Raw genomic sequence first — 55,901 nt, forward strand, 5'->3', positions numbered from 1 at the left:
GGGGCATCCGCCCCTTGGCTCATCCTCGCCTTTCAGTCCACTGCGTTCCCCGAAAGGCTCCGGCGGCCGCAGTCGCGGCCTAGTCGCTACGCTCCAATGCTGGCCTCAAACGCCGGCGGGGCATCCGCCCCTTGGCTCATCCTCGCCTTTCAGTCCACTGCGTTCCCCGAAAGGCTCCGGCGGCCGCAGTCGCGGCCTAGTCGCTACGCTCCAGTGCTGGCCACACGCGGCAGCGGTGGCCCGGGGTTTCCTTTGAGCCCCTCAGATTTCCTTCAGCGCCTCCACCAGCCTGGCCATATCGGCCGGCGTGGTGCTGAAGCCTGGGGTTACGCGCAGGCAGGCGCCGCCGGCCAGGCCGGTACGCACCACGGTGAACAGGCCGTGCTTTTCCAGCAAGTGCGCGGCCAGGGCGGTGTTGGCCGCCGGCGTGGTCTGGCCCTTCACCCGGAAGCTGGTCATGCCAGCGCACAGGCGCGGGTCGTCGGGGGTGAGCACCTCGATCTTCGGCAGGTTGCGCGCCGGCAGGGCCCACAGGTCACGCAGATGGCGCAGGCGGGCGCCGATGATGGGCGTGCCCAGGGCCTGGTGGAAGTCCAGCGCGTCGATGGCGGCCATCTGGGCCGCGAAGTTGGCCATGCCGGTGTGCACCCGGCCCAGGATCGGGTCGCGCTCCGATGGTTCCTCGCCCATGAAGGGCTCGATGTCGGCGATGCGGTCCTTGCGGATATAGAGGGCGCCCACGCCTAGGGGAGCGCCGATCCATTTGTGCAGGTTGAACACGGCGAAATCGACGCCGTCGCCGTGCACGTCCACGGGGCCCTGGCCCCAGGCCTGGGCGCTGTCCACCACCACGTCCACGCCCCGCCGGCGGGCCATGGCCACGATCTCGCGCACCGGCTGTCGCAGGCCGTCGCGGTGGCTGAGATGGGTCAGCAGCATCAGCCGTACGGTGGGGTGAGCGGCCAGCGCCTGGTCGTAGGCGTCGATCAGGGTCTGGTACGTCGGCGGGTGGGGCAGGTCGATGCTGATGACCGTGACGCCCCGCCGCCGTTCCAGCCAGGACGCCGCCATGCGGGCGCTGTCATAGTCATGGTCGCTCATCAAGACGGCGTCGCCGGGCTTCAGCCGGGCATAGCCGCCGATGACCGCCTGCAGCGATTCGGTAGCGTTGCGGGTGATGACGATCTCGCCCGCGTCGGCATGCACCATGGCGGCGATGCGCTGGCGCAGCGTCTGGTAATAGCCGACGAAATCCCGGCGCACGAAGGTGGCGCCTTCCTGGTTCACCTTGGCGGTGTAGCGCTCATACGCCGCCTGGATAGCCAGCGGCATCTGGCCGAAGGCACCGTATTCCAGGTTGATGACGCCGGTTTGGAGCCGGGCGGGGTAGGCGGCCGCTACGGCGGCCCAGCCGGCCTCGTCATCCGCCGCGGGCGGGGCAGCGCCGGGGATCAGCGGGCTGGGCAAGGGGCCCGTCATGGGGCCTGTCTGCTGGGCGGACACCGGCACGGCGGGCCCGCTGAGCAAGCCACCGGCGCCGCCGGCCAGGGCGGCTTGGAGCAAGGTGCGTCGACGCATCAAAATCACTCCCTGGGTGCCGCCCCGGATGGGAGGTCGGGACGGCACCCCGAACAGACTCGACAGATACTACTCAGAAGGCGGCGTTGAAGCGGACATAGTAGCGGCCGCCGTAGGTGTCGTACGGGGCGTTGCGCGAATATTCGATGCCGCGGCTGGCCTGGTAGATCGCCTTGGCCGGATAGGTGTCGAAGATGTTCTCGCCCGCCACCTTGACCGCCAAGTTGTCGGTGATGTGGTAGGTCACCGACAGGTCGACGAAGGTGATACCGTCGAAGGTCTGGAAGATATCGCCGGTGGAATTGCCGCTGCTGTCCGTCCAGCCGCCGTAGTAGCGGACGCGCACCTGGTAATCGACGGGGTTGTCGCTGTAGGTCAGGCTGCCGGTGATGTTGTTCTTGGGCAGGCCCTGTTCATACAGCACCTTCTGCGTGGGGTTGGCGTTCAGGCTGCCGCCCGTCACCATGGTCAGGTTGTGGTTGTAGGCCAGCTTCATGTCGATGCGGGCCGTGTCGAACACCGGCTGGGTGTAATCGAGCACCACGTCCAGGCCCTGGGTGCGCGTGTTGAAATCGTTGGTGAACCAATAGACCGAGGTGAAGTTGTCCGCCCCCGGCACGCCCTGGGCCAACAGCTGCGCCTTCTGCGCCGCCGTCAGGTTGATGGTGGGCGAGCTGGAGAAACGGTGGTCCACGTCCACCTGGTAGGCGTCGACCGAGCCCGAGAGGCCCACATCCGTGCGCCACACCGCCCCCAGGCTGTAGTTTCGAGACGTTTCAGGGCTCAGCGGCTTGGCGCCCAGGGCCACCGCCAGCGGGTTGTCGGGTGACAGGCGCCCGCTGGTGAACAGCTGCAGGGTCTTGGTGTCCAACCCCTGCGAGGTGCTGAGGGAGTTGATCTGGCCCGGCGTGGGCGCGCGGAACCCGGTGGAGTAGGAGGCGCGCAGGGCCAGGTCCGGCGTGATCTCATACCGGGTGGAGGCCTTGTAGGTCATCTTGTCGCCGAAGCCGGAATAGGTCTCGTACCGGCCGGCGGCGCCCACGGTCCAGTCCGGCGTCAGCTTGGCCTCCATGTCCAGGTAACCGGCGTAGCTGGTCTGGTACCAGGACCCGGCCTGCAGATTGCTGAAACCGGGGAAGCCGTTGGCACCCGAGGCCAGGCCGGCGGTGGCACCCGGCCCCACCTGGTAAGAGGCCGTGTCGCCCGCCTCCACCGTGTAGATCTCCAGCCGGCGCTCGGCGCCGAAGGCGATGTTCAGCGGCTCATCCAGGCCGGCGTCCAGGCGATAGACGCCGTCGGCGTTCAGGTTGAACTCATCCTGCCGCTGGGTGCCCAGGTTGAAGTTGTAGGGGCTGCTGGGCCCAAGCGAGGCGTTGATGGAATTGTTCAGGAAAAACCGGCTCTCATTCTCGCCGTAGGTGCCGCTCAAATCCCAGTCCAGGTCGGTGCCGACATGACCCCGCGCGCCCCAGGCGGCCTGGTAGTCGGTGTACTTGATGCCTTCCTTGGGCGTGAAGCCATCGGGATAGACGCTGCGCAGGTCCCAGCCGGGAAAGACCTTGGGCGCCAGGCCGTAGACGCTGGCGTTGCTCTTGGGGTCGGGGATGCGCCAGTTGATGTCGTTCATGCCCTCGCCGGTAGCGATGGTCATGAAGCCATAGAGCTCCACGGCGCCCACGGGCAGCAGGCCGTCCACGGCATAGTGGTAGCTGCTCTCGTCCGGTCGGCCCCAACGCTGCACCGGGTTGGCGATGGTCAGCTGCGGGTTGGCGGCCTGGAAGGCCTTGGCATCGTCGCGCTGGTGGGTGCGCGAGGTCAGCGTGCCGTCTGACCACTCGGCCGTGGCCATGAGGTGGCCGCCGTCACCGATCTCGGTCGCGCCCCGCAGGCCGCCATTCCAGGTGGTGCCGTCGCCGGCGTAGTACTGCGAGCCCTGCATGTAGCCGTAGACGCCGGGCCGGTCGTCCAGCTGGATGTTGATGACGCCGGCGATGGCGTCGGACCCGTACTGGGCCGAGGCGCCATCACGCAGCACTTCCACGCGACCGATGGCGAAGTCCGGGATCTGCGCCAGGTCCGGGCCCTGGGCGCCGCGCGTGCCCAGGTAGGCGGTGCGGTGGAAGCGCTTGCCGTTGATCAGCACCAGGGTCTGGTCGGGCGACAGGCCGCGCAAATGGGCCGGGCGGATGAACTGCCCGCCGTCGGAGCTGGGCAGCTTCTGGACGTTGAAACCGGGAATGACCTGGGTCAGGTTCTCCAGCAGCTGGTTGGAGGCACCGTCCTGCAGATCCTTGGCCGACAGCACGTCGACCGGGGTCATGGTGGTGAACCGGGTGCGGCCGCGGTCGCGGGTGCCGGTCACCACCACCTCGTCCAGGCTGCCGCCGGCAGCGTCTGCCACCTGCACCTCCGCCGGGGCGGGCGCCGCCTGGGCCTTGCGCGCGGGGGTGCCGGTGGAAACCGGCGCGGGCGCCAGCTTCAGCACCACGGTGTGGCCATCGTCCGACGCCACCACCAGGGGCGTGCCCTTCAGCAGGCGCGCCAGGGCCTGCTGCCGGTCCAGGTCGCCCTGCAGCGCGGCCGTGGAGATACCGTCCAGCTGGTCGGTGGGCGCCAGAATCTGGATGCCCGCCTGCTGGGCGAACAGCGGGATGGAGCGGACGGCCGGCTGGGCCGCCAGGTCAAAGTGCGCGCTCTGCGCCCAGGCCGGAACCGCCCACCCCATCAACGCCGTACTGCACAGAGCAAAGAAACTGCCATATTTCTTAATCATGACGATCATTCCCCAACAATGATGGGCGATTTGACTGGTCGTTGCCGCCTATCGCACTCATTTCCGCATTCATACTAGGGAGAGATCGGCAGGATTATCTTTCCGCCACTGCGTCATTTAAGTTTAACAGGCAAACTTGAGGCGCTACGAATTGGCCACGGCCGACTCAATCATAGAGAACTATGGAATCGCCCTCTTCCCGATACTTGGCGCTGAAGCCGACGGCCACGGCTCGGGCGAAGCCGTCCAGGTCGGTGGCCTGGAACAGGCCGGAGATATGGCGCTGCGCCAGCCGGTCGCTGGCCAGCACGATGCGCCGGCGGGAATAGCGGGCGAACTGCGCCACCGCCTGAGCCAGCGTCTCGCCCTCAAAGGCCAGGCGCCCTTCCCGCCACATCAGGGCCCGGTCGAGGGCACCCGGCGGCACCGCCTCGAAACTGACCAGGCTGCCGCGCCCGGCACCGCCGGGGCGCACGCTGACCTCCTGCCCACCGCTCACCAGCACGGCGTCCCGCGACCCCAGGTGCAGGGTCCAGTCGCGGCCGGTGACACGGTCCAGCGTTTCCGCCAGGGGCGAGGGCGCGCCTTCAACCGCCAGCTTCCCCGACAGCACGGCCACGGTCATGACACCGTCGCTGTTCAGGCGGGCGCAGCAGGCGCCGCCGGTGGTGGCCAGCTGGGCCAGCGGGCTGCGGACGACAAAGGGACGGTCGGAAACGGGGGCAACATCGAAGAACGCCTCGCCCCGCTCCAGGTACAGCAACCGCCGGCCGGCGGTATAGGCCAGAGTGACGGACGAGTTGGTGTTCAGCGTCAGGGTGGAGCCGTCATCCAGCGGAATGTGCCGCACCTCGCCCACGGCGGAGCTGTAGGTCTGCCGGGCCGCCGGCTGGCGTATCCCTGCCCCCAGCGCCGCCAGGCCGGCCACGCTGGCGGCGCCCGCCAGCAGGCGGCGGCGGCTGTGGAGGGGTGCGCGGTCGCGGGGGACTGCGGCCTCTCCGACCAGGGCGGGCGCCAGGTCCCGCCGGCTCAGCAGCAGGGCGCGGGCGCGGGCCAGCGCGCCAAGATGGCGGGGGTCGGCGGCCAGCCAGGCGTCAAGCTCCCCCCGTTCATCGGCGGTCAGGACGCGTGCGTCCATCCGGGCCACCCAGGCGGCGGCGGCCAGGTCGATCGCCCCGGCGGTTTGTCTTACGCTCACGCTCATCAGGTCCCTTGCCAACCGATCACCGTTCGCCCCGGCCGAAGCGCTCCGACAGCAACTTCAGGCCCCGGGTGATGTGCTTTTCCACGGTGTTTTCCGACAGGCGCATCCGCCGCGCGATCTCCTGCTGCGGCAGGCCTTCCACCCGGCGCATGACGAAGGCGCGGCGGGTCTGGCGCGGCAGATCGGCGATGGCGTCCTGGATCAGGCGCAGTTCCTGGCGGGCCGATGTCACCTCTTCCGGCGAGGGGGCATCCACCACCGCCTCCAGCGTCGACAGGTCGGCCACGGCGGCGATGGGCACCACGCGCGACTGACGCACCAGGCGCAGCACCACGGAATAGGCGGTCTGGAAGGCGTAGGCGCGCGGGTTCTCGATCCCGGCGACACAGGCCTTGGCCACCAGGATGGCATAGGTTTCCTGCACCACGTCATCGGCATCGAAGCCCAGGAAGGACTTCGACCGCAGCCAAGCCCTGAGCCCGTGCTCATGCGGCAGGATGTGGGTGGCCAGCCACCGCGCCCTCTCATCGCTGAAGGGGGCGTCGCTATGGGGCACGTCGCTGTAGGGCGCGCGTTGCGGCCCGTCCTGCGGCCGGGTGATCGCGTCGTGTCGATCCTGCACGGGGGCGTCATCCACTGGAGGTGCATCCCTCAACGGCCGCCTCGGGGTGGGGCGGCGCCGGGATACTAGGGGGTGGATGCGCCGGCGGGGGACTTTCCCCCACCCGTCATAAAAATTTAAGACGGGGTGGTGGCAGGCAGTTGGGGGCAGACCGGCTCCAAGCCCGGTTCGCCGATGGTCTGGCCCGTGGGCCCAACGGGGTCGCGGGGACCGTGTACGCCGTCGGCCAGCTGCCAAACCCGTACCTGGCCGGTGCGCCCGCGCAGGCTGAACTCGCCCACGTCGGTCATGGGCACGCCGCAGTCGGCAGCGGCATCCACCGTGTCGGCGCTGGCCAGCACGATGCAGGCGGCGGCCGGGTCGGCCAGGTCGGCGCCCAGCGCCTCCAGCCGGGCGGCGGCGTTCACCGTATCGCCCACGATGGTGTAGTTGATGCGGCTGCTGGTGCCGATGTTGCCCACGACCACCGGGCCGGAATGGATGCCGACGCGCAGGCGGATGGCGGGCCGGCCCTGGGTCACCGCCTCGTCATAGCTCTGGCGGATGCAGCGGTTGATGGCGGCGGCGGCGCGCAGGGCGCGCGCCGCATGGTCCGCCTGCTCGTCCGGCGCGCCCCAGAAGGCCATGACGGCGTCACCGATGAACTTGTCCACCGTGCCGCCCTCGGCCTCGATGCAGGCGGACAACAGGGTGAAATGCTCGTTCAGCAGCGAGGCGGTCTGCGCCGGGGTCATGTTCTGGGCCAGGGTGCTGAAGCCCTTGATGTCGGTGAACATGACGGTGACGTCACGCTCCTCGGACAAGATCGAGCCGGCGTGATCGCCCCGGCGGATGAGGCGCAGCACCAAGGCCTTGGGCACGTAGGACTCGAACCAGCGCAGGCCGGTCAGCATGGTGTTGAAGGCGGCGGCCGCGTCCGATAGTTCGCGCAGGCGGCTGTCCGGCAGGTAGGGCACGGCGTGGAAGTCCAGGTCGCGCAGCGAGGACGCCGCGTGCGACAGGCCCCGGATCTGCCGGCTGATGGTCTTGCCCAGGATCAGGCTGAGGGCGACCGAGACCAGCAGGATGGCGACGCCGCCCAGGCCGAACCAGCGCACGCGGCGGATTTCCTGGTCCACCTCGCGCTGCGGCAGCGCCATGACCAGGGTCCAGTTCTGGGCGCCGTAGCCGCTGAGGTCGCGCAGCAGGTAGACGTAGTCGACGTCGCCGACGCTGGCCTGGCGGAAGTCCAGGTCGCGCAGCTTGCCGCCCATGCCGTCGCGGGCCACCACGCGGCCGGGGGGCTGGCGCTGCCAGATGCCGGCGGCCACGGGATCGCCCAGGTCGGACAGCGTGGGCAGGGGCGGGTTGCGACCGGCCAGGTTGAAGGTGCGGCCAATCAGGGCCGGATGGGCCAGCACGTGGTCGGCATCGAACAGGATGAAGGCGGTAACGCCCTGGCTGCTGTCCAGTTCGCCCAGGAAGCCCGACAGGTCGGCGAAGCTGACGCCCACCAGGACGGCGCCCAGGAACTTGCCGCTCTTGGATCGCACCGGCGCGCGCACGGTGAGGAAGCTGGTGCCCTCCTCCTCCGACCATACGGGGTCCACCCAGCGGGCGACGGGCGCCGCCTTCATCTCCTGCATCAGGAGATCGCTGTTGGGCGGCGGCGGCATGGTGATGACTTCGGCGTCGTTGGGGCCCGTGCGGCGCGCCACGGTCCAGTGGCTGTCGGCCGACAGGAAGCTGACCGCGGTGATCTGGGGCGAGGCCGCCAGGGCCGAGCGCAGGTTCTGGCCCAGCCGCGTCTCATCGCTGGTGTCGATCTCCCCCCGCTGGATAGACGCCACCAGGAATTCCGCCTGATATTGCGCCGGGTCCAACTGGGCGCGCACCCGCACCGTCATCCCGTCCATGGCCAGGATGACCTTGTCGGTCAGAAGCGCCGCAGTGTTGCGGGTGGAGGTGCTGAAGCCCAGGATCAGAACGCTGGCCACCGCCACCAGGACCAGCGTGCCGAAACCCAGCAGCAGCGCGGTAGCGATGGAGACTCGCACGGCGGACCGTCGGATGGGACATCCCCCCGCCGGGCTTTCCAGGGCCTGTGTCGTTTCGCTCATGGCCGCACGGTAGCCGTCGGGCGGGCCGACGGCAACTGCGGCAAGCGTGCAGGCCCCCTGCCACCGGTATGGGCCTAATTCCTACTTAGCATATTGCATAGTGCAAACAGGGCGCTGTGATGGGGCGCATATTGCATTAAGCAATACATAATGCATCGATTTGCTGGAGCCCTGCGCCAAGAGTGGATCCCGCACCAGGGCACGCCCTCGGCCAAAATGGCCGGAAAAGGCCAATAAACAGTTAACGCGACGCCGCGCCGCACCCTGGCCCACACTTTGCTAAGGTTGGCATGTCTCGCAGAACAACCCCGATAAGGGACCGCAGACGGTGGAACCGACGGAATTTGCCTACTCAGCGTTTTCGGCTTCGCGTCCCTGACAGCCCAGGGTCGAGGCGACCCTGGAGAGGCAGGAACACCTGACGCCCCATCACCGGCATACGCGGCCGTGCCATCAATCGGTTCTGGCAGAACGCGTAAACTATCCAACGGCGCGGATCCAGGTGGTCCGCGCCGTCTCTTTTCTTCGCATCCCCCGTGCCGTATCGTCATCGCGCCCTGGTTGCCGGAAGCCCACCGCGATGCACGCTTGGCGACTCGCCCTGTTGCCACTGCTGATCCTGACGGCGGCCCTCCAGCCGGCCGAGGCCCGGACGCATCGGGCCCACCATAGGCCACACAAGGAACGCACGGCGAAGGGCACCCACGGCCTTATCCCCGCCGGCAACGGCGTGGTCATCGGCGTGCTCAGCGGCGACACCGTCACCCTGCGCGATGGCCGGGTCGTTCGCCTGGCCGGCATCCTGGCACCCAAGGTGGGGTCACCCAAAGCCGCGCGCACCGCCCAGGCCGGCAGTTCGCAGGACGAGAATGCCGGCCGCCCCCCCTGGCCCCTGGCGGAGGAGTCGCGGCATGCGCTGGAGGAACTGGTGCTGAACCGCACGGTCAAGCTGATGCTGGGCGGGGTGGACCATGACCGCTACGGCCGCATCCTGGCCCACCTGATGGTACGCGACGGGCGCCGCCTGGTGTGGGTGCAGGATGCCCTGCTGCGCCAGGGGTGGGCGGAACTGGCGCCCCACCCCGACGCGCCCAAGGGCCTGGCCGCCCTGCGCCGGGCGGAGGACCACGCCCGCGAAGGCAAGCTGGGCCTGTGGGCCGACGGCTTCTACGCCGTGCGCGACCCCGACACGGCCTTCCGGGCCCAGGGCCGCTACGCCGTCGTCACCGGCCGCGTGCTGGACGCGGCCGACGCCCGCGAGCGCGTCTACCTCAACTTCGGCGCCGACCGGCGCACCGACTTCACGGTGGAGATCGACCGCCGTGACATGGCCGCCTTCCGGGCCCGCCACCTGAGCCCGCTGGACCTGAAGGACCGACTGGTGGAGGTGCGCGGCTGGGTGGAGGAGCACAACGGCCCCATGATCCGCGTCACCAACCCCGACCAGATCATCACCACCGACGGCCGTTGGCCCCATCGCCGCCCGGTCCGGGGCCAGAAGGAAGACAAGGACGGGAGCGACGCGGCGCCGGCCGCATCGGATCCCTAAGCGACGGAGGATGCCCGCGACGCCCTCGTCATGGCCAACGCCAGCCCCTAGGGCAGATAGGCGCCGGCGTCATCGCCCCGGGCTACCGCCAGGCCCATCTGCAGACTGCGGCCGATGCGGGCGCTGACCTCCGCCAGGCGGTCCGCCGCCTCCGCCGTGAACAGGCCCCGAGCCGTCTCCTGGAAAAGGGCCAGCCAGCGGCGGAAGTGATCCGGCCCGATCAGGGGCAGACCCGCGTGCACCACCATGGGCCGGCCCTCGTAACGGCCGGTGGACAGCAGGACGGAGGACCAGAAATCCACAATGCGCATGCGGTGGCGGTCCCACGCCTCCTCGGTGGTGCCGACGGCGCCCTCGAAGACCGGACCCAGCAGCGCATCCTGGCGCGCCCGGTCGTAGAAGGCCCGCACCAGGACGGCCAGCGACTCTTCCGTGAAGGCGGCAAATGGTTGTGACATCGCTGTAAAAACTCCCGCGAAACAGGCTGGGCGGAACCGGCCGGGCTTGGTTGGGTTTGCGCTGGGGGCCGGCCTTGGCCTACACTTCGGCCTTAATTCGAGCAATCTGGTGTACAGACCCATGGCGCGCGGCGACCTCTTCCCACCCCTGGAACCCTACCGGACGGGCACGCTGGCCGTCAGCGGCCTGCACACCATCTACTGGGAGGAAGCCGGCAACCCCGATGGCGCGCCCGTGGTCTTCCTGCATGGCGGCCCCGGTGCCGGCGCCTCGCCCACGCACCGCCGCTTCTTCGACCCCCGGCGTTACCGCATCGTCATCCTGGACCAGCGCGGCGCCGGCCGGTCCACCCCGCTGGGTGAAATCCGCGAGAATGGTATTCCAGATCTCATTTCGGATCTGGAACAATTGCGGGCGGCGCTGGAGATCGACCGCTGGCTGGTGTTCGGCGGCTCCTGGGGGTCAACCCTGGCGCTGGCTTACGCCCAGGCCCATCCGGAACGGGTGAAGGGCCTGGTGCTGCGCGGCATCTTCCTGATGCGCCAGCAGGAGATCGACTGGTTCCTTTACGACATGCGCACCTTCTTCCCCGAGGCCTGGTCCACCTTCGTGGCCCACATCCCGGTGAATGAGCGGGGCGACCTGCTGGAGGCGTACTACCGCCGCCTGACCTCCGCCGATCCACAGACCCGCATGGCCGCCGCCCGGGTGTGGAGCGTGTACGAGGGCGCCTGCTCCACCCTGCTGCCCAGCCCGGAACTGGTGTCGGCGTCGGGCGAGGACAACCACGCCCTGGGCCTGGCGCGCATGGAGGCGCACTACTTCCGCAACAACAAGCTGTCGCCGGAAGCGGCGTTGCTGGAGAACATCGACCGCATCCGGCACATCCCGGCCATCATCGTCCAGGGCCGCTACGACGTGGTCTGCCCCATCCGCACGGCGGATGAGCTGCACCGCGCCTGGCCCGAGGCCGACTACATCGTCGTGCCGGACGCGGGCCACAGCGCCATGGAGCCGGGCATCCGCTCCGCCTTGGTGCAGGCGACGGAGCGGTTCAAGACCCTCTGAAACCCCAGGGGCGTACCGGCGGGGGCGCCACCGGTTTAGAAATCGCTGCACCGGCCCTTGCGTTCCCAGTCGCCGTAGCGGGTGGGTTCGGGGCCGGTGGGGCCACCGATCTCGCGCACGGGTTCGGGTTTCGCGGCCTCGGCCTTGATGGCTTCGGCCTTAACGGTTTCGGGGGCGGGTTCGGGCGCCGATGCCGCGGGGGCCCCGTGGGGGACCACGTGCGCTTTGAAGATGGGTGCCTTGGGCTCGGGCAAAGGGGGCTCTGGCAGGGGGGGCAGCTTGCTCATGGCACTATAATTGGCCCCGGCGCGCGCCACCGCCAAGGGCTTTTGCCGGGGGCCAGACCTTCCCGTCCGAATCCATGCCGGAAACGGGGGGCGGGTGGCCGAAAGGGGCCGGTGACAGCGGGCCCGTTCCGGGGTACACCCCGCCCCCATGAATACCGAAACGCTGGCCGCCCGCCGGGTGGTCCTGGATCTCTTGGAAAGCGTGCTGCGCCGCCGCGTGCCGCTGGATGACGCGCTGGACCAGCACCGGGGCCTGCCCGGCCTGGAGCCGCGCGACCGCGCCTTCGTCCGCCTGCTGACCGCCACCGTCATCCGCCGCCTGGGCCAGATCGACGCCGTGGTCCTGTCGCTGCTGGCCCGGCCGGATCTGCCCAAGGCCGGCGTGCTGGACATCCTGCGCGTTTCCGCCGCCCAGCTGCTGTTCCTGGGCACCCCCGCCCACGCCGCCGTGGACACGGGCGTGGAACTGGCCGTGGCCAAGGGCCTGGCCGGCATGAAGGGTCTGATCAACGCCGTGCTGCGCCGCCTGGCGCGCGAGGGCGCCGACCTGCTGGCCGCCCAGGACGCCGGCCGCCTGAACACGCCCGACTGGCTGTGGCTGGCCTGGCGCCAGCACTACGGCACCGGCCACACCCGCGCCATCGTCGATGCCCACCTGGTGGAGGCGCCGCTGGACATCACGGTGAAGGGCGACCCGCACGCCTGGGCGGAAAGGCTGGAGGCGACGGTGCTGCCCAACGGCACCCTGCGCCGCGCCGCCGGCGGGTCGGTCACCGAGCTCCCGGGCTTCAATGAGGGCGCCTGGTGGGTGCAGGACGCCGCCGCCGCCCTGCCCGCCCGCCTGCTGGGCGACGTCGCCGGCCTGACCGTCATCGACCTGTGCGCCGCCCCGGGCGGCAAGACGGCCCAGCTGGCCGCCGCCGGCGCCAAGGTGACGGCGGTCGACCGCTCCGCCCCCCGGCTGGACCGCCTGTCGCGCAATATGGAACGCCTGGGCCTGTCGGTCGCCACGGCGGTGGCCGACGCCACCAAGTGGCAGCCGGACGCACCGGTCGATGCCGTGCTGTTGGACGCGCCGTGCAGCGCCACCGGCACCATCCGCCGCCACCCCGACGTGGCGCGGCTGAAGACGCCGGAAGACGTGGGCCGCCTGTCGGGCGTGCAGCGCCGCCTGTTGGACCGCGCCATCGACATGGTGAAGCCGGGCGGCCTGGTGGTCTACTGCACCTGCTCCCTACAGCCGGAGGAAGGCGAGGAGCAGTTGTCCAAGCTGCTGTCGCGCCGCCTGGACGTGATGGTGGAACCCATCATCCCGGTGGATCTGGCTTATGGCGCGGAGGCCGATGTGGAGGCACTGGCCCCCCTGGTAACCGACAGCGGCGACGTGCGCACCACGCCCGGCCACTGGGCGGGGTTGGGCGGCCTCGACGGATTTTTCATGACCCGCCTGCGCCGCACCGCCTAGCGGTTGGCAAAGCAGCCCTTAGTTGATAGGAACCATAGTCACCATGCAGCAGCCGGTACGCATCGCCCCCTCCATCCTGTCGGCCGACTTCGCCAACCTGGGCGCGGAGGTGCGGGCCGTGGACGCTGCCGGTGCCGACTATATCCACATTGACGTCATGGACGGGCATTTCGTGCCCAACCTGACCATCGGCCCGATGGTGGTGCAGGCCCTGCGCCCGCATTCGGCCAAGGTGTTCGACGTGCACCTGATGATTTCGCCGGTGGATAATTTCGTCGCCGCCTTCGCCAAGGCCGGCGCCGACATCATCACCGTGCACCCCGAGGCCGGCGCCCACACCCACCGCACGCTGCAGCTGATCCGCAGCCTGGGCAAGAAGGCCGGCGTGGCGCTGAACCCGGCGACGCCCATCTCGGTCCTGGATTACATCATGGATGACGTCGACATGATCCTGGTCATGTCGGTCAACCCCGGCTTTGGCGGCCAGTCCTTCATCAACAGCCAGAAGGACAAGATCAGGGCCATCCGCCAGCGCATCGACGCCGTGACCGCCGGCACGTCCCGTGTTATCGACCTGGAGGTCGACGGCGGCATCAACGCCGAGATGGCGCCCGTGGCGATTTCCGCCGGCGCGGACGTGCTGGTAGCCGGCACCGCCACCTTCCAGGGCGGCCCCGAGGCCTATGCCGACAACATCCGCCGCCTGCGCGGCCCGCTGGTCTAAGGGATCGAACGGCGCATGGCCCGTGTCACTTCCGGCATGAGACGGTTCCGCGCAGGCCCCGGCGCGCTGGTCTACCGGACGCCGCTGTATGGGGTGCTGCTGAAAAGCCGCGCCCCCCAGGCGCTGGGCGTGGTGCCGGCCGACCCATGGCCGGGCGACCCCCGCCAGGGTGAGGCGCTGCTGGCCGGCCGTTTCGCCTTCGCGGGGGAGGAACGCCAGGCCGACCTGCCGCCCTGGCTGGACCTCTCCGCCGGATCAGCTTGGCTGACAGCCCTGCACGGCTTCGACTGGCTGCGCCACCTGAAAGCCGCCGGGGGCGACGCCGCGCGCCGCCAGGCCCGCGTGCTGGTCACCAGCTGGCTGGACGGCTTCTCCTCCTGGCATGCCGTGGCCTGGGCGCCGGAGGTAACGGCCCAGCGCATCGTCGCCTGGATCGGTGCCCACGACTTCTTCCTGGCCAGCGCCGACGACGGCCTGCGCGCCCGCGTCTTCGACAGCCTGGCCCGCCAGATCCGCCACCTGGCCCGGCTGGTGCCCGGCCGCCTGCGCGGCGTGGACCTGATCCTGGGCATCAAGGGCCTGGTCTATGGCGGCTTCTGCCTGCCGGGCCGGGGCCGTACCGCCCAGCGCGCCCTATGGCTGCTGAACCGCGAGCTGACACGCCAGGTCATGCCCGACGGCGGCCATGTGCAGCGCAGCCCCTCGCTGCAGTTGCAGGTGCTGCGCCACCTGATCGACATCCGGGGCGTTTTGCGCGCCGCGCGGGCCGACATGCCCGACGCCGTGCAGCACGCCATCGACCGCCTGACGCCCACCCTGCGCTTCTTCCGCCATGGCGACGGCGGCCTGGCCCTGTTCAATGGCGGCTGGGCGGAAGACCCCACCTTCATCGACACGGTGCTGAGCCAGGCCGACGCCCGCGGCCGGCCCCTGCGCTCCGCCCCCCATGTGGGGTTCGAGCGGCTGGCGGCGGGCCGCGCCTGCGTGCTGTTCGACGCCGGCGCACCACCGCCGTCCGGCCTAGACGCCCGGGCCCACGCCGGCAGCCTGTCGTTCGAGATGAGCGTGGGGCGCGAGCGCCTGATCGTGAACTGCGGCAGCCACCCGTCCGAAACCGGCGCCTGGCGTGGGGCCTTGGCCTCCACCGCCGCCCATTCCACCCTGGTGGTGGCCGACACCAACTCCGCCTCCGTGCGCGAGGATGGCGGCCTGGGTCGCCGCCCGCATCCGGTGGAGGCCAAGCGGCGCGAGACGGGCGGCGCCGTCCTGGTTGAGGCGGCGCACGACGGCTATCGCGATGGCTTCGGCCTGATCCACCACCGGCGCCTGTACCTGGCCGAGAATGGCGAGGATCTGCGCGGCGAGGACAAGCTGGAAGGCGGTTCCGGCGGGCAGTCCTACACCCTGCGCTTCCACCTGCACCCCGGCGTGCACGCCAGCCTGTCCCAGGGCGGCGACGGCGTGCTGCTGCGCCTGCCGTCGGGCGCCGGCTGGCGCCTGCGCCTGTCGGGCGGCACGGTGGGGCTGGAGGAAAGCGTCTATCTGGGCGACGGGCCCGAGCCGCGCGGCACCCTGCAGGTGACCGTGCGCGGCACGACCGCCCCCGGCGGCGCCACCGTGAAGTGGGCCCTGCGCCGCGAGAAGAAGGCCGAGGGCGCCGACCCCTGAGCCACCATGACCCCAAGTTTCCCTTGAAGCCCGGCGTTTGCCGGGCTTTCTCATTCCCAAATCCCACCGAAGCCGGATTGCCATCATGACCAGCCCCGATCTCGTTCCCCTGCGCCGCGCCCTCATCTCCGTGTCCGACAAGACCGGCCTGATCGAGCTGGGCCAGGCCCTGGCCGCGCGCGGCGTGCACATCCTGTCCACCGGCGGTTCCGCCCAGCGCCTGGCCGAGGCCGGCGTGCCCGTGACCGAGGTGGGCGACCACACCGGCTTCCCCGAGATGATGGACGGCCGGGTGAAGACCCTGCACCCGCGCATCCACGGCGGCATCCTGGCCCGCCGCGATGACGAGGGGCACGTGGCCGCCATGAACACCCACGATATCCCCGGCATCGACCTGGTGGTGGTGAACCTCTATCCCTTCGAGGCCACGGTGGCGAAGGGCGCCGACTTCGAAACCTGCATCGAGAACATCGACATCGGCGGCCCCAGCCTGATCCGGGGTGCGGCCAAGAACCACGACTTCGTGGCGGTGGTGACCGACCCGTCCGACTACGCCCCGCTGCTGGCCGAGCTGGCGGCCCATGATGGACAGACCACCCTGGACCTGCGCCGCCGCCTGGCCGCCAAGGCCTATGCCCGCACCGGCGCCTATGACGCCGCCATCGGCGCCTGGTTCGCCAACCGCCTGGGCCAGACCTGGCCGGAGAGCGTGACCGTGTCCGGCACCCTGCGCCAGACCCTGCGCTATGGCGAGAACCCGCACCAGACGGCCGCCTTCTATGTGACGGGGGAGCGCCGCCCCGGCATTGCCACCGCCACCCAGCTGCAGGGCAAGGAGCTGTCGTACAACAACCTGAACGACACCGACGCGGCCTTCGAGCTGGTGGCCGAGTTCGACCGCCCGGCCATCGCCATCATCAAGCACGCCAACCCCTGCGGTGTGGCCGAGGGTGATGACCTACCCACCGCCTACGCCCGTGCCCTGGCCTGCGACCCCGTGTCCGCCTTCGGCGGCATCATCGCCGCCAACCGCACCCTGGACGCCGTGACCGCCGAGGCCATATCCCGCCTGTTTGCCGAAGTGGTGATTGCCCCCGACGCGGATGAGGCCGCCCGCGCCGTGCTGGCAGGCAAGAAGAACCTGCGCGTGCTGCTGACCGGCGACCTACCCAATCCGGCTCAGGCCGGCACCCTGATCAAGACCGTCGCCGGCGGCTTCCTGGCGCAGAGCCGGGATGACGGCCGCATCCTGCCGGCCAACCTGAAGGTGGTGACCAAGCGCGGCCCCACCCCGAAGGAGCTGGCCGACCTGCTGTTCGCCTTCCGCGTGGGCAAGCATGTGAAGTCCAACGCCATCGTCTATGCCAAGGACCTGGCCACGGTGGGTATCGGCGCTGGCCAGATGAGCCGAGTCGACAGCAGCCGCATCGCGGCCATCAAAAGCCGGGAGGCGGCGGAGGCCGCCGGCCTGGCCGAGCCGGGCACCAAGGGCAGCGTGGTGGCGTCCGACGCCTTCTTCCCCTTCGCCGACGGCCTGATCGCGGCGGCGGAAGCCGGCGTCACGGCCGTCATCCAGCCCGGCGGCTCCATGCGTGACCAGGAAGTGATCGACGCTGCGGACGAGCGTGGTCTGGCCATGGTATTTACCGGCATGCGTCATTTCCGTCACTGACGGCGGCAGGGACAGGGGGGATAGTTCCGTATCAGGAGACCATCCCCCTTTCCACCCCGCCCCATCCTTGAAGGGCGGGTGTTCAGGGATGGCGATGACCGATGGGGGAAGCCCAGGCCCGCGAAGCATGCGGTAACCTGGGCCAAGTAGGACCAGGGCAGCCCATATGAACGCCTCCGCGCCAGACCACGCTGCTTCGGCCGGCGCCTCTCTCCCTGATCTTCTGGCTGGCGGCGTCCCGGCCCCGGATGGCACCGTTCATTCCGACGCGGCCATCGTTCCCTTGATCCCGTCCGCCGGTCGCCCCGTGGCGGCCCTGTTGGTCATGAGCCTGGTGCTGACCCTGCTGGTCTTCGCCTGGGCCGCCTGGGACCACCACCGCCGCGTCTGGGACGATGCCCGTGAGCAGGTGGTGGACGTGACCCATGTGCTGGAAGAGCATGCGGGCAAGATCTTCAGCATCCACGCCACCAGCCTGCGCTACGTCGAGCGGCTGGTGGAGGACGCTGGCTGGAAGAATATCGCCGGCGACAGCCGCTTTTACGACCGCCTGCGGGAAATCTGGCAGGCCTCTCCCGAGCTGGAGAGCGTGTGGGTGGTGGATACCAGCGGCATCATCCGCGTGAACACGGTGCAGTGGCCCACACCGGCGCTGGACGTCAGCGACCGGGAGTATTTCCGCGCCCAGCTGAAGCCGGGCGCCGGGATCTTCATCGGGCAGCAGTTGCGCGGCCGCATCTCCGGCGCGGCCTTCCTCCCAATCAGCCAGCGTATGGAAACGCGGGACGGCCGTTTCAACGGCGTGGCCCAACTGTCGCTGAAGCCGGACTATTTCATCGCCTTCTACCGGTCGCTGTTCTCGGCCGATCCCAAGACCATGATGCTGGTGCGCGAGGATGGTGCGGTACTGCTGCGCGAGCCCGCCCCCGCCGACGACCTGCAGCAGGGCTTTTATCCAGAGCTGCTCAAGACGCCGGAGGACGCCACCGGCACCTTCATCCTGACCTCCCCCATCGATGGGGTGCGGCGGCTGTACGCCCGGCGCAAGGTTCCCAACCTGCCGCTGTTCGTCCTCTATGGCATCGACACGGCCAGCATCGCCAAGGAATGGGAAGACAGGGCCCTGGTCTACGCCGCCGTGGCCGTTCCGGCCTCGCTGGCGCTGATGCTGGTGGCCTGGATAGCCATCCGCCGCTCCCGCGACCTGGCCCGCGCCGACCGGATCCTGCGCCATGCCAACACCCTGCTGGAAGCGCGGGTGGCCGACCGCACCCGGCACCTGCACCGCGCGCTGGCGGAGCGCGAGATGCTGCTGCGCGACACCCACCACCGGGTGAAGAACAATCTGCAGGTCGTCTCCAGCCTGCTGCAGCTTCAGGCCGGCATGAATCCGGCGCTGCGCCCCGCCCTGGGCGACGCCCTGCGCCGCATCCACGCCATGGGCATCCTGCATGAGCAGCTGCACCGCGCGTCGGATGTCGACGTGGTCCAACTGGACCGGGTGATCACCGCCCTGGCGCGCGAGATCGACAACATCCACCAGGGCGAGGGGCACGCAGCGGGCGGGCTGCGCCGCGTGTCCGTGGTGCTGGACCTCACGCCACTGGAAAGTGACCTGACGGCGTCCGTGCCCGTGACCCTGGTGCTGAACGAGGTTCTGTCCAACGCCTTCAAGCACGCCTACCCCGAAGGCCGCGCCGGCACCCTGGCCGTGACCCTGCGGCGCGAAGGAGATGAGGGTGTGCTGACCGTCGCCGACGATGGCGTGGGCATGCCGGACACCGCCGCCGGCACCGGCCGCAAGAGCCTGGGCCTGCTGCTGATCGACGCCTTCACCCGCCAGCTGCGCGGCCGTTTCCTTTACGAGGCGACCACGCCGGGCACACGGTTCACCCTGCGGTTCCCGCTGGGGTGAATCCGAGATTGGCATAGTATGCCAATCGGCGTTAGGCTTTGGATCTTGAATTCTTCGCCAGGGGATGCCGATGCCAACGCGCAACGTGGTGCTGACCGATCACCATGAACAAGTCATCGAGCACTTGGTGCGATCTGGCCGTTACCAGAACGCCAGCGAGGTCCTTCGTGCCGGCCTGAGACTCATCGAACGAGAGGAAGCACAACATGAGGCCAAGCTGAAGGCGTTGCGGGAGGCGGCGGAAGCCGGCCACCGCGAGCTGGATGAAGGGCGGTTCGATGAGGTTACGGACGGTGACTTGGAAGAATACATAGCTGTGCTTGGCAGAGAAGCCGCTGGCGGGCACTGACGGCATGCTGCTCTACCGGCTGGAACCTGGCGTGGTTGGAATTGTGCGTGTTCTTCACGATGCCATGGACGTGGAACAGCATGTTCCATGGGACGACAGCCCCTGAAACCAGAACCGGCCGCCCCGATGGACGGCCGGCGCAATACCCGGTGTTTTGAGGGGCGGATCAGCCGTCACCCATCTTGAGGGCGGCAATGAAGGCGCTCTGCGGGATTTCGACTTCGCCGAATTGCCGCATGCGCTTCTTGCCTTCCTTCTGCTTGTCCAGCAGCTTGCGCTTGCGGCTGATGTCGCCGCCATAGCACTTGGCCAGCACGTCCTTGCGCATGGCGCTGATGGTCTCGCGGGCGATGACGCGGCTGCCAATGGCGGCCTGCACGGCGATCTTGAACAGCTGACGCGGAATCAGCTCCTTCAGCCGCTCACACAGCAGGCGCCCGCGATGCTCGGCCTGGCTGCGGTGGACGATGGTGGACAGGGCGTCCACCGGTTCCGCGTTCACCAGGATGGACATCTTGACCAGGTCGCCGGTCTCGTACCCGTCCATCTGGTAGTCGAAGCTGGCATAGCCGCGGCTGATGGACTTCAGCCTGTCATAGAAGTCGAACACCACCTCGTTCAGCGGCAGCTTGTAGACCAGCATGGCGCGACCGCCGACATAGGTCAGGTCGATCTGCTGGCCGCGCCGCTCGGTGCACAGCGCCAGGATGCCGCCCAGATATTCGTCGGGCAGCATGATGGTGGCGCGAATCCACGGCTCATCGATGTGGTCGATGCGAATGGGATCCGGCATGTCGGCCGGGTTGTGCATGTCGATGACCGACTTGTCGGTCATGTGGACCTTGTAGATGACGCTGGGTGCCGTCGTGATCAGGTCCAGGTTGAACTCGCGCTCCAGCCGCTCCTGGATGATTTCCAGATGCAGCAACCCCAGGAAGCCGCAGCGGAAGCCGAAGCCCAGGGCGGCCGACGTCTCCGCCTCGAACTGGAAGCTGGCGTCGTTCAGGGCCAGCTTGCCCAGGCTTTCGCGCAAATGCTCGAACTCCGCCGCGTCGGTCGGGAACAGGCCGCAGAACACCACCGGCACGCTGGGCTTGAAGCCTTCCAGCGGCTCGGCGGCCGGGCGGCGCTCTTCGGTGATGGTGTCGCCAACCTTGGTTTCGCGGATGTCCTTGATGCCGGCGGTGATGAAGCCCATCTCGCCCGGCCCCAGGCGGCCGGACTGCACGGCCTTGGGCGTGAAGTGGCCGACGCGGTCGGCTTCCTTCGTGGCCCCGGTGGCCATCATGCGGATCTTCTGGCCCACCTTAAGCTCGCCATCGACCACGCGCACCAGGATGACCACGCCCAGGTAGGGGTCGTACCAGCTGTCGACCACCAGGGCCTTCAGCGGCGCCTCCAGGTCGCCCTTGGGCGGCGGCAGGCGGGTGACGATGGCCTCCAGCACGTCCTTGATGTTCAGGCCGGTCTTGGCCGAGATCATGACGGCGTTGCTGGCGTCCAGGCCGATCACATCCTCGATCTGCTGCTTGATGCGGTCGGGTTCGGCCGCCGGCAGGTCGATCTTGTTCAGGACCGGGACGATCTCATGGTTGTGGTCGATGGCCTGGTAGACGTTGGCCAGCGTCTGCGCCTCCACCCCTTGCGAGGCGTCGACCACCAGCAGCGATCCTTCGCACGCGGCCAGCGAGCGCGAGACCTCATAGGCGAAGTCCACGTGGCCGGGCGTGTCCATCAGGTTCAGCTGATAGGTCCGCCCGTCATCGGCCTTGTAGTTCAGGCGCACGGTCTGCGCCTTGATGGTGATGCCGCGCTCGCGCTCGATATCCATGCTGTCGAGCACCTGCTCGCGCATCTCGCGGGCGTCCAGGCCGCCGCAATACTGGATCAGACGATCGGCCAGGGTCGACTTGCCGTGGTCGATGTGGGCGATGATGGAAAAATTGCGGATGTGCGAAAGGTCGGTCATGACGGGCCGGTCTGGAAAAATTCCCGCGACCATAGGATGCCCCGCGTTTCGGCGCAACCGCGGGGTTGGCGGGGCGTTCATGTGCGGGCGGGTGATTTAGGGCACGATCGCCGCCGCCAGGTCTCGCAAGTCCGGAACGGTCACCGTCGGCGGAATGCCCCAGGGGTCGAACAGGGCCTCAGGTGATCGCCGCACCCAGGCGGCGCGCCAGCCGGCTGAAAGGGCGCCGATGACGTCGAAAGGGTTGCTGGAAACCAGCCAGGTCTCCGCGTCCGTGGCGCCGGCCGCCCCCAGGAAGTGGCTGTACACGGCCGGGTCGGGCTTGAACGACCGCACGTCGTCCGTGCTGATGACCCCCAGGAACAGATCGGCGATCCCGGCAGCGTCCAGCAGGGTGCGCACCGCGGCTTTGGTGCCGTTGGAGAAGGCGTAGAGGCGGAAGCCGGCCGCACGCAAGCGGGCCAGCCCATCCGCCACATCGGGGAAGGCCGGCAAGGTGCGGTAGGCGTCCAGCAGGGCCGTCCGCTGGTCCGGTCTCAGCGGCGTTTTATATAGGGTGCAGGTGTGGTCCAGGGCCTGGGCTGTGCAGACGCTGAAGGGCACGTAGTTCTGCATCAGGGCGCGGCGGAAGGCGTATTCCAGCTGCCGCTCACGCCATGTGCGGGAGAACTCCGCCGCGCGGTCGCCCACCATGCCCTTCAGCATGGCCACCAGCCCATGGGTGTCGATCAGCGTGCCGTAGACATCAAAGGCCAGCGTCACCGCCATCGGTCCCTCCCCCATTCGGCATTGGTGCAGACTGTGTCCCGACTGGAACGCATGGTCCAGGCCGGAAGCGGCGGCCGTTCGCCGCGCCGCCCTGGCGGGGCCACCGGACGCTTCCCACATTGGGGGATGTCACGCTCGCGGCGTGGACAAGGGAGGGGACGAAAGAATGCGTCGTACCGGCTTGCTTTTCCTGGCATTCAGCCTGGGCCTCCCGATCTCGACGCCCGCGCTGGCGGCGGGACCGGTGGTGGTGGAATTGTTCACGTCGCAGGGTTGCTCCTCCTGCCCGCCCGCCGATGCCTTCCTCACCGACCTGGCGCAGGACCGCCGGGACGTGCTGCCCCTGGCTTTCCACGTGACTTATTGGAATGGCCTGGGCTGGCGGGATCCCTATTCATTCGAGGCCGCCACGGCGCGACAGCGGTGGTATGCGCGTAGCCTGGGCGGCGGCCAGGTCTACACGCCGGAGATGGTGGTGAATGGCGAACGCGCCTTCGTCGGTTCCGACCGTGCGCGGGGCTTGGCCGAAATCGCCGACGCCACGCGGCGGGAAGCGGCGCCGGTCGGCTTGCAGGTCGCGCGCGGGGAAGACGGCCTGGTCATTTCCGTTGGCGCGGGCAAGGGACAGCAGGGTGACATCCTGGTGGTGGGGTATGACCCGCAACACCGCACCCCCATCGGGCGGGGCGAGAACAGCGGCCGCACCCTGCTGGAATCCAATATCGTCCGGTCGCTCACCCCAGCCGGGCAATGGCGGGGAGACGCGGTGGAGGTCCGCCAGCCTTTGCCGGCGGGGGAACGTGTCGCGGTCCTGCTGCAGGCACCGGATGGCCGCATCCTGTCCGCCGTCATCCTGAACCAAGCGCCAGGGGATCGGACGCCGGGGTGAGCGGGGCTCAGCCCGCGCGCACCTTGGTCAGGAAGCCCGCCACCTGGTGGCGCAGATGATCGGACTGGCTGACCAGATCTTGGGCGGCGTGCAGCACATCCACGGCCATTGTGCCGGTCTCACTGGCGGCGCGGGTCACCTGGCCGATGGTGCTGGACACGTCGGAGGTGCCGGCGGCGGCCTGGGCCACGCTGCTGGCGATCTCGTTGGTGGCGGCACCCTGCTGCTCCACCGCCGCGGCGATGGTGGTGACGATGTCGCTGATGCGGCCGATGGTGCCGCTGACACCGTGGATGGCGCCGGCGGCACTGCCGGCGACGGCCTGGATCTCGCCGATCTGGGCGCTGATCTCTTCCGTCGCCTTGGCAGTCTGCGTCGCCAGGGTCTTCACCTCGGACGCCACGACAGCAAAACCTTTCCCGGCCTCACCCGCCCGCGCCGCCTCGATGGTGGCGTTCAGGGCCAGCAGGTTGGTCTGGCTGGCGATATCGCTGATCAGGCGCACCACGTCGCCGATCTTGCGCGCCGCCTCCACCAGGCCGCTCACGGTGTGGTTGCTGCGCTCCGCCTCCACCACGGCGTTCTGGGCGATCTGGGAGGACTCCTCCACCCGCCGGCCGATCTCCTGGATGCTGGCGGACAGCTGCTCCGCCGCCGCCGCCACGGTGTTGACGTTGCCGGCCGCGGCCTCCGCCGCGCCGGCGACCGCCAGCGTCTGGTGGTTGGTCTGCTCGGCAATGGCCGACAGGCCCTTGGCGTTGCCCTGCATGCGGTCGGCGGCACCGGCCACCCCTTCCACCACCTGGTTCATGCTGGCCTCGAACTCGTCGGCCAGTTGGGCCAGCGCGGCAAGGCGTTCGGCCTGCGCCTGGGCCTTCATCGTCTCCTGCTCATGGCGCAGGGTATCGGCCTCCACCATGGTGCGCTGGAAGATGCGCAGCGCCCGCACGGTGGCGCCGATCTCATCCCGCCGGTCGGTCGCCCGCACCTCCACGGTCTGGTCGCCGTCGGCCAGGGCCGTCATGGTGTCGACGATGCGCTTCAGCGGGCGGGACACGCTGGCCCAGGCGATCCACAGCGCCAGCGCCATGATCAGCACGGCGCCCGACAGGCCGGCCGCCAGCGTCACCCAGTAGGTGCGTTCGTTGCGGGCCTTGGCGGCGGCCTCGCCCTTGCTCAAATTCTCGTCCACCGCCTTGGTGATGACGGTCAGCCGGTCCAGCAGCTTGGACAGGCGGATGTCGAACTCATCGGTCAGGGTGGACGCGCCGGCCTTGGTGTTGCCGGCCAGCATCTGTTCGCGCGCCTCTTCCGCGAACTTCATCATGGCCTTGAACTCGTCCCGGGCCATGGCCAGGTCGTCCTTGGAGCCTGGGTTCAGGCGGGCGACACTGTCCAGGTATTTGGCGAGGTCGCTGGCCTGCTGCCCGATCTCATCCTTCATGCTGTCGATGATGAACTTGTCAGTCTCCGCCAGCATCATGTAGCTGATGCGGCCGATGTTGGCGGCGGCGCCATTGGCCCGGTCGATGGCCTTCAGGGCCTCCGCCTCGCCGCGCAGCAGGTGCTGGTACTGGGCCGCACCCGTGTTCATCTGCGACAGGGTGTAGAGGGAGGTGCCGAGCGTCACCAGCCCCATCAGGATCAGGGGCAGCAGCAGCTTCTGGATGATGGGCAGATCCCGGAAAAACTTCATGCCGTCTGTCCTCCCCCAACGGGTGACACCCATAAGCGCAGGCGTCAGTTTCCGCTTTTTATCTTTCGAAAGATAGTAAGGGACGGGGGTACGGGCGGTGCAAGAGGTTAAAGTAGTCTAAAATTCACAATAAGTTGGTTAAAAGGAAAGGCGCCCCCTGAAAGCCAAGGGGCGCCTACTGCAAGCGTGCGACCTCTGTGTCAGCCGCGCAACACGGCACCCGTCGCTTTGGTGACGGCGGCGACGACTTTGGCGGCCACGGCCTCGATTTCCGCATCCGTCAGGGTCTTGTCCACCGGTTGCAAAGTGACCGACAGGGCGATGGACTTGAAGCCGGTTTCGACTCCGGGCCCCTGATAGACGTCGAACAGCTGCACGCCGGTGATCAGGGCCTTGTCGGCCCCCTTGGCGGCCCGGATCAGACGGTCGGCTTCCACGCCGGCCTCCACCACAAAGGCGAAGTCACGGCTGATGGGCTGGAAGGCCGACAGCTCCAGCTTCGGTTTCTCCGTCCCGCCCTTCTTCTTCTGTTGCGGGATCAGCTCCAGGAACACCTCGAACGCCACCAGCGGGCCGGTCAGGTCCAGGGCCTCCAGCACCGCCGGGTGCAGCTCGCCGAAGCGGGCCAGCACGGTGGGGCCCAGCCGCAGGCAGCCGGAGCGGCCCGGGTGGTACCAGCCGGGCGCGTCGGTGGAGACGACCAGGTTGGCGGTGGGGGCGCCGGCGGCCTCCAGCGCCGCGATGGCGTCGGCCTTGGCGTCATAGGCGTCCACGGGGCGGGTGCCCTTGGCCCAGTGGCGGGCCACGGCCAGGCCGGCGCGCACACCGGCGGCGATCAGGTCCTGGCCCTTCTCGCTGCCGTCGCGGAAGGCGGGGCCCACCTCGAACAGCGCCAGGTCGGCATAGCCGCGCGCGGCGTTGCGGCCGGCGGCGGCCGCCAGATTGGCCAGCACGGAGGGGCGCATGACGGCCAGGTCGGCGCTGATGGGGTTCAGCAGGGCCAGCTCGTCCGGCGCCCCGCCGAACAGCTTGGCCACCTCGGGCGCCAGGAAGGACCAGGTGATGGCCTCCAGCATGCCCCGGCTGGCCAGCAGGCGGCGCACGGTGGCGGTGCGGCGCTGCTTGGGCGTGACGGCGACCTTGGGCAGGCCCTCGTCACGCGGCAGGCTGGTGGTGGGGATGGCGTCGAAGCCGTGGATGCGCAGCACCTCTTCCACCAGGTCGGCCTCGCCATGCACGTCGGCGCGCCAGGACGGCGGCACTGCCTGGATCAGGCCGTCCTTCCGGCTGGTCTCGAAGCCCAGGGCGGTCAGGATGCGCACCTGGTCGGCTTCCGGAACGTCCACGCCGCCCAGATGGGCCACGCGGGCCGGCCGCAGGGTCAAAGGGCGGCGCCAGGCGGGCTCGGCACCGGCCACGAAGACCTCGCCGGCCTCACCGCCACAGAGTTCCAGCACCAGGCGGGTGGCCTGTTCGATGCCGCTGACGACGCTGGCCGGGTCCACGCCGCGCTCGAAGCGATAGCGGGCGTCGCTGTCGATCTGCAGGGCGCGTCCGGTCTCCGCCACCTTGGCGGGCTCGAACAGCGCCGCCTCGATGATGACGTCCGTGGTCGTCTCCGACACACCGGTGCTCTCGCCGCCCATGACGCCACCCAAGGAAAGGACGGCGCCGCTGGCATCCGCGATGACGGTAAGGCCGGCGGGCAGGGTGTATTCCTTGCCATTCAGGGCCAGCAGGGTCTCGCCCGCCTTGCTCTCGCGCACGGTCAGGTCGCCCTGGACCTTGGCGGCGTCGAAGACGTGCAGGGGGCGCACCTGGTCCAGCGTCATCAGGTTGGTGATGTCCACCAGGGCCGAGATGGGGCGCAGGCCGACGGCGGTCAGCTTGTCCTGCAGCCACTGCGGGCTGGGGCCGTTGCGCACGCCGCGCACCACGCGGGCGGCGAACTGCGGGCAGGCCGCCGTTTCCAGCGTCACCTTCACCGGCGCGGGGAAGACGCCGGGCACGGGCGCGGTGTTCAGGGGCTTCAACGTGCCGACGCCGGCGGCGGCGAGATCGCGGGCAATGCCATAGACACCGGCGCAGTCAACGCGATCGGGGGTCAGCGAGATCTCGATGACAGCGTCGTCCAGCTTGCGCCAGGCGGCGAAGCTGGCGCCCACCGGTGCCTCCTCCGGCAGCTCGATGATGCCGTTGTGCTCATCCGACAGGTTCAGCTCGCGCTCGGAGCACAGCATGCCCCGGCTTTCCACGCCGCGGATGGCGCCCACCTTCAGCGTGTCGCCCGTGGCCGGGATGACGGCGCCGGGGCTGGCGAACACCACGGTGATGCCGGTGCGGCAGTTGGGGGCACCGCACACCACCTGGATGGGCTCGCCCGCGCCGGTGTCGACCATGGCGACGCGCAGCTTGTCGGCGTTGGGATGCTTCTCCGCCGACAGCACCTTGGCGATGACGAAGGGCGCCAGCGCCTTGCCGGTGTCCTCCACGCCCTCGACCTCCAGGCCCAAGGCGGTCAGCTTGTCGGTGATGACGTCCAGCGGGGCGTCGGTTTCAAGGTGCTGCTTCAGCCAGGAAAGGGTGAACTTCATCGCTACCTGCCGTTCTTCGGGTGGGGCGCCTGGCGTCTTGAGGCCGGCTGCCGCTCTTACGTCTTGTGAGGGTGAATTACCGCGTGAGGCCTTGGGCCAGGCTGGGCACATCCAGCGGCACGAAGCCGTAGTGCTTCAGCCAGCGCAGGTCGGCCTCGAAGAAGGTGCGCAGGTCGGGGATGCCGTACTTCAGCATGGCCACGCGCTCGATGCCCATGCCGAAGGCGAAGCCCTGCCAGCGGGTGCTGTCGATACCGCAATTCTCCAGCACCTTGGGGTGGACCATGCCGCAGCCCAGAATCTCCAGCCAGTCGCCGTAGTTGCCCAGCTTCAGCTCACCGCCCTTGCGCGAGCAGCCGATGTCCACCTCCGCCGACGGTTCGGTGAAGGGGAAGAAGCTGGGGCGGAAGCGCAGCGGCAGGTCGTCCACCTGGAAGAAGGCGCGACAGAACTCCAGCAGCGTGCCCTTCAGATGGCCCATGTGAATGTTCTCGCCGATCACCAGGCCTTCGATCTGGTGGAACATGGGCGTGTGGGTCTGGTCGTAGTCGGACCGGTAGGTGCGGCCGGGCGCGATGATGCGGATGGGCGGTTCCCCCGCCAGCATGGTGCGGATCTGCACCGGGCTGGTATGGGTGCGCAGCACGCGGGTGCCCCCGTCCGGCCCGTTGGGCAGGTAGAAGGTGTCGTGCATCTGGCGCGCCGGATGCTCCGGCGGGATGTTCAGGGCGGTGAAGTTGTTGAAGTCGGTCTCGATGTCCGGCCCCTCCGCCACGGTGAAGCCCATGTCGGCGAAGATGGCGATCATCTCCTCCACCGTCTGGCTGATGGGGTGGACGCGGCCTTCGACCTCGGGCCGGGCCGGCAGGCTGACGTCGATGCGCTCCGCCTCCAGCTTTTGCGCCAAAGCTTCCGCCTTCAGCACCTGGCGGCGGGCGTCCAGCGCCTGGCTGATCTCTTCCTTCACGGCGTTCAGGGCCTGGCCGCGTTCCCGCCGCTCATCCGGCGTCAGCGATCCCATGTCCTTCATCAGGCCGGTGATGCGGCCCTTCTTGCCCAGGGCGTCCACCCGCACCTCTTCCAGGGCGGCCAGGTCGGGGGCGGCGGCAGCGGCGGCCAGCAGGTCGGCCTTGAGGCTGTCGAGGATGTTCATCGCAACGATCCGTCTTCTCGGTGGGCAATAGGGCAATCTTGGGGGCGGATACTACCAACGGCGCGGAGCTTTGGCCCGTGCCGTTGTGGCCGGCGACCGCCGGCCCCGCAGCGAGTACCGCAGGGCGCAGTGAGGAAGCCAAGCCGGCGGATGCCGGCGCCCGGCGCTTGAGGGAGCACAAAACAAAAAAGGGGAGCGGGCCCGCCGGGCCTGCTCCCCTTCTTATCAGCACCGTTGATCCGGGTAGGATCAAGCGGCCTTGAGAGCGGCCTGGGCTTGATCGACCAGGACCTTAAACGCCTCCGGCTCGCGCGCGGCGATGTCGGCGAGGACCTTGCGGTCAACGTCGATGGCGGCGCGCTTCAGGCCGTGCATGAACTGGCTGTAGGTCAGGCCGTGGATGCGGGCACCGGCGTTGATGCGCTGGATCCACAGGGCGCGGAAGTTACGCTTCTTGGCGCGACGGTCGCGGTAGGCGTAACGCAGCGCCTTCTCGACCTTCTCGATCGCGATACGGAAGCAGTTGTTGGAACGACCCCGGTAGCCCTTGGCCAGCTTCAGGATCTTCTTGTGACGGGCGTGGGTGGTCACGCCCCGCTTAACGCGAGCCATGGTTCAGCCCTCCTTACGGTACCCGGATGAAATTCTTGGTGATGATGATACCGTCCTGCTTGGACAGGGTCATCATGCCGCGGGCGTTCCGCTTCATCTTCTGCGGACGCTTGCGCATGCCGTGGCGCTTGCCGGCGGCCTGGGCGCGAACGAGACCGGAGGCGGTCAGCTTGAACCGCTTCTTCGTCCCGCTGTGATTCTTCAGCTTGGGCATTTTGGTTCCTCACGAAAGAATAACCGCCCCGAAGGACGGCGGTGGATTCATTTGAGCGGGTGGGCATGCCCTGGACCTTTCGGTCCGGCCTCGCCGCCAAAATGAAGCGCGGTTTGTACACGGGGGCAGGGCATATGGCAAGGGCTGAGCGCGGCAGAATGACTCATTTCCAGGCACATCCGCCCCTTGCCGGACACAGGGCTGGGGCCCACTTCTGGACAACCCCTAACGCCAATCATCGACTTCCCTGCCTAGGAGGCGCCCGCCCATGCCCGAGCTTTACACCATAGGGTATGAAAAGGCGGGCCAGCCGGCGCTGGTGGAGCGCCTGGCGCGGGCCGGCGTGCGCACGCTGATCGACGTGCGGGAACTGCCATTGTCGCGCCGCGCCGGCTTTTCTAAGGGCCCGCTGTCGGCCGCCCTGCGCCAGGCCGGCATCGAGTATGTGCACCTGAAGGCGCTGGGCACGCCCAAGGAGGGGCGCTTGGCCGGCCGCGCCGGCAACCAGCCGCTGTTCTGGTCCATCGTGGACCAGGCCCTGGCGCGGCCCGAAGCGCAATACGAACTGGGCGTGGCGGCCGCCACGGCGCTGAACCAGGGGCCGGCCTGCCTGTTGTGCCTGGAGGATGATCCGCACATCTGCCATCGCTCCCGCGTCGCGGCCGACATGGCCGCGGGCTGGGGCTTCGACGTCCATCACCTGTCGGTGGACGCCGCCTTTTAGCCCGTTAAGGATCCGCCGCCCCCAAATTTGCCAGCCGGCGCCGCACGGCGGACACAATGGACGGCGAGAAGAACCAGGTGGCCGGCGGATGGGACCCCTGAAGGGGACGCTGGCCCAACGGACAGCTAGTCCAAGGGCTTGGGGCTGGGGTAAGCCTCAGGCGGTTCGGGTCAACGGGGCGCCGGAAGCGGCCGCCCGGGGGGAGCAAGTCGGCCAGTGCATCACGTCGACACCATCATCTTCGCGCTCGGGTCGCTGCTGATGCTGGCCATCCTGGCCGGCCGCGCCTCCTCCCGCATCGGCGCGCCCCTGCTGCTGGTGTTCCTGGCGCTGGGCATCGCCGTCGACAAGCTGGCCAACTTCCAGTTCAACGACTACCGCCTGGCCTCGTTGGTCGGGTCCATCGCCATCGCCGTCATCCTGTTCGACGGCGGCCTGCGTACGCCCAAGGCGGTGTTCAAGGTGGCGCGCTGGCCGGCCCTGGTGCTGTCCACCGCCGGCGTGCTGGTCACGGCCGGCGTCACCTGCGTGGTGGCGCGCTGGCTGTTGGGTGTGGGCTGGGCCCAGGGCTTCCTGATCGGCAGCATCGTCGCCTCCACCGACGCGGCGGCCGTGTTCCTGCTGCTGCACCAGCGGGGCCTGCGCCTGCGCCCCCGCGTCTCGGCCCTGCTGGAGGTGGAGTCGGGCCTGAACGACCCCATGGCCGTGTTCCTGACCCTCCTGTCCATTCATGCGGTGCAGGGGGCCGGCTTCGGCTGGGCGCAACTGGGCCAGTTCGCGCTGGAGATGGGTGGCGGCGGCATCATCGGTGTCGCCGGCGGCTTCGCCCTGTCGGCCATCATCAACCGGCTGGAACTGTCGGCCGGCCTCTACCCCATCCTGGCGCTGGCCGGCACGCTGTTCATCTTCGGCGCCACCCAGACCATCGGCGCCTCCGGCTTCCTGGCCGTCTATCTGGCCGGCTTCATCATGGGCAACCGCCGGGTCAAGGCGCGGCAGATCATCGAGCGTTTCCACGACGGGCTGGCTTGGCTGAGCCAGATTTCCCTGTTCCTCATGCTGGGCGTGCTGGTCTCGCCCGACACGCTGGTCCGCGTGGCGCTGCCGGCTCTGGTGGTGGCCGTGGCCCTGATCCTGGTGGCGCGGCCCCTGGCCGTCACCCTGTGCCTGTCCTTCTTCGGCTTCGCCTGGAATGAGAGGCTGTTCATCTCCTGGGTCGGCCTGCGCGGGGCGGTGCCCATCTTCCTAGGCCTGCTGCCGGTGCTGTCCGGATTGCCGGGGGCCGAAACCTATTTCGGCATCGCCTTCGCCGTGGTGCTGCTGTCCCTGCTGGCCCAGGGCTGGACCATCGGCCCGGCGGCACGCCTGCTGGACGTGGAAATCCCGGCCGATCCCGAACCGCCCGGCCGCGCCGACATCGACCTGCCGGTGGACGGACCGCAGCAGCTGGCCATGCTGACCGTGGCGCCGGAGAGCGAGGCGGCGGTGCGCGGCCTGGGCCGGCTGGTGGTGCCGGAATCCGTGCGCGTGCTGGCCATGATCCGCGAGGGCCATCCCGTGGCGCCGGAGGAGGTGCGCGTGCTCTACCCCGGCGACGCCGTGCTGGTGCTGGGCGAACCGGCGGCCCTGACCGCCATGGAGCGCCTGTTCGGCCGTCGCGACCACGGCCGCCGCGCCGCCGGGCTGGGCGATTTCCAGGTCAAGGGCGACACGCCGCTCGCCACCGTGGCCGGCCTCTACGGTTTCGAGGCGCCGGGCGTCGACGGCGACATCGCCATCGGCGAGCACCTGGCCCGCCGCCTGGGCCGCCGCGCCTCGGTCGGCGTGCGCCTGAAGGTGGGCGAGGTCGCGCTGATCGTGGCGTCGATGGACGAGACCCGGGTAACCGAGGTGGGCATCGACCTGACGCCCAATGAACGCCCCTGGACGCGCCTGCGCCAGGGCCTGAAAGGGCTCAGGCGCAGCGCCTGATGCCCTTTCAACCGAGGCCCGGACCGGCCCCTTTGGAGCTAACCGCGATCAGGTTCTGGGCGCGTGCTTGTTCAGGATGCGCTGCAGGGTGCGGCGGTGCATCTTCAGGCGGCGCGCGGTTTCCGAGACGTTGCGGTCGCACTGCTCGAACACCCGCTGGATGTGTTCCCAGCGGACGCGGTCGGCCGACATGGGGTGTTCCGGCGGCGGCGGCAGGGGGCCGTCGGTCAGCAAGGCGGCCTCGACCGCATCAGCGTCCGCGGGCTTGGGCAGGTAGTCCACGGCGCCGGCCTTCACGGCCGCCACGGCCGTGGCGATGTTGCCGTAGCCGGTCAGCATGACGATGCGCGCCTCGGGCCGGGCGTCGCGCAGGGCCTTGACCACGTCCAGGCCGCTGCCGTCCGCCAGGCGCAGGTCCACCACGGCGTAGCGGGGGGCCGCTTCCTGCGCCACGTCCACGCCCAGGGCCACGCTGTCCACCGCCACCACGTCGAAGCCGCGCTTTTCCAGCGCGCGGGCCAGGCGGATGCGGAAAGGGGCGTCGTCGTCCACCACCAGCAGGCTGCGCGACGCGTCCCCGGTGAAGCCGAGGCGCATGGGATCGATCACGTCACCGGTCTCAACGTTCATTCTCGAAAACCCCTTATTTTCCGGCCATGCTGCAGGACGGTTGCAAACTTACCAACGACCTTACTACGCCGTGTTTGGACGCTTCCGTGCGATTCCGACACGCGGCAAAAGGACGCCCCGCGATGGCCGGAGAGATGGACACGGGATTATGTCCATCCAAGGGCGGCAATACGCGATTGTCCACCATACGAAGGTTTCCCATTCTTTTGCGCAGGTCCGCCGGCGCGCTGCCTCGTCTTGCGCGGCCCCGTCACTGGGCCGCCGGCAGCGGGCCGCTCCAGTTCACGGTGACATGGGCGCCGGCCCCCACCGGCGTGCTGCCCGGCCGACCGTTGGCGTAGGAGACGACGGCGCCGGTGCGTTCCAGCAGGATCTGGGCGATGAACAAGCCCAGCCCCATGGTGCCGCCGCCACCGGCGCGCACCGGCACCTGCTCCAGCCGCTCATCCCGGTCGGAAACATAGGGTTCGCCCAGGCGTTCCAGCAGGCTGACGGGGAAGCCGGGGCCGTCGTCGGCCACGGTCAGCACCAGGGCGGAGGGATCGCAATGCAGGGTCACGTCCACCCGGGTGGTGGCGAACTGCATGGCGTTCTGAAGGATGTTGCCCAGGCCGTGCTGCAGTTCGGGCGACAGCGGCAGGGGGGAGGCCGCGCCCTCCTCCGCCCCGGTCACGGTGATTTCCAGCGCCACGTCCGCCCGGCGGTGGGGGGCAGCCACCGCCTCGATCACCTGCACGGGGCCCAGGGGGGCGTAGGGCTCCATCTCCCCCTCCGCGTCCGGGCGGCGGGCCAGGTCGGCCAGGATGACGCGGCAGCGGTCCGACTGGCTCTGCAGAAGCTGGATATCCTCCACCCAGGGGCTGTCGGGCGGCATGTCGCGGGCCAGTTCCTTGGCCACCACGGCGATGGTGCCCAGCGGGCTGCCCAGCTCATGCGCCGCCGCCGCCGCCAGCGCGCCCAGGGCGGAGGCCTTCTGCGCCCGGGCCAACGACACCTGGCTGGCGATCAGGGCCTGCGACAGGTCGCGGCCGGACTGCGCCACCTTGTAGACGTAGGTGGCGATGAAGATGGCAGACAGGGTCAGGGCCGCCCAGATGCCGCCCAGATAGATGGGCGACAGGGTGACACCGTTGCTGGTCGGCCACGACAGGGGCATGGCCAGGACCCAGACCAAGGTCAGGCAGGCGGTGGTCAGCGTGGTCAGCCCCGTGACCAAGCGCCGGCCCAGCATGCTGGCCCCCACCATCAAGGGCGCCAGCACCAGCACGGCGAAGGGATTTTCCAACCCGCCGGTCAGCATCAGCAGCACGGTCAACTGCACCGTGTCATAGCCCAGGAACAGCACAGCACCCCGTTCGGTCAGGAAGGGGCTGCGCCGGCGCCGGGCGACGGCGTAGAGGTTGATCAGCAGCGACACCGCCGTCACCGCCAGGGCCGGCAGCAGCGGGATGTCGATGCCCACCAGGTCTTCCACCGTCAGCAGGGTGACGGTCTGGCCCGCGATGGCGATCCAGCGGATGGTGTTGAGGGTGCGCAGGTTGATGCGGGCGGCGGCCCAGCGTCCCCCCTCCGGCCGCGCGTCGGCCGCACCGTCATCCACCGTTCCTGCCCACGCCTGCCGCGTCATCGACCTGATCGTCCTGGGTGAAGATTAGCCTGGATAGGCCAACGGCAACCATGCCGGGCGTCAAGCTATAGCGCACGGGCCATGGCGTCGCACCTGTCGGCTGTAACAGCGTCTTGCTGCCCCTTGCCCCCGGCCGCGCGGCGTTGATAATTGCGGGAGGATGGCGGCTCATCGCCCCTGCCGGTGGAGAAGGTTCCTTGGACAGCCAGCGCAAATTCGCGGTGCAGAAACCCCAGGGCAAGAAATGGGAAACCCTGGCCCTGGTCGATAATCTGTCGGCCGGCAAGCGGGAGTTTAGCGAAGCGGTGCGCAGCCACGGCCGGGGCTATGTCCGGCTGATCCAGGTGGATTTCGAGAGCGAGGAGGCGCTGTCCAACTACGACTGGCGCCTGGTGGAGCTGCACGACCCCTACAAGGGCACGGGCCGGCCCAAGCCCACGGTGGTGGCGGGATCCGAACGCGCGGCCAAGCCCAAGAAGGGCAAGGGCCCCAGCGAAAAAGTGGCCGTCCCCATCCGCACCTGGATGCTGGCCTGCCTGGTGGCGGTGGCCGTCGGCGTCATGTGGGTGCTGACGTATCACCAGCCGTGAGGGCCGGTTGGTTCGCCCCAGGCGCCTGCGGCCGCAGTCGCGGCCTAGCCCAGTTCCGGCTGGAACTGGGCCTTGGCGCTTCGAGGACGAACGTAGGAGTGCCTTAATGCGTCGCCCGGCCCTCGCCGCCGCGCGTGGACACGCCGGCCTCCGCGAACGTCGCCATTCCGGTGTGGCAGGCGACGGCGGCCTGCAGGATGGGCAGGGCCAGGGCGGCGCCAGAGCCTTCGCCCAGGCGCATGCCCAGGGTCAGCAGCGGTTCCTGGCCGATGGCGTCCAGCAGGCGGCGGTGGGCCGGCTCGGCCGACAGATGGCCGACGATGCAATGGTCCAGGGCGCGGGGGTCCAGCTTGTACAGCACGGCGGCGGCGGCGGTGCAGGCGTAGCCGTCCAGCACCACCGGCGTGCGGGCCATGCGGGCCGCCATGACGGCGCCGACGATGGCCGCCAGCTCATAGCCGCCCAGGGCGCGCAGCACGTGGAAGGGATCGGCCAGCAGGTCGGCGTTGGCCGCCACGCCCGCCGCGACCACGGCGGCCTTGCGCGCCATGCCCTCGGCATCCAGGCCGGTGCCGGGCCCCACCCAGTCCTCCGCCGTGCCGCCGAACAGGGCCAGGCACAGGGCAGCGGCGGAGGTGGAATTGCCGATGCCCATCTCCCCCAGGCACAGCACGTCGATGCCGGTTTCCACCGCCATCATGCCGTAGGCCATGGCCCGGGCGCAGGCCTCCTCGCTCATGGCGGGGCCGTGGGTGAAGTCAGCCGTGGGATTGTCCAGGTCCAGCTCATAGACGCGCAGGTCGGCGTCGGCCTGGCCGCACAGCTGGTTCACGGCGGCACCGCCCTGGGTGAAGTTGTGCACCATCTGCGCCGTCACCGCCGACGGATAGGCCGAGACGCCCAACGCCGCCACGCCATGGTTGCCGGCGAACACCGCGACGCGCGGATGCTGCACCCGGGGGGGCGTGCGGCCCTGCCAGGTGGCCAGCCATTCGGTCAGGCTCTCCAGCCGGCCCAGGGCGCCGCGCGGCTTGGTCAGCTGCACCTCGCGCTGCATGACGGTGGTGGTGGCCTCCAGATCCGGGCCCGGCAGGTCGGCCAGGACGCGGCGGAATTCGTCGAAGGAGGGGATGTCGCTCATGATGCTCCGGCCCGATAATGGGACCCGCGATCAGGCGCCGGAGTGGCGCTGGCGGGCGAACGGGACTTCCCGTATACCGGAACCATGACTGATGCAACGGGGCCGCGCCTGGGCGGTGTCTTCGCCGAATTCATAGCCGCCGTGATCTTTTTGACGCGGCTGCCCATCCGTTGGCGCGGGGCCTGGCCCCAGGACCTGGATTCCCGGGCCCTGACCTGGTTTCCCATCGTCGGCACCCTGATCGGCGCCGTGGGTGGCCTGGTCTATTGGGGGCTCAGCAGCGTCAACGTCCCGCCCCTGCTTGCGGCCCTGCTGACGGTAGGCGCCCTGATGGGCCTGACCGGGGCCCTGCATGAGGACGGCCTGGCCGACGTGGCCGACGGTTTCGGCGGCGGGCGAGACCGCGATGCCAAGCTGACCATCATGAAGGACAGCCGGGTGGGCACCTATGGCGCCGCCGCCCTGGTGCTGAGCGTCGCCGCCCGCACCCTGGCCCTGGCGGCCATCGCCAGCCCCCACCACGTGGCCGTGGCCCTGATGGGCGCGCACGCCTATTCCCGCGCCTTCCTGCCGGGCATGAAGCTGTTGTTGCCGGAGGCGCGGCTGGTGGGCAACAGCGCCAATGTGGGCAAGCCCAACAGCGCCCGCGCCCTGGCGGCGCTGCTGGCCGGCTTCGTCCTGGCGGCCACCACCCTGAGCAAGCTGCCACTGGACGGCGGCATGACCCGCCTGGCCATCCTGGCGGTGGCGGCCGGCGGCGTCCTGGTCGTGGCCCAGCTGGCCCGGCGCCAGGTGGGCGGTATCACCGGCGACGTGCTGGGGGCGACGGAACAGGTGGTGGAGATCCTGTTCCTGGTGGCCGTGACCGGCGCCCTGGGCGGCTCCGTCGCCATGCCATGACCACGTCCTTCCCCCCCTCGGCACCTCCGCCCTTGGCGACGCCCCCCTTGGCGAAGACGGTGCGGTGGTGGTGGGTGCGCCACGCCCCCCTGGCGCAGCCGCATCAGATCGCCGGACAGGCCGATGTGGAACTGGCCCTGTGGCCGGGCTCCAGCGCCCAGCTGACGGCGGCCCGTCTGCCCACCAGCGCCGTGTGGCTGGCCAGCCCCCTGGGCCGCACGCGGGAGACGGCCGCGCGCCTGGCGGCCCTGGTCCCCGCCGCCCCACCCCAGCCGGCCACCGACCCCCGGCTGATGGAACAGCATTTCGGCGCCTGGCAGGGCCACAGCTACGCCGAACTGGAGGATGCGGGCGACCCGCACCTGGCCCCCTTCTGGGCCGATCCGGCCGGCGTCGCCCCGCCCGGCGGGGAAAGCTTCGCCGAGGTGTGCCGCCGCGTGGCCGAGGCGGTGGAGGAATGGAGCGGCCGGCAAACCGGCGACCGCGACATCATCTGCGTCAGCCACGCCGGCCCGGTGCGCGCCGCCATCGCCCAGGCCCTGGCCCTGCCCCCCGCCACAGCCCTGTCGCTGGACGTGGCGCCCCTGTCGCTGACCCGCCTGGACCGCATCGCCACCGCCGATGGCCCCGTCTGGGCCGTGCGCTGGATCAACCGCATCCCCTGACCCAACCTTGCCGCACGGCCGCCTTACTTCGCCTTTAGGGTCACCCCTACGGTGTCGGCGGCTTGGGGCCTAATGAGGCGTGCCCGTCTGGGGGCGCCCGACTGGGCCATGGGCGGCGGCACCCAGATATGGTAGGAATTCTGCCAACAACGTCAAAAGATGGTTCAGCCACGCTGAACCCCGACTAATGAGGATGAGGAAGATGATCGATCGGCGGCAGGTGTTGGCGGGTGCGGCGGCGGGCGTGGCGCTCGCGCTGGGAACCGCGATGCCGGCGCGGGCGGAGGTGACTGAGGCGCAGCTGATGGTGGAGCGCGCGCGGCTGACCGCCATGACCCTGCTGGGCGATCCGCAATACGCCCCGCTGAAGAACCTGCTGGGCCGGGCCAAGGGCGTGCTGATCCTGCCCAACGTCATCCAGGCCGGTTTCTTCCTGGGCGGCGGCGGCGGCACCGGCGTGCTGGTGGCGCGCGGCACCGACGGGTCGTGGAGCGGCCCCGCCTTCTACACCATGGCCGAGGCCAGCTTCGGCCTGCAGTTCGGCGGCCAGCAGGCGCAGATGATGCTGGTGATCATGACCGACAAGGGCCTGAACGCCGTCATGGACCGCAGCGTGAAGCTGGGCGCCGACGCCAAGGTGGCGGTGGGTGAGCTGGGCACCCAGGTCGGCGCCGGCTATGGCGTGGGCGTGGACGCGGACATGTACGTCTACGCCAAGACTAGCGGCCTGTTCGGCGGCTTGGCCGTCGATGGCTCGGTCATCACCCCGCGCAAGGAATGGAACGACATTTTCTACGGCCAGCAGACCACCCCTGAGCAAATCCTGCTGGACCGCGCCTTCTACCGGCCGGAAGCCCAGGCTTTGGCGAGCGTGCTGAGCGGTAGTTGAGGGATACCGGGGTCACCTCGGGCACCCACCGGCGCCTGGGGACCTCTCACGCCCACACCAGCGCCAGCAGCGCGATACACACGGCCAGCAGGCCGGCGGCGGCGGTCAGGGCCACGACGGCGCGCATGTCGCTGGCGTCGACGCGGGCGCGGCCGGTGCCCAGCCAGTCCTCGTAGACCACCATCTCGCCCTCCTTGCGCGGGCCGGCCAGGGCCAGGTTCAGGGCGCGGGCCACGGCGGCCACGGGCAAGGCGGCCGTGCCCTGGACGTGCTGGGTGCGCAGGGCGGCCAAGGCCGTGCCCGGACGGCTGCCGGGCACCATCAGGCAGCCCGCCGCCAGGAACAGCACGGTCAGGCGCGCCGGCACCCAATCCATGACCAGCAGGGCGCGGCGCGCCGGCCGGCCAAAGGCGGCATAGCGGGGTGAGGTGTGGCCCACCGTCGCCGCCACAGTCTCCACCGTCACCCAGATCATCAGGCCCGGCAGGTCGAACAGCGCGAACCAGAACAGCGGCGCCACCAGGCCGCGGCTGACCTGCCCCACCAGTGACTCCATCCCCGCCCGCAGCACGGCGTGACGATCCATGGTCCACACCGGCTTGTGGGTCAGCGGCGCCACCGCCTGACGCAGCGCCTCCTCATCCGCCGCCGTGGCTGCGGCCAGCAGGCCGCGCATGGTGACCAGCAGGCGGCCGAAAAGCAGCGCCCGCGTCACCAGCAGCAGCGACAGCAGCCAAGCCACGCGCAAATGCACGGCGGCGATGGTCAGCACCAGGGCCGCCAGCCCCACCCCACCCGCTAGGACCAGGACCAGCAGGGCGCCGCGCGCCAGGCGCACGCTATCCAGCCGCTCAATCCGGTTCAGGCGCTTGTCGGCCCAGCGCACGGCGCCGGCCAGCTGGCTCTGCGGCGTCGCCAGCCAGCGGTCCACGGCGGGAAAGCCGGCGATGAAGGCGTTCAGCACCAGGGCCAGCGCCAGCAGCAGCAGCGATTCCGCCCGGGGCGGGGCGAACGGTAGGGGGATCATGTCCGTCTACCGGGCCTGAGGCTGGCCAGGGTGAACGTCGGCAGCCGGTCCGACAGGCGGCGCAAGCCACCGCCCTCCGCCCCGCCCGCCGGCGGTTCCGGCGGCGGCAGGAAGCCCAGCGTCTCGGCCGCAGCACCCTGCGCGCCACCGCCCGGCACGCGCGAGGCCCCTGGTACACGCCAGGCCAGGGTGTCAAAGCCGCCGCAATGGCTGCACAGCGCCCCCCAGGTGGGGTTGACGCCGCCGCAGGCCTGGCACACCCAGGCGGCATCGGGGACGGCCCTGGCCGCCTGGGCCAGGTGGCCGCGCTCCTCCGCACCCTGGCCATGCTCGGCCGTCGCCAGTGCGGCCAGGCGGCGGTAGACGCGGGCGGTGGGCCGCAGGGCCAAGGCGCGGGTCAGGTGACCGCGGGCCAAGCCCCACAGGCGCGCCTCGGTCGCCGCGTCGGCCAGGGCGACGTGGGCCTCCGGCACGTTGGCGTCCAAGGCCACCAGAGCCTCCAGCCGCTTCACCCGGGCCAGCGGGTCGGCGGCGGCACCAGCCTTCTCTCCGGCGACACCCCAGGCGGCGGCCAGCTCGGGATGGGGCGCCAGCCGCCAGGATTGTTCCAGGGCGCGGGTGGCGGCACGGGCGGACCCGGTGGCCGCCAGCAGGCGCGCGGCCTGCACCGCCGCCGGCACGGACGCGGGCTCCAGATCGTGGGCCTTGCGCGCCAACGCCAGCGCCTGGTCCTGGTTGCCGTCGGCCTCCGCCGCGCGGCTGCGTTCCACCAGCAAGGCGGCGCGGTGGCGGCGCAGGGTTTCCGCCGGCAGGGCCTTGGCCGCCGTCAAGGCGTCCAGCGTGGCCGCCGCGGCGGTCCAGTCGCCGGCGCGCGCCTGCAGGTCGAACTGGGTCAGCAGGGGCCAGCGTGCCTTGGGCTTCAGGGCCGCCGCCTCCTGCACCAGGCCCAGCGCCCGCTGGGTCTGGCCGGCGGCCAGCGCCTGCAGGGCCAGGCCGCGCACGCCGACGAAGGCCATGTCCGGCTGCTTCAGCGCCGCGCCACGCTCGCGCATGGCTGTGAAATGGCCGGCCGCCGCCGCCTCGTCCCCCGCCAGTTGCGCCGCCTGGGCGGACAGCAACAGGGTCAGCGACGGTTCGTTCAGCAGGCCGTCGGCCTTGGCGGCCAGGCGGCCGGCGCCCGCGCCGTCCCCGCTGGCCACTGCCAGAAAGCCCCGGCCTAGGGCCTGGTATCCCCGCGTGCGCCGGCTGGTGCGGCGCCCCGCGCCGAGGCGCCCGGGGCTGCGCCATACCAGCACGAACAGGCGCACCAGGACGTAGGCCACGACCGCCAGCAGCAGCAGGGCCACGGCCACCACGCCCACCTGGGTCTGGATGATGTAACCCTGCCAATCCAGCCGCAGGGTGCCCGGCCGCTGCGCCACCCAGACCGCCAACGCGATGACCAGGCCCAGGCGCAGCAGGAACCACAGCGTCCGCCTCATGGGTGACCCCCGTCCGCCGGCTGGGATTGCGACGGGCCGCCACCCTCGGCCGGCACCGGCTCGCCCGGCTTGGCCTCCTCGGGCTTCGCCATGTCAGCCTTGCCGGTGTCGGGCGACGGAGCGGGCACGCTTTCGGCTGGCCGTTCCTTAGGCGGAGGCAGGCCGGCCTGCACATCGCTGACGGCACGGCGCGAGAGCCGGTTCATGGCGTCATCGGCGCTCAGCCGCGCCTGGGCATCGCGCAGCCAGGCCTGCACCTCGGGTGCCGCCGCCGACGGGCCGGACAGGGCCGACATTTCCGCCACCGCCGTGCCGATGTCGCCCCGGTCCAAGGCAGCGCCGGCGCGCGACACTACGGCGTCCGGTGCGTTGCCCTCGACGCGCCCGTCCTTGCGGCGGATGGTGACCAGGGCCTTGATGTGGCCCCACAGCTGTTGCAGCCAGTCGGCCCCCTCCGGCACCTGGGCCGCCTGCTGGGCGGCGGTGGCGGCGCGGTCGAAGCCTTCGCGCAGGGCCACAGGGCCGGCCAGTCCGGTGGCCTGGCTTTGCGCCAGCCGATCCAGCGCTTGGCGCAGGGCGTCGTCTTCCGGCGCCAGGCTGCGCACCGCCGACAGCTCCACCCCATAGGGCCGGCCGGACAATAAGGCCGCCTGCAGCTGGTTGGTCGCCACCAGCAGGGCCTGGCCGCGGCCGGCGGCGGCGGTCTGCGCCGCCAGCCGGCCGGACAGTTCCTCCCGCTGCTGTGCCGACTGGGCCAGCGCCTGCTCCAGCGCCCGCTGCCGGTCGGTCAGGCGGTTGAACTGGTCCGTCATCTGCTCCAGCCGGGCGGTCAGGGCCGGGTCGGGGGCGGCCGGTGCCGGGGCACCGTCGGCGTTCACCGCCGGGGCGGCGGCCAGCCTGGCCTTCAGGTCGGCCACCTCCTGCTCCAGCGCCTGCTGGCGCTGGCCGGCGGCGTTCAGACGGCGGACCATCTCGGCCAAGGTCGCCTCCGTCCCCGCCTGCTCCGCCGATTGCGCCGGCTGGGCGGTCCCTGATTGGGCAGCCGGGAGGGCGGCGGGCAGGCCGGCGCGGCTCAGCCACGGGTCCAAGACGCCGGCGCGATACAGCGACCAGCCACCGGCGCCCAGCGCCGCCAGGGAGATCAACAGAGCGAGGGCCGACACAGCCCCCCCACCCCGGCGCGGCGGCGGGGCGGCTGGCCGAGGCGCATCGCGGCGGATGGCGTCGGGCTTGGGTGCCTCCACACGCGGTGCGTCCGCCCGGGGCGGCTCCGCCATGGGGGCGTCCGTTTTCGGCAATTCCATGCGGGGGCGATCCGCGCGGAAGGTCTCGCCCGGTGGCGCGGGGGGCGGCGGCGGGGGTGGTGGCACGGCATCGTCCGGCCGGGCGCCCAGACGATAGCTGCTGGCGGGGGCCGACGGCTCCCCGTCCAGGGAGGGCTGGCCGGCGAAGGTTACGGGGCCGGGCGATAGGGGTCGATCGTCCGGCCCCGGCAGGGCGATGACCGCAGAAGGAGGTGGGCTGGCGGATGCTTCCGGCGCACCCATCACGGCATCCAGTTCGGTGGCTGTCAGGACCAGCCCCAGGCGCGATGCCGCCGCCTCCAGGTCGGCACGGCGGTTGGGTGGAATATGACCGCGCTTTTTCCAGCCCTGGACCGTGGTCACGGGAATGCCCAGCTTGGCCGCCATGGGCCGGATGCCGCCGAACCGTTCGACGATGGCGTCCACCTGCGGATTGGCGCCCGACTGGACCAAACCGCCTTGTCCCGTACCAGGGGCGGGGCCCATGCCGGGGGTGGGGCCCATGCCGGGGGTGGGGCCCATGCCGGAGGTGGGGGACGGGGCGTCCGAACCTTCACCGCTCATACGGCGATCCTTTCATCCTAAAAAACGCGTCCGGGCCCGTCGGGCACCAGGGCCAGCAGGTCCAGCAGGGCGGCCTGGTTGGGATGGGCGGCCACGGTCACGTGGCGGAACAGGGAGGCATCCCCCAGGGCGCCCGCCACCGCCGGGCTGAGGCACAGGGCTGAAACGGCGCCGAGATCGGCACGGCCCTGTACCGCAAGGTTAACAAACGTACGCGCCGACCGGGCAGAAAAAAGCAGCACATGGTCAACTGCGCCGGCCACCAACGCGTCACGGATACCGGGTAGCAGGGCATCCGCCGCCACCGCGCGGTACAGGACCAGGCGCTGGGCGGTGAAACCCTGGGCCGCCAAGGCACCGGCGGGATCGCCCGCCATATCGACACCCGCGGCGTGCAGCAGCAGGCCCGCGTCGGGCCGGGTTTCAGCTGCCACCAGGCCAACCAGGTCATCCGCGTCACCGGCGGCAGACCGCACGGTGGTGAAGCCCAGGTCGCGCGCCGCGGCGGCGGTGCGGTCGCCCACCGCGTACAGGGGCCACGTACGGGGGGCGCCCTGCCGGGCCAGGGCCCGTACGCCATTGACGCTGGTGATCAGCACGGCCTGCACCATGTCCAGCGGCGGCAGGGTGGCCGCCACATCCTCCACCGTCATCAGCGGATCGATCAGCACATCATGGCCCAGGGCCGCCACGGCGGCCGCCGTGCGGTCGGCTTCCGGCTGGGGGCGGGTGATGAGGACGGTGGCCATGGGTGCCGTCCGCTGCCGTGGTCAGGAGACGGTGAAGATGCCGGGCGGCAGGCGGCCCTTCAGCTCGGCACCCGCGTCCAGGCCGGCGGCCAGCGCCTCGGCGGCGGCGAAGCGGCGGCTGGTGGTGACGATGGTGCGGCCGTCGGGGCTGAGCGCCATGGCCTCCATGTCCATGCTGCCGTCGGCCAGCACCCGCGCCAGCGCGGCGATGGGGGTGCGGCAGGACCCGTCCAGGGCCGTCAGCACGCCCCGCTCCGCCGTCACCCGCAGGGCGGTCTCGGCGCAGTTCAGCGGCGCCAGCAGGCCGTTGGTCACGGCGTCGGCCACGCGCGTCTCGATGCCGATGGCGCCTTGGGCCACGGCCGGCAGCATGATGTCCGCCTCCAGCACCGCCGTCGCGTGACCGTCCAGGTTCAGGCGGCGCAGGCCGGCCATGGCCAGCAGGGTGGCATCCACCTCGCCCTCCGCCAGCTTGCGCAGGCGGGTCTGCACATTACCGCGCAGGGGCACCACGGTCAGGTCCGGGCGGCGGGCCAGCACCTGCGCCTGGCGCCGCAGGCTGGCGGTGCCGACAACGGCGCCGGCCGGCAATTCCATCAGCGTGGCGCCGTCGCGGCTGAACCAGGCATCGCGCGGATCCTCGCGCGGCAGCAGGCAGGTGATGTCCAGCCCCGCCGGCAGCACCGTGGGCACGTCCTTCATGGAATGGACGGCCAGGTCGATCTCCCCCGCCAGCAGGGCGTCTTCGATCTCCTTGGTGAACAGGCCCTTGCCGCCCGCCTCCGCCAGCGTGCGGTCCAGGATGCGGTCGCCCGTCGTCTTGATGACGACGATCTCGATGGCGCCCGGCAGGGCAAGGTGGGGATGGGCTGCCCCCAGCCGGTCGCGCGTCTCGTGCGCTTGGGCCAGGGCCAAGGGGCTGCCCCTTGTTCCGATACGCAGGGGAGCAATGGAAGTATGATGGGGCGTCGCGGTCGTCATGCTTGTCTGTCTATCCCCCTTTGCGGTTGCGGGAAAGGCCCCGGTCGGTGACAACGGCGCAAATCGTGCCGATTTGATATGGCTTAGGCCCGGCAAACGCCGGCTGGGTGCCGAAGGTTTTGAGTGATGATCGTCCTGGGTATCGAGACCAGTTGTGATGAGACCGCCTGCGCCATCGTCGATGACGCGCGGGGCATCCGCGCCAACGTCGTGCTGTCGCAGCTGGACGAGCATCGCCCTTATGGCGGCGTCGTGCCGGAGGTGGCGGCCCGCGCCCACCTGCATTACCTGGACGGCCTGATCCGCCAGGCGCTGGATGAGGCGCACCTGGATCTGGGCCAAGTGGACGCCATCGCCGCCACCGGCGGGCCCGGCCTGATCGGCGGGGTGATCGTGGGCGTCATGACAGCCAAGGCCATGGCGGCGGCGCGCGGCCTGCCCTTCGTCGCCGTGAACCATCTGGAGGGCCACGCCCTGACGGCGCGCCTGACCGATGACGTGCCCTTTCCCTACCTGCTGCTGCTGGTCTCGGGCGGGCACTGCCAGTTGCTGGAGGTGGAGGGGGTGGGCCAATACCGCCGCCTGGGCACCACCATCGACGACGCGGTGGGCGAGGCCTTCGACAAGACCGCCAAGCTGCTGGGCCTAGGCTATCCCGGCGGTCCGCTGCTGGAAAAGGCGGCGGCTCGCGCCACCAACCCCGGCCGGTTCGAGCTACCGGCCCCGATGAAGGGGCGGCCGGACTGCGACTTCTCCTTCTCGGGCCTCAAGACCGCCGTGCGCCGGCATGTGGAACAGCTGGGCACGCCGACCGACGCCGACGTGGCGGACCTCGCCGCCGCCTTCCACCATGCCGTGGGCCAGTCGCTGCTGGATCGCTGCGACCGCGCCATCAAGGCCTTCAAGGGTCGGCATCCGGCCAATGAACAAGGAGGGGGCCGGCACCTGGTGGTGGCCGGCGGTGTCGCCGCCAACAAATACTTGCGGGAGCAGTTGGCCAAGCTGGCGGCCAAGCGCGGCCTGATCTTCACCGCCCCGCCTCTGAACCTCTGCACCGACAACGCCGCCATGATCGCCTGGGCGGGGCTGGAACGCTTCCGCCTGGGCCGGACCGACGGCCTGGACTTCGCCCCCCGCCCCCGCTGGCCGCTGGACCCGACCGCGAAGCCGATGAAGTTTGCGGGGGTGAAGGCTTAAGGCCCCCGGCGTGAAAGTCAGGCCGTGACGGTGGGCCGGGCGGCGATGGCCGCCCCACCTCAATGCGCGGTGCTGGTGAACACCTGTTCCGCACCGGCCTTCTTGAAGACGACGCCGCCCTTCATCACGAAGTCGACCTTGCCCATCAGCGTGATGTCCTTGGTCGGGTCGCCGGGGACGGCGACGATGTCGGCGTACTTGCCGGCGGCGACGCTGCCGATGTCCTTGTCCTTCTTCAGCAGGGTGGCGGCGTTGATGGTGGCCATCTGCAGGGCGTACATCGCCGGCATGCCCACCTGGACCAGCAGGGGGAAGTCCTTCCAGTTCTCACCGTGCGGGTAGACACCAGCGTCGGTGCCATAGGCGAACTTCACCCCCGCCTTGTAGGCGTCGCCCACCGTCTTCATCAGCTGCGGGCCAACCAGCAGCGCCTTGGCCTGCACCGCCGGCGGATAGGCGTGGGGGTTGCCCTTGGCCTTCTCCGTCACATAGGTGCCCGTGTAGATGGTGGGCACGTAGTAGGTGCCGTGCTCCTTCATCAGCTTCATGTCCTGGGCGTCCATGAAGGTGCCGTGCTCGATGCTGTCGGCGCCGGCGACGACGGCGCGGCGGATGCCCTCCGCCCCGTGGGCGTGGACGCCGACGATGTAGCCGTACTCATGCGCCGCGGCGACCAGGGCCTTGGTCTCCTCCTCCGTCAGTTGGCTGTTGTCGACGCTGCCCGACAGGTCCAGCACGCCGCCCGTGGTCATGATCTTGATGGTGTCGACGTTCTGCTTGTAATGCTCACGCACCGCCTTCCAGGCGTCGGCCGTGCCGTTGATGATGCTGTCGTGCGCGCCGACGTCGGGCTGCAGGTCCATACGCAGGCCATCGCCGTCGTCGGCATGGCCGCCGGTGGAGCCGATGGCGGGACCGGCCGTGAGGATGCGCGGGCCGGCCACCCAGCCCTTGTTGATCTGGTCGCGCAGGGCCACCGTCTCATAATGGCTGTCGCCCAGGTTGCGCACGGTGGTGAAGCCGCCCAGCAGGGTGCGCTTGGCCCACACCGTGCTGCGCACCACCCAGTCGGCCAGGTTGAAGTGCAGCATGTCGCTGTAGACGGTGGGGGTGAATTCGTTGCTGAGATGGACATGGGCGTCGATCAGGCCCGGCAGGCAGGTCTCCCCCGCCAGTTCAACCACCTCGGCCTCAGGCCGGGTGATATAGCCGGAGACCACCTCGGTGACGCGGTCGCCTTGGATGACCACGCTGCTCTGGCCCAGCATCTTGCCGGCCACCGAGTCAAGCAACGCCGGGCAGTGCAGCACCACCGGCTTGGGCGCCGGGGCGGCGTCCTGGGCGTGCGCGCCCAGTGGGGCCAGCGCGCAACCGGCCAGCAGGGCAAAGGAATAGGCGGCGCGGCGGGCGCGGCCCGCCGTTGTCATCGTACCAACAGCCATTTCGGCATCCCCTTATTCAGAAGCCATGTCCCTGTTTCACCCGCCGGTTCACCGCCCGGTCGGCTGGGCGCCACGGTATCATCGCCTCGGCACCGCCGCCACCGGCCCATTGCGGAAGCCGGCCCATCCGGGGTAAGCCAAGGCCAGCAATCGCTTATGACGTCCGGAGGGGATGGAGATGCAGCGGATCGGTGTCATCGGGGCGGGCGCCTGGGGCACGGCGCTGGCCATGGCCGCCCGCCGGGCCGGGCGTGACGTGGTGCTGTGGGCGCGCGAGCCCGAAGTGGTGGCCGCCATCAATGGCAGCCACGAGAACACCCCCTTCCTGGCCGGCGTGGCGCTGGACCCCGCCATCCGCGCCACTGGCGACCTGGCGGAGGCCGTGCGGGCCGACGCTGTGCTGCTGGTGACGCCGGCGCAGCACATCCGCACCACGACGGCGAAGCTGAAGCCCCTGCTGGCCAGCGGCACACCGGTGGTGCTGTGCGCCAAGGGCATCGAGATCGCCACCGGCAGCCTGATGACCGAGGTGACGGCCGGCGAGTTGCCCGGCACGCCGCTGGCCGTGCTGTCCGGCCCTACTTTCGCCGCCGAGGTGGCGCGGGGCCTGCCCACCGCCGTGACCCTGGCCTGCCGTGACGCGGCCCTGAGCCAGGGCCTGGCCCAGGCCCTGGGAAGCCTGACGTTCCGCCCCTATGCCAGCGACGACCTGGTGGGGGCGGAGATCGGTGGGGCGGTGAAGAACGTGCTGGCCATCGCCTGCGGCATCGTCGCCGGGCGCGCCCTGGGCGACAACGCCCGCGCCGCCCTGATCACCCGCGGACTGGCGGAGATCGCCCGCCTGGGCCAGTCGCTGGGCGCCAGGCCGGAAACCTTCATGGGCCTGTCCGGCCTGGGTGACCTGACGCTGACCTGCGGCAGCCTGCAATCCCGCAACATGTCGCTGGGCCATGCCCTGGGCCAGGGGCAGCCCCTGGCCACCATCCTGGCCGGCCGCAATTCCGTGGCGGAGGGCGTCTACACAGCGGAAGCCGTGGTGCGCCTGGCGGCCCGCCGGGGCGTGGACATGCCCATCTGCCAGGCGGTGGATGCCATCCTGAACCATGGCGCCGACGTCAACGCCACCATCCAATCCCTGTTGTCCCGCCCCCTCAAGCCCGAGGGCGCATAAGCCTTACCGGAGAGCCGTTCCCATGCACTTCGCCATCACCTGCACCGACAAGCCCGGCAACCTGGACCTGCGCCTGGCCACCCGCCCGAAGCACCTGGAATATCTGGATAGCCAGGTGGCCCATATCGTCGTGGCCGGTCCCCTGCTGGACGCCGAGGGCAAGAACCCCGTGGGCAGCCTGTTGGTCGTGGATTTCCCCGACGAAGCTGCCGCCCAGGCCTTCGCCGCCGCCGACCCTTATGCCCAAGCCGGTGTTTTCGAATCCGTAATGATCCAACCCTTCCGCGTCGTTTATCCGAAGGCCTGATCGGCAGCACCGCCACCGCCATCCCAGTTTTTCCCTAGGCCGCGCCCCCGTTTAAATACAAGGGGGCCGCCGGAGATTTACGGGGAGCCGCAGGCGGACTGGAAGTCGAGGATAAGCCAAGCGGTCAGGTGGCCGCGTCCGGCGCCTGAGGGAACAAGGAAACAAGAGATGCCCTACTGGCTGGTGAAGTCGGAACCCTTCAAATATGCGTGGGACAAGTTCGTGGCCGACGGCCGCACCCATTGGGATGGCGTGCGCAATTACCAGGCCGCCAACAACCTGAAGGCCATGAAGGTGGGCGACCGCGCCTTCTTCTATCACTCCAACGAGGGGCTGGAGATCGTGGGCATCGCCGAGGTGGTGCGCGAGGCCTACCCCGACCCGTCGGATGAAAGCGGCCGCTTCGTCATGGTGGATCTGAAGCCGGTGATGCCGGTGAAGACGCCCCTGACGCTGAAGGAGATCAAGGCCGACCCCGAGCTGTCCAGCATGGCCCTGGTGCGCCAGTCGCGCCTGTCCGTCTGCCCCATCACGGATGCGGAGTGGAAGGGCGCCTGCCAACGCATGGGCGTTGATGCCTGAGGCGAAAGATGCAGGACGGCACCACCGACGCCATCTACGTCATTAACCCAGCAAGCCTTGCCTTTAGCCACCACCTTAGCCTCGGCCTTTGGAGCCTGACGGCGGTGGTCTGCGCGATCGTAGTCGCAGCGAGGGGCCGGAGGGGATGGGGGCTGGTCATTAGTGTTGCCCTCCTGCTACCGCCCCTCGGGGCGTTGCCGTTTCAGACTTTCACCCACTTCAACTTGGCCGAATATGTGGTGGAGGCGGCCCTGCCCATGTCCATGGTGTTGGGCGGCGCCGGAGCCTTAAGCGGTGTAGCGCTCGGCGCAGTACTCCGCTGGGGCCGCAGTCGCATCCGATTGGAGCGTCCATCATGATACCGACGCCACTATGTCACCTGGCGGACATCGCGGATGGCCAGGCCAAGGGGATCACCTGGGGCAGCGGCAGCGCGCGCGAGGAAATCCTGGTGGCCCGCCGGGGCGACCGGGCCTTCGCCTACCACAACCGCTGTCCCCATGTCGGCACCACCCTGGACTGGACGCCCGACCAGTTCATGAGCGCCGACGGCCGCCACCTGCAGTGCGCCACCCATGGCGCCCTGTTCCGGGTGGAGGATGGCCTGTGCATTCACGGCCCCTGCGCCGGCCGCAGCCTGACGCCGGTGCGGGTGCGCGTCGAGGACGGCGCCGTCCACCTGGACGGCTGATCAGGCGCCCCCGACATAGGCCGCCAGTTCCTCCGGCGTGCCGGCGGGAAACGCCTCCTTCAAGTAATCCAGGAAGGCTGAGACCCGCGCGCTGAGCAGGCGTCGTGAGGGATAGAGCGCCCACAGGGCGATCTCCGGCCCCTCCACATCCCCCCAATGCACCAGTGTGCCGGCGGCCAGGTCATGGCTCACCAGGGAAATGGGCAGCCGCGCGGCGCCGACGCCCGCCCGGACGGCATCGCGGACCATGACCAGCGACGACAGGTGCAGCACCGTGTCCACCGCGATGCGCGCCCGTCCCGCCGGCCCCACGACATCCCAGGTCCCGCCCCCGCCCGCCGGCCCCCGCACCACGGCCGGTACCGTGCGGTCGTCCGCCTGCCCGTCGAGGTGGGGCCGGGCCAGATGCGGGCTGGCGACGACGACCAGGCGGTCGCGCAGGAAGCTGCGCCCGACCAGGCTTTCGTCCGGATCAGGGTTCACCCGGATCACTAGGTCGTAGCCTTCCTCCACCATATCGACGGGCCGGTCCTCCGTCGTGACCTCCAACCGGACGTCGGGGTATTTCAGCGCGAAGCCGGCGGCGATCCTGCCCATGGCGGTCTGCGAGAACAGCAGCGGCGCACTCACCCGCAGCCGCCCCCGCGGCCGATCCCCACCCGACGCGATCGCCGCCGCCGTCTCGTCCAGTTCGGTCAGCAGCGCGCCCGTCCGCTGGAACAGGGCCCGCCCCTCCTCCGTCAGCTTCAGAAGCCGGCCGCCACGCTCGAACAGGCGCAGGTTCAGGGCGGCCTCCAGCTCGGCCACGCGGCGGGACAGGGTCGCCTTGGGCCGGCCCGAGGCGCGGGCGGCCCGCCCGAACCCGCCATGGCGGGCGACAAGATTGAAATCGGCGAGGGCGAGCAGGTCCATCTGTTCCACCATAGAGACGATATGTCCAAATCTACCGTCTATCGGCCCGGATATGGATCATTAAATTTGGGGTGTCTTCAAACGCCAGCCACGGCCCAGCCGGGCACCCTGGCAAATCCATTCCGAGCGAGGAGCGCCATCATGATCTATTCGACCGCCACCGTTCCCGTGAATCCGCAGGGCGAGGCCCCGCTGACCCGCGCCCAGGTCTGGAAGGGCCTGGTGCTGAAGGCCCGTGACGCCCGCCTGTTCCTGCCGCCCAACCTCTGCACCCGCTGCGACGTGGTGGAGGAGAGCGCCACGCACATCGTGCGGGAGGCCACGATCGGCGGTGCCGACCTGCGGGAGATCATCGCCTTCGAGCCTGAGGCCAAGGTCACCTTCTTCCAGGCCACCGGCCCGCGCGAGGGCGCCATCGTCAACGAGCTGGTCGAGGATGCCGACGGCGCGCTTCAGCTCCGCTTCTATTGCTATCTCGGCCTGCGCGGCAAGGAACCGAACGGGGCCGAGGAACAGGCCGAGCAGGCGCAGTTCGACAGCGACCGGGGCTACAAGGCCGCCCTGCTGTCGACGCTGAAGCGGACCCGCGATCTGCTGGCGGAAGGCCGGCTCTGATCGACGCCCCTACCATCCACGCGGGGCGCCGCCCAGCCGGCGTCCCCTTTTCCGAGGCAGCATCATGCAAAATTCCGTAATGGACAGCACCCCGCCCAAGATCCTGGTCCTGGGTGCCACCGGTCCCACCGGCCGTCTGATTGTTCGCCAGGCGATCGCGCAGGGGTATGACGTCACCGTGCTGGCGCGTTCCGCCGAAAAGGCGCGAGGGCTCGACGGGGCGACGCCCGTCCTCGGGGACGCCCGCAATGAGACCGTCCTGCGCCAGGCCCTCAAGGGGCGGGACGCCGTCATCAGCGCGCTGGGCACGCCGGCCAGCCCGTTCCGTGAGGTGACATCCCTTTCGACCGCGACGCGGGCCCTGGTGGACGCGATGAAGGCCGAGGGTGTCAACCGCCTAGTCTGCATCACGGGGATAGGCGCCGGCGACAGCGCCGGGCACGGCGGCTTCCTGTTCGACAGGCTGATCTTCCCGCTGCTGCTGCGCAAGGTCTACGCCGACAAGAACCGGCAGGAGGCCATCGTCAGGGACAGCGGGCTGGACTGGGTTCTCGTCCGTCCGACCATCCTGAACAACAAGCCCAGCCGCGGCGGCGTCCGCGCGCTGACCGACCTGACCGGCGTCCACGGTGGAACCATATCGCGGGCGGATGTCGCGGGCTTCGTCCTGAAGCAGGTGCGCGACGACACCTGGCGGCGCCGTGCCCCGCTGATCACGTGGTGACGGCGCGCCGGTGCCGTTAAGCCGATCGGGTCTTCATGGTGGCGGCGAAGTCCTCGGTCGTGGTGACCATGCGGCGGGCGATCACACCCACCTCGCGCGCCACGTCGGCGACGGTGGGGGCGGACAGCGTATCGGCGGCGTCATTGGCGACCGCCGCCGAGGACGAGCCCCTCTCCGCCGTGGCCAGACCCGAGGTGGTACGGGTCACGGCCGGATGGGACAGCGCGCGCAGCACGCTGTCGATGGCCATGAGGCTGGTACGGCTGCTGATCTGGCTCAGCCGGCCGATCAGATCCGTCGTATCATGTCCCGTACCGTTGTCCCCAACACCCGTGGTCATGGGCATCCCTATCCGCGCAAAGTCCGGGCCGGAAGGTGGCCCGCCCCGAATGACAATAGCGGCATTATGAATAACACAAGATGAACACGGGCGGGAGCCGCACCGAAGGGGAAAGGACATTGGGGAAAACCATCCTTTCGCGTCACCCTGAATGGTTGGCGGGGTGATCCATGTCATGGACCCACCGTCCCGCCCTGGTTTTTCATGATTCCCAGCCCCGGAAAAGTCGGCAAACCCGTGAATTGCCGTGAATTTGCCGGCGGCCGCAACGGCCCCATGCTTGTGGAATGCGGGGGCAAGAGGGATACTCGGCCCGGCAAGCGATGGCGATCGCCGCACCAGGCCCGACAGACAGGGCCGGCCAGGGTCCCCCGGTAGGGAGGGGCCAGGCCGGACACGGGTGGCGGCCTCAGCAGGCCCCGGCCGGCGACAACACATCAGGGAAGGAAACCAAGGTCCCATGAGCAACAACACCCTGTTCCCCGTTCCCGACGCGGTGGCGGCAGACGCCTGGGTCGACGCGACCAAGTATCAGCAGATGTACGACCGCTCGATCAGCGATCCGGACGGATTCTGGGGCGAGCATGGCCGCCGGCTGGACTGGATCAAGCCCTACACCAAGGTGAAGAACACCAGCTTCACCGGCGACATCTCCATCCGCTGGTATGAGGACGGGGTGCTGAACGCCTGCGCGAACTGCGTGGATCGCCACCTGCCCGCGCGCGCCGACCAGACCGCCATCCTGTGGGAAGGCGACAGCCCGTCCGAGCACAAGCACATCACCTATTCCGAGCTGTACGACAACGTCACCCGCCTGGCCAACGTGCTGAAGGCGCGCGGCGTCAAGAAGGGCGACCGGGTCACCATCTACCTGCCCATGATCCCGGAGGCGGCCTACGCCATGCTGGCCTGCGCCCGCATCGGCGCCGTTCATTCCGTGGTGTTCGGCGGCTTCTCCCCCGACAGCTTGAAAGACCGGGTGCAGGACTGCGGCAGCACCGTGGTCATCACCGCGGACGAGGGCCTGCGCGGTGGCCGCAAGGTGGGCCTGAAAGTCAACGCCGACCAGGCGCTGAAGGCTTGCCCCGGCGTGGACACCGTCATCGTCGTGCGCCGCACCGGCGGCGCGGTGAACTGGGTCGAGGGCCGGGACATCTGGTACCACGAGGCCCTCGCAGCCGCCTCTCCCGATTGCCCGCCGGAGCCGATGAACGCGGAAGACCCGCTGTTCATCCTTTACACCTCCGGTTCCACCGGCAAGCCCAAGGGCGTGCTGCACACCACCGGCGGCTACCTGGTCTACGCCAGCATGACGCACCAGTACGTCTTCGATTACCACGAGGGCGACGTCTACTGGTGCACGGCGGACGTGGGCTGGGTCACGGGTCACAGCTACATCCTGTACGGGCCCCTGGCCAACGGCGCCGTCACCCTGATGTTCGAAGGCGTGCCCAATTACCCGGACAGCGGCCGGTTCTGGCAGGTCATCGACAAGCACAAGGTCAACATCTTCTACACCGCCCCCACCGCCATCCGGGCATTGATGCGCGAGGGCGAAGGGCCGGTGAAGCGCCACAGCCGCAAGAGCCTGCGCCTGCTGGGCTCGGTGGGTGAACCCATCAACCCCGAGGCCTGGCTGTGGTACCACTCCGTGGTGGGTGATGAGCGCTGCCCCATCGTCGACACCTGGTGGCAGACGGAAACCGGCGGCATCCTGATCACCCCGCTGCCCGGTGCCACCGCCACGAAGCCGGGCTCGGCCACCCTGCCCTTCTTCGGGGTGAAGCCGGTCATCGTCGATAACGAGGGCCACCTGCTGGAAGGGGCGACCGAGGGCAACCTCTGCATCGCCGACAGCTGGCCCGGCCAGATGCGCACCGTGTTCGGCGACCACGAGCGCTTCAAGCAGACCTACTTCTCCACCTTCGCCGGCAAGTATTTCACCGGCGACGGCTGCCGCCGGGACGAGGATGGCTATTACTGGATCACCGGCCGCGTGGACGACGTCATCAACGTTTCCGGCCACCGCCTGGGCACGGCCGAGGTGGAAAGCGCCCTGGTCGCCCATCCCAAGGTGGCCGAGGCCGCCGTGGTGGGCTATCCGCACGACATCAAAGGCCAGGGCATCTACGCCTACGTCACCCTGAACGCCGGGGAAAGCCCGTCGGAGGAGTTGCGCAAGGAACTGGTGGCCTGGGTGCGCAAAGAGATCGGGCCCATCGCCACGCCCGACCTGATCCAGTGGGCGCCGGGCCTGCCCAAGACCCGCTCCGGCAAGATCATGCGCCGCATCCTGCGCAAGATCGCCGCCAACGAGCACGAGGCGCTGGGCGACACCTCCACCCTGGCCGACCCCACCGTGGTCACCGACCTGGTGGATAGCCGCATGAACCGGGGCTGAAGCGCGGAATCATGATGAGGGAAAGGCCGGCCGGGGCGACCTGGCCGGCTTTTTTACGCTTGGAAAGCCACCCCTTGCAGCGGCGTGAGGCCTTGCCTCATGCCGCTGTCGGCCGCGACTGCGGCCGCCGGAGATTTCGAGGAGCGTCAGCGGACTGAAATTCGAGCTGAAATTCGAGGACGAGCCCAGCCCGCGGATGCGGGCGCCCGGCGTCTGAGGGACGGCATCAAAGCGCCGTCGGCCGGGGGTCTTCCACCTGGTGCAGGCGCTGGAAGGCCTGCATGGCGACGCGTAGCAGCAAGGTCTTGCGCCGGGCGGCGTTCAGCTTGACCTCGGGCCCCTGGCGCAGGATTTCGGCGCCGTAGCCATCGGCCACGATCAGCCCGCATTCCTCGGGGATCAGCTCCTGGGGGAAGTCCTCGCCCACGGCGAAGTAGAACCGGTCGCAGAATTCCAGATAGTCGCCCCATTTATGGTCGGCGCGAAAATCGGCGACGGAGCTTTTGATCTCGATGATGGTGACCGTGCCATCACCGGCCAAGGCCAGGATGTCGGCGCGGCGGTTGTTGGCCAGCGGCACCTCCAGCATCGAGCGCATACCGTGGTGGACCAGCATGCGGCGCACGCCGCGCGCCAACAGCAGGGCGCGTTCCATGCCCGGCCGGCCGAAGAAGGGCGGCACGGTGGCGGGAATGACGAAGTCGCCTTCATCGCCGGGCGACGAGGGGTCGGACGGCACGGACATGGGATTCAGCCCCGCTTGAAACGCTCCACCTTCTGGACACGATAGCCCAGGCTGGTGGGAAAGCGCTGCTCGGCGCGGAAGCGGGCGTCACGATCGGTGGTGGCGCCGAACAAATAGACCTGCGCCCCCTCGATCATGCCGGCGGCGTCCACGCCATCGGTATTGGCCGCGACGCTGTTCGCGGCCGGAACCACCGTCACCTCC

The 55,901-nt window shown here is 69.7% G+C and carries 50 protein-coding genes (1 of these 50 running past the window's edge); 23 read left to right on the plus strand and 27 right to left on the minus strand.

Features of this window, described 5'->3' with window-relative positions; genetic code table 11:
- Positions 1-261: 261 nt before the first annotated feature.
- The 5 genes from FBZ87_RS11485 to FBZ87_RS11505 form a co-directional block, all read right to left on the minus strand.
- Positions 262-1,578: an aminotransferase class V-fold PLP-dependent enzyme gene (locus tag FBZ87_RS11485; RefSeq protein WP_145610488.1), complete on the minus strand. Its 1,317-nt coding sequence runs from the start codon at positions 1,576-1,578 to the stop codon at positions 262-264.
- Positions 1,579-1,651: 73 nt separating this feature from the next.
- A complete protein-coding gene (locus FBZ87_RS11490) occupies positions 1,652-4,303 on the minus strand; it encodes a TonB-dependent receptor (protein WP_246134366.1) in 2,652 nt (883 codons plus the stop codon).
- 214 nt (positions 4,304-4,517) lie between these two features.
- Positions 4,518-5,549 (minus strand): FecR family protein, encoded by a 1,032-nt coding sequence (locus FBZ87_RS11495; RefSeq protein WP_186454719.1) that lies wholly within the window; start codon positions 5,547-5,549, stop codon positions 4,518-4,520.
- Positions 5,550-5,574: 25 nt separating this feature from the next.
- A complete protein-coding gene (locus FBZ87_RS29155; protein ID WP_211106935.1) occupies positions 5,575-6,177 on the minus strand; it encodes an RNA polymerase sigma factor in 603 nt (200 codons plus the stop codon).
- 116 nt (positions 6,178-6,293) lie between these two features.
- A complete protein-coding gene (locus FBZ87_RS11505) occupies positions 6,294-8,276 on the minus strand; it encodes an adenylate/guanylate cyclase domain-containing protein (protein ID WP_145610492.1) in 1,983 nt (660 codons plus the stop codon).
- A gap of 580 nt (positions 8,277-8,856) precedes the next feature.
- Between FBZ87_RS11505 and FBZ87_RS11510 the strand changes: the two genes are divergently transcribed.
- The gene (locus FBZ87_RS11510; RefSeq protein ID WP_145610493.1) at positions 8,857-9,825 is read left to right on the plus strand and encodes a thermonuclease family protein; all 969 of its coding nucleotides are present in this window, start codon (positions 8,857-8,859) and stop codon (positions 9,823-9,825) included.
- Positions 9,826-9,872: 47 nt separating this feature from the next.
- Here the strand turns inward: FBZ87_RS11510 and FBZ87_RS11515 are convergent, their stop codons facing one another.
- Positions 9,873-10,283: a group III truncated hemoglobin gene (locus tag FBZ87_RS11515; RefSeq protein ID WP_145610494.1), complete on the minus strand. Its 411-nt coding sequence runs from the start codon at positions 10,281-10,283 to the stop codon at positions 9,873-9,875.
- A gap of 121 nt (positions 10,284-10,404) precedes the next feature.
- On the opposite strand from FBZ87_RS11515, the gene pip reads away from it, so the two are divergent.
- A complete protein-coding gene (gene pip, locus FBZ87_RS11520; RefSeq protein WP_145610495.1) occupies positions 10,405-11,352 on the plus strand; it encodes a prolyl aminopeptidase in 948 nt (315 codons plus the stop codon).
- Positions 11,353-11,387: 35 nt separating this feature from the next.
- On the opposite strand, the gene FBZ87_RS30045 is transcribed toward pip, so the two are convergent.
- Positions 11,388-11,639: a DUF1674 domain-containing protein gene (locus tag FBZ87_RS30045; protein ID WP_422394460.1), complete on the minus strand. Its 252-nt coding sequence runs from the start codon at positions 11,637-11,639 to the stop codon at positions 11,388-11,390.
- 148 nt (positions 11,640-11,787) lie between these two features.
- Here FBZ87_RS30045 and FBZ87_RS11530 point away from each other — a divergent pair, with 148 nt between their 5' ends.
- The 6 genes from FBZ87_RS11530 to FBZ87_RS11555 all read left to right on the plus strand — a co-directional run bounded on the left by FBZ87_RS11530 (position 11,788) and on the right by FBZ87_RS11555 (position 19,432).
- A complete protein-coding gene (locus tag FBZ87_RS11530; RefSeq protein ID WP_145610496.1) occupies positions 11,788-13,104 on the plus strand; it encodes an RsmB/NOP family class I SAM-dependent RNA methyltransferase in 1,317 nt (438 codons plus the stop codon).
- A 43-nt stretch (positions 13,105-13,147) separates the two neighbouring features.
- Entirely contained in the window at positions 13,148-13,828 is a 681-nt protein-coding gene (gene rpe, locus FBZ87_RS11535) for a ribulose-phosphate 3-epimerase (protein WP_145610497.1), read from the plus strand.
- 15 nt (positions 13,829-13,843) lie between these two features.
- Entirely contained in the window at positions 13,844-15,496 is a 1,653-nt protein-coding gene (locus FBZ87_RS30050; RefSeq protein ID WP_281288954.1) for a heparinase II/III family protein, read from the plus strand.
- A gap of 85 nt (positions 15,497-15,581) precedes the next feature.
- Positions 15,582-17,168: a bifunctional phosphoribosylaminoimidazolecarboxamide formyltransferase/IMP cyclohydrolase gene (purH, locus tag FBZ87_RS11545; RefSeq protein WP_145610498.1), complete on the plus strand. Its 1,587-nt coding sequence runs from the start codon at positions 15,582-15,584 to the stop codon at positions 17,166-17,168.
- Positions 17,169-17,334: 166 nt separating this feature from the next.
- Entirely contained in the window at positions 17,335-19,083 is a 1,749-nt protein-coding gene (locus FBZ87_RS11550) for a sensor histidine kinase (RefSeq protein WP_145610499.1), read from the plus strand.
- 70 nt (positions 19,084-19,153) lie between these two features.
- Positions 19,154-19,432, plus strand: coding sequence for a type II toxin-antitoxin system ParD family antitoxin (locus tag FBZ87_RS11555; RefSeq protein WP_145610500.1), 279 nt, complete (start codon positions 19,154-19,156; stop codon positions 19,430-19,432).
- 166 nt (positions 19,433-19,598) lie between these two features.
- On the opposite strand, the gene lepA is transcribed toward FBZ87_RS11555, so the two are convergent.
- Together lepA and FBZ87_RS11565 are read right to left on the minus strand one after the other, a co-directional pair.
- Positions 19,599-21,401, minus strand: coding sequence for a translation elongation factor 4 (gene lepA / locus FBZ87_RS11560; protein ID WP_145610501.1), 1,803 nt, complete (start codon positions 21,399-21,401; stop codon positions 19,599-19,601).
- A 96-nt stretch (positions 21,402-21,497) separates the two neighbouring features.
- Complete coding sequence (locus tag FBZ87_RS11565) at positions 21,498-22,169, minus strand: haloacid dehalogenase type II (RefSeq protein WP_145610502.1); 672 nt, start codon at positions 22,167-22,169, stop codon at positions 21,498-21,500.
- A gap of 166 nt (positions 22,170-22,335) precedes the next feature.
- Between FBZ87_RS11565 and FBZ87_RS11570 the strand changes: the two genes are divergently transcribed.
- A complete protein-coding gene (locus FBZ87_RS11570; protein WP_145610503.1) occupies positions 22,336-23,058 on the plus strand; it encodes a DUF1223 domain-containing protein in 723 nt (240 codons plus the stop codon).
- A 7-nt stretch (positions 23,059-23,065) separates the two neighbouring features.
- On the opposite strand, the gene FBZ87_RS11575 is transcribed toward FBZ87_RS11570, so the two are convergent.
- The 5 genes from FBZ87_RS11575 to rpmI all read right to left on the minus strand — a co-directional run bounded on the left by FBZ87_RS11575 (position 23,066) and on the right by rpmI (position 29,327).
- A complete protein-coding gene (locus FBZ87_RS11575) occupies positions 23,066-24,754 on the minus strand; it encodes a methyl-accepting chemotaxis protein (RefSeq protein WP_145610504.1) in 1,689 nt (562 codons plus the stop codon).
- Positions 24,755-24,954: 200 nt separating this feature from the next.
- The gene (gene pheT / locus FBZ87_RS11580) at positions 24,955-27,348 is read right to left on the minus strand and encodes a phenylalanine--tRNA ligase subunit beta (protein WP_145610505.1); all 2,394 of its coding nucleotides are present in this window, start codon (positions 27,346-27,348) and stop codon (positions 24,955-24,957) included.
- Positions 27,349-27,424: 76 nt separating this feature from the next.
- The gene (gene pheS, locus FBZ87_RS11585; protein WP_186454721.1) at positions 27,425-28,501 is read right to left on the minus strand and encodes a phenylalanine--tRNA ligase subunit alpha; all 1,077 of its coding nucleotides are present in this window, start codon (positions 28,499-28,501) and stop codon (positions 27,425-27,427) included.
- A gap of 249 nt (positions 28,502-28,750) precedes the next feature.
- Positions 28,751-29,113 carry a 50S ribosomal protein L20 gene (gene rplT, locus FBZ87_RS11590; protein WP_040843389.1) on the minus strand — a complete coding sequence of 121 codons (363 nt, stop codon included), beginning with the start codon at positions 29,111-29,113 and terminating at the stop codon, positions 28,751-28,753.
- A gap of 13 nt (positions 29,114-29,126) precedes the next feature.
- Positions 29,127-29,327, minus strand: coding sequence for a 50S ribosomal protein L35 (rpmI, locus tag FBZ87_RS11595; protein ID WP_004271784.1), 201 nt, complete (start codon positions 29,325-29,327; stop codon positions 29,127-29,129).
- Positions 29,328-29,595: 268 nt separating this feature from the next.
- Here rpmI and FBZ87_RS11600 point away from each other — a divergent pair, with 268 nt between their 5' ends.
- Positions 29,596-30,051, plus strand: coding sequence for a DUF488 domain-containing protein (locus tag FBZ87_RS11600; protein ID WP_145610506.1), 456 nt, complete (start codon positions 29,596-29,598; stop codon positions 30,049-30,051).
- Between the two features lie 216 nt (positions 30,052-30,267).
- Complete coding sequence (locus FBZ87_RS11605) at positions 30,268-32,022, plus strand: potassium/proton antiporter (protein ID WP_145610507.1); 1,755 nt, start codon at positions 30,268-30,270, stop codon at positions 32,020-32,022.
- Between the two features lie 48 nt (positions 32,023-32,070).
- On the opposite strand, the gene FBZ87_RS11610 is transcribed toward FBZ87_RS11605, so the two are convergent.
- Positions 32,071-32,652 carry an ActR/PrrA/RegA family redox response regulator transcription factor gene (locus FBZ87_RS11610; RefSeq protein WP_322954632.1) on the minus strand — a complete coding sequence of 194 codons (582 nt, stop codon included), beginning with the start codon at positions 32,650-32,652 and terminating at the stop codon, positions 32,071-32,073.
- 250 nt (positions 32,653-32,902) lie between these two features.
- On the minus strand, positions 32,903-34,279 hold the full coding sequence (locus FBZ87_RS11615; RefSeq protein ID WP_145610508.1) for an ActS/PrrB/RegB family redox-sensitive histidine kinase: 1,377 nt from the start codon (positions 34,277-34,279) through the stop codon (positions 32,903-32,905).
- A gap of 197 nt (positions 34,280-34,476) precedes the next feature.
- Here FBZ87_RS11615 and FBZ87_RS11620 point away from each other — a divergent pair, with 197 nt between their 5' ends.
- Complete coding sequence (locus FBZ87_RS11620) at positions 34,477-34,869, plus strand: hypothetical protein (RefSeq protein ID WP_145610509.1); 393 nt, start codon at positions 34,477-34,479, stop codon at positions 34,867-34,869.
- Positions 34,870-34,972: 103 nt separating this feature from the next.
- Here the strand turns inward: FBZ87_RS11620 and cobT are convergent, their stop codons facing one another.
- Entirely contained in the window at positions 34,973-36,010 is a 1,038-nt protein-coding gene (gene cobT / locus FBZ87_RS11625; RefSeq protein WP_145610510.1) for a nicotinate-nucleotide--dimethylbenzimidazole phosphoribosyltransferase, read from the minus strand.
- A gap of 84 nt (positions 36,011-36,094) precedes the next feature.
- Here cobT and cobS point away from each other — a divergent pair, with 84 nt between their 5' ends.
- From cobS to FBZ87_RS11640, 3 genes are all read left to right on the plus strand, one after another.
- Positions 36,095-36,910: an adenosylcobinamide-GDP ribazoletransferase gene (cobS, locus tag FBZ87_RS11630; protein WP_145610511.1), complete on the plus strand. Its 816-nt coding sequence runs from the start codon at positions 36,095-36,097 to the stop codon at positions 36,908-36,910.
- A 47-nt stretch (positions 36,911-36,957) separates the two neighbouring features.
- Positions 36,958-37,575, plus strand: a complete 618-nt coding sequence (locus FBZ87_RS11635) for a histidine phosphatase family protein (RefSeq protein WP_246134367.1) — start codon at positions 36,958-36,960, stop codon at positions 37,573-37,575.
- Positions 37,576-37,777: 202 nt separating this feature from the next.
- On the plus strand, positions 37,778-38,464 hold the full coding sequence (locus FBZ87_RS11640) for a lipid-binding SYLF domain-containing protein (RefSeq protein ID WP_145610513.1): 687 nt from the start codon (positions 37,778-37,780) through the stop codon (positions 38,462-38,464).
- 46 nt (positions 38,465-38,510) lie between these two features.
- Here the strand turns inward: FBZ87_RS11640 and FBZ87_RS11645 are convergent, their stop codons facing one another.
- Genes FBZ87_RS11645 through hemC form a run of 5 tightly spaced genes read right to left on the minus strand, consistent with a single transcriptional unit; the run spans position 38,511 to position 44,570 of the window.
- A complete protein-coding gene (locus tag FBZ87_RS11645; RefSeq protein WP_145610514.1) occupies positions 38,511-39,491 on the minus strand; it encodes a cobalamin biosynthesis protein CobD/CbiB in 981 nt (326 codons plus the stop codon).
- A complete protein-coding gene (locus FBZ87_RS11650; RefSeq protein WP_145610515.1) occupies positions 39,488-40,972 on the minus strand; it encodes a heme biosynthesis protein HemY in 1,485 nt (494 codons plus the stop codon). The genes FBZ87_RS11645 and FBZ87_RS11650 overlap by 4 nt, the downstream gene beginning before the upstream one ends.
- Positions 40,969-42,840, minus strand: coding sequence for a COG4223 family protein (locus FBZ87_RS11655; RefSeq protein WP_145610516.1), 1,872 nt, complete (start codon positions 42,838-42,840; stop codon positions 40,969-40,971). Before FBZ87_RS11655 ends, FBZ87_RS11650 begins: the two co-directional genes overlap by 4 nt.
- Positions 42,841-42,857: 17 nt before the next feature.
- A complete protein-coding gene (locus FBZ87_RS11660) occupies positions 42,858-43,589 on the minus strand; it encodes a uroporphyrinogen-III synthase (protein WP_145610517.1) in 732 nt (243 codons plus the stop codon).
- 21 nt (positions 43,590-43,610) lie between these two features.
- Positions 43,611-44,570 carry a hydroxymethylbilane synthase gene (gene hemC, locus FBZ87_RS11665; RefSeq protein ID WP_145610518.1) on the minus strand — a complete coding sequence of 320 codons (960 nt, stop codon included), beginning with the start codon at positions 44,568-44,570 and terminating at the stop codon, positions 43,611-43,613.
- A 126-nt stretch (positions 44,571-44,696) separates the two neighbouring features.
- On the opposite strand from hemC, the gene tsaD reads away from it, so the two are divergent.
- Positions 44,697-45,767: a tRNA (adenosine(37)-N6)-threonylcarbamoyltransferase complex transferase subunit TsaD gene (tsaD, locus tag FBZ87_RS11670; protein ID WP_145610519.1), complete on the plus strand. Its 1,071-nt coding sequence runs from the start codon at positions 44,697-44,699 to the stop codon at positions 45,765-45,767.
- Positions 45,768-45,826: 59 nt separating this feature from the next.
- On the opposite strand, the gene FBZ87_RS11675 is transcribed toward tsaD, so the two are convergent.
- A complete protein-coding gene (locus tag FBZ87_RS11675; protein WP_145610520.1) occupies positions 45,827-47,209 on the minus strand; it encodes a metal-dependent hydrolase family protein in 1,383 nt (460 codons plus the stop codon).
- Positions 47,210-47,387: 178 nt separating this feature from the next.
- Here FBZ87_RS11675 and FBZ87_RS11680 point away from each other — a divergent pair, with 178 nt between their 5' ends.
- The 4 genes from FBZ87_RS11680 to FBZ87_RS11695 all read left to right on the plus strand — a co-directional run bounded on the left by FBZ87_RS11680 (position 47,388) and on the right by FBZ87_RS11695 (position 49,960).
- Positions 47,388-48,380, plus strand: a complete 993-nt coding sequence (locus FBZ87_RS11680; RefSeq protein WP_422394459.1) for an NAD(P)H-dependent glycerol-3-phosphate dehydrogenase — start codon at positions 47,388-47,390, stop codon at positions 48,378-48,380.
- Positions 48,381-48,402: 22 nt separating this feature from the next.
- Positions 48,403-48,687, plus strand: a complete 285-nt coding sequence (locus tag FBZ87_RS11685) for a YciI family protein (protein ID WP_145610522.1) — start codon at positions 48,403-48,405, stop codon at positions 48,685-48,687.
- A 168-nt stretch (positions 48,688-48,855) separates the two neighbouring features.
- Positions 48,856-49,269 (plus strand): EVE domain-containing protein, encoded by a 414-nt coding sequence (locus FBZ87_RS11690; protein WP_145610523.1) that lies wholly within the window; start codon positions 48,856-48,858, stop codon positions 49,267-49,269.
- 355 nt (positions 49,270-49,624) lie between these two features.
- Complete coding sequence (locus FBZ87_RS11695) at positions 49,625-49,960, plus strand: Rieske (2Fe-2S) protein (protein WP_145610524.1); 336 nt, start codon at positions 49,625-49,627, stop codon at positions 49,958-49,960.
- On the opposite strand, the gene FBZ87_RS11700 is transcribed toward FBZ87_RS11695, so the two are convergent.
- Complete coding sequence (locus tag FBZ87_RS11700; protein WP_145610525.1) at positions 49,961-50,872, minus strand: LysR family transcriptional regulator; 912 nt, start codon at positions 50,870-50,872, stop codon at positions 49,961-49,963.
- Positions 50,873-51,013: 141 nt separating this feature from the next.
- Between FBZ87_RS11700 and FBZ87_RS11705 the strand changes: the two genes are divergently transcribed.
- Together FBZ87_RS11705 and FBZ87_RS11710 are read left to right on the plus strand one after the other, a co-directional pair.
- Positions 51,014-51,487 (plus strand): SRPBCC family protein, encoded by a 474-nt coding sequence (locus FBZ87_RS11705; RefSeq protein ID WP_145610526.1) that lies wholly within the window; start codon positions 51,014-51,016, stop codon positions 51,485-51,487.
- Between the two features lie 64 nt (positions 51,488-51,551).
- Positions 51,552-52,211 carry an NAD(P)-dependent oxidoreductase gene (locus tag FBZ87_RS11710; RefSeq protein WP_145610527.1) on the plus strand — a complete coding sequence of 220 codons (660 nt, stop codon included), beginning with the start codon at positions 51,552-51,554 and terminating at the stop codon, positions 52,209-52,211.
- A gap of 16 nt (positions 52,212-52,227) precedes the next feature.
- Here FBZ87_RS11710 and FBZ87_RS11715 read toward each other — a convergent pair whose 3' ends face one another.
- Positions 52,228-52,551: a hypothetical protein gene (locus FBZ87_RS11715; RefSeq protein WP_145610528.1), complete on the minus strand. Its 324-nt coding sequence runs from the start codon at positions 52,549-52,551 to the stop codon at positions 52,228-52,230.
- Between the two features lie 460 nt (positions 52,552-53,011).
- On the opposite strand from FBZ87_RS11715, the gene acs reads away from it, so the two are divergent.
- Entirely contained in the window at positions 53,012-54,952 is a 1,941-nt protein-coding gene (gene acs, locus FBZ87_RS11720; RefSeq protein ID WP_145610529.1) for an acetate--CoA ligase, read from the plus strand.
- Positions 54,953-55,178: 226 nt separating this feature from the next.
- Here acs and FBZ87_RS11725 read toward each other — a convergent pair whose 3' ends face one another.
- Positions 55,179-55,697, minus strand: a complete 519-nt coding sequence (locus FBZ87_RS11725; protein ID WP_244411051.1) for an MmcB family DNA repair protein — start codon at positions 55,695-55,697, stop codon at positions 55,179-55,181.
- Positions 55,698-55,702: 5 nt separating this feature from the next.
- Positions 55,703-55,901: the 3' portion of a hypothetical protein gene (locus FBZ87_RS11730; protein WP_145610530.1), read on the minus strand. It continues 341 nt past the right edge of the window; the window shows 199 of its 540 coding nt (coding positions 342-540); its start codon lies off the right edge, out of view — the gene reads right to left on this strand; it ends in the stop codon at positions 55,703-55,705.

This window comes from Nitrospirillum amazonense (assembly GCF_007828035.1).
GTDB lineage: Bacteria > Pseudomonadota > Alphaproteobacteria > Azospirillales > Azospirillaceae > Nitrospirillum > Nitrospirillum amazonense.

Bases quoted from the DNA above. Each gene is read 5' to 3' on its own strand.
- rplT (WP_040843389.1), bottom strand. From the start codon at position 29,113: ATGGCTCGCGTTAAGCGGGGCGTGACCACCCACGCCCGTCACAAGAAG.
- lepA (WP_145610501.1), bottom strand. From the start codon at position 21,401: ATGACCGACCTTTCGCACATCCGCAATTTTTCCATCATCGCCCACATC.
- FBZ87_RS11725 (WP_244411051.1), bottom strand. From the start codon at position 55,697: ATGTCCGTGCCGTCCGACCCCTCGTCGCCCGGCGATGAAGGCGACTTC.
- cobT (WP_145610510.1), bottom strand. From the start codon at position 36,010: ATGAGCGACATCCCCTCCTTCGACGAATTCCGCCGCGTCCTGGCCGAC.
- cobS (WP_145610511.1), top strand. From the start codon at position 36,095: ATGACTGATGCAACGGGGCCGCGCCTGGGCGGTGTCTTCGCCGAATTC.
- FBZ87_RS11515 (WP_145610494.1), bottom strand. From the start codon at position 10,283: ATGTCACAACCATTTGCCGCCTTCACGGAAGAGTCGCTGGCCGTCCTG.
- FBZ87_RS11565 (WP_145610502.1), bottom strand. From the start codon at position 22,169: ATGGCGGTGACGCTGGCCTTTGATGTCTACGGCACGCTGATCGACACC.
- FBZ87_RS11680 (WP_422394459.1), top strand. From the start codon at position 47,388: ATGCAGCGGATCGGTGTCATCGGGGCGGGCGCCTGGGGCACGGCGCTG.
- FBZ87_RS11505 (WP_145610492.1), bottom strand. From the start codon at position 8,276: ATGAGCGAAACGACACAGGCCCTGGAAAGCCCGGCGGGGGGATGTCCC.
- FBZ87_RS11555 (WP_145610500.1), top strand. From the start codon at position 19,154: ATGCCAACGCGCAACGTGGTGCTGACCGATCACCATGAACAAGTCATC.
- pheS (WP_186454721.1), bottom strand. From the start codon at position 28,501: ATGAACATCCTCGACAGCCTCAAGGCCGACCTGCTGGCCGCCGCTGCC.
- FBZ87_RS11685 (WP_145610522.1), top strand. From the start codon at position 48,403: ATGCACTTCGCCATCACCTGCACCGACAAGCCCGGCAACCTGGACCTG.
- rpe (WP_145610497.1), top strand. From the start codon at position 13,148: ATGCAGCAGCCGGTACGCATCGCCCCCTCCATCCTGTCGGCCGACTTC.
- rpmI (WP_004271784.1), bottom strand. From the start codon at position 29,327: ATGCCCAAGCTGAAGAATCACAGCGGGACGAAGAAGCGGTTCAAGCTG.
- FBZ87_RS11490 (WP_246134366.1), bottom strand. From the start codon at position 4,303: ATGGGGTGGGCGGTTCCGGCCTGGGCGCAGAGCGCGCACTTTGACCTG.
- FBZ87_RS11650 (WP_145610515.1), bottom strand. From the start codon at position 40,972: ATGAGGCGGACGCTGTGGTTCCTGCTGCGCCTGGGCCTGGTCATCGCG.
- FBZ87_RS30045 (WP_422394460.1), bottom strand. From the start codon at position 11,639: ATGAGCAAGCTGCCCCCCCTGCCAGAGCCCCCTTTGCCCGAGCCCAAG.
- purH (WP_145610498.1), top strand. From the start codon at position 15,582: ATGACCAGCCCCGATCTCGTTCCCCTGCGCCGCGCCCTCATCTCCGTG.
- FBZ87_RS11715 (WP_145610528.1), bottom strand. From the start codon at position 52,551: ATGACCACGGGTGTTGGGGACAACGGTACGGGACATGATACGACGGAT.
- FBZ87_RS11550 (WP_145610499.1), top strand. From the start codon at position 17,335: ATGAACGCCTCCGCGCCAGACCACGCTGCTTCGGCCGGCGCCTCTCTC.
- FBZ87_RS11675 (WP_145610520.1), bottom strand. From the start codon at position 47,209: ATGGCTGTTGGTACGATGACAACGGCGGGCCGCGCCCGCCGCGCCGCC.
- FBZ87_RS11640 (WP_145610513.1), top strand. From the start codon at position 37,778: ATGATCGATCGGCGGCAGGTGTTGGCGGGTGCGGCGGCGGGCGTGGCG.
- tsaD (WP_145610519.1), top strand. From the start codon at position 44,697: ATGATCGTCCTGGGTATCGAGACCAGTTGTGATGAGACCGCCTGCGCC.
- FBZ87_RS11615 (WP_145610508.1), bottom strand. From the start codon at position 34,279: ATGACGCGGCAGGCGTGGGCAGGAACGGTGGATGACGGTGCGGCCGAC.
- FBZ87_RS11570 (WP_145610503.1), top strand. From the start codon at position 22,336: ATGCGTCGTACCGGCTTGCTTTTCCTGGCATTCAGCCTGGGCCTCCCG.
- FBZ87_RS11695 (WP_145610524.1), top strand. From the start codon at position 49,625: ATGATACCGACGCCACTATGTCACCTGGCGGACATCGCGGATGGCCAG.
- acs (WP_145610529.1), top strand. From the start codon at position 53,012: ATGAGCAACAACACCCTGTTCCCCGTTCCCGACGCGGTGGCGGCAGAC.
- FBZ87_RS11575 (WP_145610504.1), bottom strand. From the start codon at position 24,754: ATGAAGTTTTTCCGGGATCTGCCCATCATCCAGAAGCTGCTGCTGCCC.
- FBZ87_RS11510 (WP_145610493.1), top strand. From the start codon at position 8,857: ATGCACGCTTGGCGACTCGCCCTGTTGCCACTGCTGATCCTGACGGCG.
- FBZ87_RS11645 (WP_145610514.1), bottom strand. From the start codon at position 39,491: ATGATCCCCCTACCGTTCGCCCCGCCCCGGGCGGAATCGCTGCTGCTG.
- FBZ87_RS11530 (WP_145610496.1), top strand. From the start codon at position 11,788: ATGAATACCGAAACGCTGGCCGCCCGCCGGGTGGTCCTGGATCTCTTG.
- FBZ87_RS11610 (WP_322954632.1), bottom strand. From the start codon at position 32,652: ATGAACGTTGAGACCGGTGACGTGATCGATCCCATGCGCCTCGGCTTC.
- FBZ87_RS11700 (WP_145610525.1), bottom strand. From the start codon at position 50,872: ATGGACCTGCTCGCCCTCGCCGATTTCAATCTTGTCGCCCGCCATGGC.
- FBZ87_RS11600 (WP_145610506.1), top strand. From the start codon at position 29,596: ATGCCCGAGCTTTACACCATAGGGTATGAAAAGGCGGGCCAGCCGGCG.
- FBZ87_RS11705 (WP_145610526.1), top strand. From the start codon at position 51,014: ATGATCTATTCGACCGCCACCGTTCCCGTGAATCCGCAGGGCGAGGCC.
- FBZ87_RS30050 (WP_281288954.1), top strand. From the start codon at position 13,844: ATGGCCCGTGTCACTTCCGGCATGAGACGGTTCCGCGCAGGCCCCGGC.
- FBZ87_RS11690 (WP_145610523.1), top strand. From the start codon at position 48,856: ATGCCCTACTGGCTGGTGAAGTCGGAACCCTTCAAATATGCGTGGGAC.
- FBZ87_RS11485 (WP_145610488.1), bottom strand. From the start codon at position 1,578: ATGCGTCGACGCACCTTGCTCCAAGCCGCCCTGGCCGGCGGCGCCGGT.
- FBZ87_RS11660 (WP_145610517.1), bottom strand. From the start codon at position 43,589: ATGGCCACCGTCCTCATCACCCGCCCCCAGCCGGAAGCCGACCGCACG.
- FBZ87_RS11655 (WP_145610516.1), bottom strand. From the start codon at position 42,840: ATGAGCGGTGAAGGTTCGGACGCCCCGTCCCCCACCTCCGGCATGGGC.
- hemC (WP_145610518.1), bottom strand. From the start codon at position 44,570: ATGACGACCGCGACGCCCCATCATACTTCCATTGCTCCCCTGCGTATC.
- pip (WP_145610495.1), top strand. From the start codon at position 10,405: ATGGCGCGCGGCGACCTCTTCCCACCCCTGGAACCCTACCGGACGGGC.
- FBZ87_RS11710 (WP_145610527.1), top strand. From the start codon at position 51,552: ATGCAAAATTCCGTAATGGACAGCACCCCGCCCAAGATCCTGGTCCTG.
- pheT (WP_145610505.1), bottom strand. From the start codon at position 27,348: ATGAAGTTCACCCTTTCCTGGCTGAAGCAGCACCTTGAAACCGACGCC.